Origin of the sequence: Catellatospora sp. NPDC049133 (assembly GCF_040648455.1) — a bacterium.
Lineage (GTDB): Bacteria > Actinomycetota > Actinomycetes > Mycobacteriales > Micromonosporaceae > Catellatospora > Catellatospora aurea.
Genome location: NZ_JBEZDT010000039.1, coordinates 1 through 56,457, shown reverse-complemented (window position 1 = coordinate 56,457; position 56,457 = coordinate 1). Strand labels below are relative to the sequence as shown.

Annotated in this window: 51 protein-coding genes and 1 pseudogene (1 of these 52 only partly in view); 35 read left to right on the top strand and 17 right to left on the bottom strand. The window is 71.2% G+C overall.

The features are described from left to right. Both AB0B35_RS33960 and AB0B35_RS33955 read left to right on the top strand, forming a co-directional pair. On the top strand, window positions 1-408 hold the 3' portion of the coding sequence (locus AB0B35_RS33960) for a hypothetical protein (RefSeq protein ID WP_361053504.1). It extends 360 nt beyond the left edge of the window; the window shows 408 of its 768 coding nt (coding positions 361-768); its start codon lies beyond the left edge, outside the window; it ends in the stop codon at window positions 406-408. Window positions 409-528: 120 nt separating this feature from the next. Then, the gene (locus tag AB0B35_RS33955) at window positions 529-1,290 is read left to right on the top strand and encodes a hypothetical protein (protein WP_361053501.1); all 762 of its coding nucleotides are present in this window, start codon (window positions 529-531) and stop codon (window positions 1,288-1,290) included. A gap of 258 nt (window positions 1,291-1,548) precedes the next feature. On the opposite strand, the gene AB0B35_RS33950 is transcribed toward AB0B35_RS33955, so the two are convergent. Then, entirely contained in the window at window positions 1,549-1,776 is a 228-nt protein-coding gene (locus AB0B35_RS33950) for a hypothetical protein (protein WP_361053498.1), read from the bottom strand. A gap of 20 nt (window positions 1,777-1,796) precedes the next feature. Between AB0B35_RS33950 and AB0B35_RS33945 the strand changes: the two are divergent. After that, a pseudogene (locus AB0B35_RS33945) lies at window positions 1,797-1,949 on the top strand (SDR family oxidoreductase); the annotation flags it as partial. Between the two features lie 108 nt (window positions 1,950-2,057). On the opposite strand, the gene AB0B35_RS33940 reads toward AB0B35_RS33945, so the two are convergent. The 3 genes from AB0B35_RS33940 to AB0B35_RS33930 form a co-directional block, all read right to left on the bottom strand. After that, window positions 2,058-3,017 carry a carbohydrate ABC transporter permease gene (locus AB0B35_RS33940; RefSeq protein WP_360539237.1) on the bottom strand — a complete coding sequence of 320 codons (960 nt, stop codon included), beginning with the start codon at window positions 3,015-3,017 and terminating at the stop codon, window positions 2,058-2,060. Further along, window positions 3,017-4,036 carry a sugar ABC transporter permease gene (locus tag AB0B35_RS33935; RefSeq protein WP_361053495.1) on the bottom strand — a complete coding sequence of 340 codons (1,020 nt, stop codon included), beginning with the start codon at window positions 4,034-4,036 and terminating at the stop codon, window positions 3,017-3,019. The genes AB0B35_RS33940 and AB0B35_RS33935 overlap by 1 nt, the downstream gene beginning before the upstream one ends. Window positions 4,037-4,128: 92 nt before the next feature. Beyond that, complete coding sequence (locus tag AB0B35_RS33930; protein WP_361053492.1) at window positions 4,129-5,475, bottom strand: ABC transporter substrate-binding protein; 1,347 nt, start codon at window positions 5,473-5,475, stop codon at window positions 4,129-4,131. A 338-nt stretch (window positions 5,476-5,813) separates the two neighbouring features. Here AB0B35_RS33930 and AB0B35_RS33925 point away from each other — a divergent pair, with 338 nt between their 5' ends. The 3 genes from AB0B35_RS33925 (at window position 5,814) to AB0B35_RS33915 (ending at window position 8,152) form a co-directional block, all read left to right on the top strand. Then, entirely contained in the window at window positions 5,814-6,017 is a 204-nt protein-coding gene (locus tag AB0B35_RS33925) for a cold-shock protein (RefSeq protein WP_120320032.1), read from the top strand. A 248-nt stretch (window positions 6,018-6,265) separates the two neighbouring features. Beyond that, window positions 6,266-7,066: a trans-aconitate 2-methyltransferase gene (locus AB0B35_RS33920; protein ID WP_361053489.1), complete on the top strand. Its 801-nt coding sequence runs from the start codon at window positions 6,266-6,268 to the stop codon at window positions 7,064-7,066. Window positions 7,067-7,126: 60 nt separating this feature from the next. After that, window positions 7,127-8,152, top strand: coding sequence for an adenosine deaminase (locus AB0B35_RS33915; RefSeq protein ID WP_361053486.1), 1,026 nt, complete (start codon window positions 7,127-7,129; stop codon window positions 8,150-8,152). A 10-nt stretch (window positions 8,153-8,162) separates the two neighbouring features. Here AB0B35_RS33915 and AB0B35_RS33910 read toward each other — a convergent pair whose 3' ends face one another. The 3 genes from AB0B35_RS33910 to AB0B35_RS33900 all read right to left on the bottom strand — a co-directional run bounded on the left by AB0B35_RS33910 (window position 8,163) and on the right by AB0B35_RS33900 (window position 12,853). Continuing rightward, window positions 8,163-8,651: a type II toxin-antitoxin system PemK/MazF family toxin gene (locus AB0B35_RS33910; protein ID WP_360539246.1), complete on the bottom strand. Its 489-nt coding sequence runs from the start codon at window positions 8,649-8,651 to the stop codon at window positions 8,163-8,165. A 10-nt stretch (window positions 8,652-8,661) separates the two neighbouring features. Beyond that, window positions 8,662-11,637, bottom strand: coding sequence for an EAL domain-containing protein (locus AB0B35_RS33905; protein ID WP_361053483.1), 2,976 nt, complete (start codon window positions 11,635-11,637; stop codon window positions 8,662-8,664). A 70-nt stretch (window positions 11,638-11,707) separates the two neighbouring features. Beyond that, window positions 11,708-12,853: a class I SAM-dependent methyltransferase gene (locus AB0B35_RS33900; protein ID WP_360539250.1), complete on the bottom strand. Its 1,146-nt coding sequence runs from the start codon at window positions 12,851-12,853 to the stop codon at window positions 11,708-11,710. A 147-nt stretch (window positions 12,854-13,000) separates the two neighbouring features. On the opposite strand from AB0B35_RS33900, the gene thrS reads away from it, so the two are divergent. From thrS to AB0B35_RS33875, 5 genes are all read left to right on the top strand, one after another. Then, entirely contained in the window at window positions 13,001-15,040 is a 2,040-nt protein-coding gene (thrS, locus tag AB0B35_RS33895; RefSeq protein WP_361053480.1) for a threonine--tRNA ligase, read from the top strand. Then, a complete protein-coding gene (locus tag AB0B35_RS33890) occupies window positions 15,037-15,513 on the top strand; it encodes a GNAT family N-acetyltransferase (RefSeq protein ID WP_361053477.1) in 477 nt (158 codons plus the stop codon). The genes thrS and AB0B35_RS33890 overlap by 4 nt, the downstream gene beginning before the upstream one ends. Then, entirely contained in the window at window positions 15,510-16,010 is a 501-nt protein-coding gene (locus AB0B35_RS33885) for an HIT domain-containing protein (RefSeq protein WP_361053475.1), read from the top strand. The genes AB0B35_RS33890 and AB0B35_RS33885 overlap by 4 nt, the downstream gene beginning before the upstream one ends. Before the next feature lie 66 nt (window positions 16,011-16,076). Continuing rightward, a complete protein-coding gene (locus tag AB0B35_RS33880) occupies window positions 16,077-16,784 on the top strand; it encodes a VOC family protein (protein WP_361053472.1) in 708 nt (235 codons plus the stop codon). Window positions 16,785-16,956: 172 nt separating this feature from the next. Continuing rightward, window positions 16,957-17,748: a polysaccharide deacetylase family protein gene (locus AB0B35_RS33875; protein WP_361053469.1), complete on the top strand. Its 792-nt coding sequence runs from the start codon at window positions 16,957-16,959 to the stop codon at window positions 17,746-17,748. Window positions 17,749-17,777: 29 nt separating this feature from the next. Here AB0B35_RS33875 and AB0B35_RS33870 read toward each other — a convergent pair whose 3' ends face one another. Further along, window positions 17,778-19,940: an elongation factor G-like protein EF-G2 gene (locus AB0B35_RS33870; RefSeq protein WP_361053466.1), complete on the bottom strand. Its 2,163-nt coding sequence runs from the start codon at window positions 19,938-19,940 to the stop codon at window positions 17,778-17,780. Window positions 19,941-20,077: 137 nt separating this feature from the next. Between AB0B35_RS33870 and pgsA the strand changes: the two genes are divergently transcribed. From pgsA to pdxS, 5 genes are all read left to right on the top strand, one after another. Continuing rightward, entirely contained in the window at window positions 20,078-20,698 is a 621-nt protein-coding gene (gene pgsA / locus AB0B35_RS33865) for a phosphatidylinositol phosphate synthase (protein WP_361053462.1), read from the top strand. Between the two features lie 67 nt (window positions 20,699-20,765). Beyond that, a complete protein-coding gene (locus AB0B35_RS33860; RefSeq protein WP_361053459.1) occupies window positions 20,766-21,713 on the top strand; it encodes a phosphatidylinositol mannoside acyltransferase in 948 nt (315 codons plus the stop codon). Window position 21,714: 1 nt separating this feature from the next. Further along, the gene (locus AB0B35_RS33855) at window positions 21,715-22,869 is read left to right on the top strand and encodes a glycosyltransferase family 4 protein (protein ID WP_361053456.1); all 1,155 of its coding nucleotides are present in this window, start codon (window positions 21,715-21,717) and stop codon (window positions 22,867-22,869) included. Between the two features lie 32 nt (window positions 22,870-22,901). Continuing rightward, on the top strand, window positions 22,902-23,393 hold the full coding sequence (locus AB0B35_RS33850; RefSeq protein WP_361053453.1) for a hypothetical protein: 492 nt from the start codon (window positions 22,902-22,904) through the stop codon (window positions 23,391-23,393). A gap of 241 nt (window positions 23,394-23,634) precedes the next feature. Further along, window positions 23,635-24,525, top strand: a complete 891-nt coding sequence (gene pdxS, locus AB0B35_RS33845; protein WP_360539272.1) for a pyridoxal 5'-phosphate synthase lyase subunit PdxS — start codon at window positions 23,635-23,637, stop codon at window positions 24,523-24,525. 42 nt (window positions 24,526-24,567) lie between these two features. On the opposite strand, the gene AB0B35_RS33840 is transcribed toward pdxS, so the two are convergent. From AB0B35_RS33840 to AB0B35_RS33820, 5 genes are all read right to left on the bottom strand, one after another. Beyond that, the gene (locus AB0B35_RS33840; protein WP_361053450.1) at window positions 24,568-25,044 is read right to left on the bottom strand and encodes a hypothetical protein; all 477 of its coding nucleotides are present in this window, start codon (window positions 25,042-25,044) and stop codon (window positions 24,568-24,570) included. Then, complete coding sequence (locus AB0B35_RS33835) at window positions 25,041-27,122, bottom strand: galactose oxidase early set domain-containing protein (protein ID WP_361053447.1); 2,082 nt, start codon at window positions 27,120-27,122, stop codon at window positions 25,041-25,043. The genes AB0B35_RS33840 and AB0B35_RS33835 overlap by 4 nt, the downstream gene beginning before the upstream one ends. A 42-nt stretch (window positions 27,123-27,164) precedes the next feature. Then, window positions 27,165-29,015: a glycosyltransferase family 39 protein gene (locus AB0B35_RS33830; RefSeq protein ID WP_361053444.1), complete on the bottom strand. Its 1,851-nt coding sequence runs from the start codon at window positions 29,013-29,015 to the stop codon at window positions 27,165-27,167. Continuing rightward, a complete protein-coding gene (locus tag AB0B35_RS33825) occupies window positions 29,012-30,277 on the bottom strand; it encodes a glycosyltransferase (protein ID WP_361053441.1) in 1,266 nt (421 codons plus the stop codon). The genes AB0B35_RS33830 and AB0B35_RS33825 overlap by 4 nt, the downstream gene beginning before the upstream one ends. 258 nt (window positions 30,278-30,535) lie before the next feature. Beyond that, a complete protein-coding gene (locus AB0B35_RS33820; RefSeq protein WP_361053438.1) occupies window positions 30,536-31,006 on the bottom strand; it encodes an Lrp/AsnC family transcriptional regulator in 471 nt (156 codons plus the stop codon). A 60-nt stretch (window positions 31,007-31,066) separates the two neighbouring features. Between AB0B35_RS33820 and AB0B35_RS33815 the strand changes: the two genes are divergently transcribed. The 4 genes from AB0B35_RS33815 (at window position 31,067) to AB0B35_RS33800 (ending at window position 34,435) form a co-directional block, all read left to right on the top strand. Then, window positions 31,067-32,467, top strand: coding sequence for an aminotransferase class I/II-fold pyridoxal phosphate-dependent enzyme (locus AB0B35_RS33815; RefSeq protein ID WP_361053435.1), 1,401 nt, complete (start codon window positions 31,067-31,069; stop codon window positions 32,465-32,467). Window positions 32,468-32,504: 37 nt separating this feature from the next. Beyond that, window positions 32,505-33,113: a pyridoxal 5'-phosphate synthase glutaminase subunit PdxT gene (gene pdxT, locus AB0B35_RS33810; protein ID WP_361053432.1), complete on the top strand. Its 609-nt coding sequence runs from the start codon at window positions 32,505-32,507 to the stop codon at window positions 33,111-33,113. Between the two features lie 42 nt (window positions 33,114-33,155). Next, complete coding sequence (locus AB0B35_RS33805) at window positions 33,156-33,908, top strand: YebC/PmpR family DNA-binding transcriptional regulator (RefSeq protein ID WP_203689835.1); 753 nt, start codon at window positions 33,156-33,158, stop codon at window positions 33,906-33,908. A 212-nt stretch (window positions 33,909-34,120) separates the two neighbouring features. Continuing rightward, entirely contained in the window at window positions 34,121-34,435 is a 315-nt protein-coding gene (locus AB0B35_RS33800) for a 4a-hydroxytetrahydrobiopterin dehydratase (protein WP_361053428.1), read from the top strand. 111 nt (window positions 34,436-34,546) lie between these two features. On the opposite strand, the gene AB0B35_RS33795 is transcribed toward AB0B35_RS33800, so the two are convergent. Further along, the gene (locus AB0B35_RS33795; protein WP_361053425.1) at window positions 34,547-35,323 is read right to left on the bottom strand and encodes a VOC family protein; all 777 of its coding nucleotides are present in this window, start codon (window positions 35,321-35,323) and stop codon (window positions 34,547-34,549) included. A gap of 269 nt (window positions 35,324-35,592) precedes the next feature. Here AB0B35_RS33795 and AB0B35_RS33790 point away from each other — a divergent pair, with 269 nt between their 5' ends. The 7 genes from AB0B35_RS33790 to AB0B35_RS33760 all read left to right on the top strand — a co-directional run bounded on the left by AB0B35_RS33790 (window position 35,593) and on the right by AB0B35_RS33760 (window position 42,967). Beyond that, on the top strand, window positions 35,593-36,363 hold the full coding sequence (locus AB0B35_RS33790; protein ID WP_361053422.1) for an ABC transporter ATP-binding protein: 771 nt from the start codon (window positions 35,593-35,595) through the stop codon (window positions 36,361-36,363). Continuing rightward, window positions 36,350-37,042, top strand: coding sequence for an ABC transporter ATP-binding protein (locus AB0B35_RS33785; protein ID WP_361053419.1), 693 nt, complete (start codon window positions 36,350-36,352; stop codon window positions 37,040-37,042). Before AB0B35_RS33790 ends, AB0B35_RS33785 begins: the two co-directional genes overlap by 14 nt. A gap of 56 nt (window positions 37,043-37,098) precedes the next feature. Further along, entirely contained in the window at window positions 37,099-38,328 is a 1,230-nt protein-coding gene (locus AB0B35_RS33780; RefSeq protein WP_361053575.1) for an ABC transporter substrate-binding protein, read from the top strand. Between the two features lie 103 nt (window positions 38,329-38,431). Then, window positions 38,432-39,313: a branched-chain amino acid ABC transporter permease gene (locus tag AB0B35_RS33775; protein ID WP_361053416.1), complete on the top strand. Its 882-nt coding sequence runs from the start codon at window positions 38,432-38,434 to the stop codon at window positions 39,311-39,313. A 67-nt stretch (window positions 39,314-39,380) separates the two neighbouring features. Then, a complete protein-coding gene (locus AB0B35_RS33770; protein ID WP_361053413.1) occupies window positions 39,381-40,424 on the top strand; it encodes a branched-chain amino acid ABC transporter permease in 1,044 nt (347 codons plus the stop codon). A 262-nt stretch (window positions 40,425-40,686) separates the two neighbouring features. Next, window positions 40,687-42,336 (top strand): MFS transporter, encoded by a 1,650-nt coding sequence (locus tag AB0B35_RS33765; RefSeq protein ID WP_361053410.1) that lies wholly within the window; start codon window positions 40,687-40,689, stop codon window positions 42,334-42,336. Window positions 42,337-42,349: 13 nt separating this feature from the next. Next, window positions 42,350-42,967 carry a TetR/AcrR family transcriptional regulator gene (locus AB0B35_RS33760; RefSeq protein ID WP_361053407.1) on the top strand — a complete coding sequence of 206 codons (618 nt, stop codon included), beginning with the start codon at window positions 42,350-42,352 and terminating at the stop codon, window positions 42,965-42,967. A gap of 231 nt (window positions 42,968-43,198) precedes the next feature. Here the strand turns inward: AB0B35_RS33760 and AB0B35_RS33755 are convergent, their stop codons facing one another. From AB0B35_RS33755 to AB0B35_RS33745, 3 genes are all read right to left on the bottom strand, one after another. Beyond that, a complete protein-coding gene (locus AB0B35_RS33755) occupies window positions 43,199-43,951 on the bottom strand; it encodes an alpha/beta fold hydrolase (RefSeq protein ID WP_361053405.1) in 753 nt (250 codons plus the stop codon). A gap of 128 nt (window positions 43,952-44,079) precedes the next feature. Next, complete coding sequence (locus tag AB0B35_RS33750; RefSeq protein WP_361053402.1) at window positions 44,080-46,104, bottom strand: helix-turn-helix domain-containing protein; 2,025 nt, start codon at window positions 46,102-46,104, stop codon at window positions 44,080-44,082. A 14-nt stretch (window positions 46,105-46,118) separates the two neighbouring features. Beyond that, a complete protein-coding gene (locus tag AB0B35_RS33745; protein WP_361053399.1) occupies window positions 46,119-46,892 on the bottom strand; it encodes a 3-hydroxybutyrate dehydrogenase in 774 nt (257 codons plus the stop codon). Between the two features lie 155 nt (window positions 46,893-47,047). Here AB0B35_RS33745 and ruvC point away from each other — a divergent pair, with 155 nt between their 5' ends. The 8 genes from ruvC to AB0B35_RS33705 form a co-directional block, all read left to right on the top strand. Beyond that, entirely contained in the window at window positions 47,048-47,584 is a 537-nt protein-coding gene (gene ruvC, locus AB0B35_RS33740) for a crossover junction endodeoxyribonuclease RuvC (RefSeq protein ID WP_361053396.1), read from the top strand. Beyond that, complete coding sequence (ruvA, locus tag AB0B35_RS33735; RefSeq protein ID WP_360539304.1) at window positions 47,584-48,180, top strand: Holliday junction branch migration protein RuvA; 597 nt, start codon at window positions 47,584-47,586, stop codon at window positions 48,178-48,180. Before ruvC ends, ruvA begins: the two co-directional genes overlap by 1 nt. A 138-nt stretch (window positions 48,181-48,318) precedes the next feature. Further along, on the top strand, window positions 48,319-49,383 hold the full coding sequence (gene ruvB, locus AB0B35_RS33730) for a Holliday junction branch migration DNA helicase RuvB (protein WP_361053393.1): 1,065 nt from the start codon (window positions 48,319-48,321) through the stop codon (window positions 49,381-49,383). 151 nt (window positions 49,384-49,534) lie between these two features. Continuing rightward, complete coding sequence (gene yajC / locus AB0B35_RS33725) at window positions 49,535-49,861, top strand: preprotein translocase subunit YajC (protein ID WP_361053390.1); 327 nt, start codon at window positions 49,535-49,537, stop codon at window positions 49,859-49,861. Window positions 49,862-49,952: 91 nt separating this feature from the next. After that, window positions 49,953-51,836: a protein translocase subunit SecD gene (gene secD, locus AB0B35_RS33720; RefSeq protein WP_361053387.1), complete on the top strand. Its 1,884-nt coding sequence runs from the start codon at window positions 49,953-49,955 to the stop codon at window positions 51,834-51,836. Next, window positions 51,836-52,951 (top strand): protein translocase subunit SecF, encoded by a 1,116-nt coding sequence (gene secF / locus AB0B35_RS33715; RefSeq protein ID WP_361053384.1) that lies wholly within the window; start codon window positions 51,836-51,838, stop codon window positions 52,949-52,951. The genes secD and secF overlap by 1 nt, the downstream gene beginning before the upstream one ends. A gap of 216 nt (window positions 52,952-53,167) precedes the next feature. Further along, window positions 53,168-53,728, top strand: a complete 561-nt coding sequence (locus AB0B35_RS33710; RefSeq protein WP_360539314.1) for an adenine phosphoribosyltransferase — start codon at window positions 53,168-53,170, stop codon at window positions 53,726-53,728. A 435-nt stretch (window positions 53,729-54,163) separates the two neighbouring features. After that, on the top strand, window positions 54,164-56,457 hold a 2,294-nt coding region (locus AB0B35_RS33705; protein WP_361053572.1), incomplete at its 3' end, for a bifunctional (p)ppGpp synthetase/guanosine-3',5'-bis(diphosphate) 3'-pyrophosphohydrolase.

Below are 56,457 nucleotides of genomic sequence, written 5' to 3'. Positions count from 1 at the left end.
ATCCGCATGCTCGCGAAGGTCTTCGTTGAGGGCCATAAAGATCCGGCCGCGGTTGACCGCATGGTCTACCTCGTTGGCGCTCTGGAGTCGGTGGAAGCACCGGAAATGCGACTCTTTGCTGCGGTGTGGTGTGAGGGACGCGGAGCCTTCCGCAGGTCAAACGACGCCTCCGCCGTCGCGAAACACCCCCTCCAGGCGAACGCAGTCCACCTGGAAAGTACGGTCCCGGTCCGCGACGCACCTCTGATGCCTGTGCTTGAAATCCTCAAGATCAATCTTGAAAAGGCCGGCCTCCTGCGATTTAGCGGCCACTCGGGCGGAACCGACGCGATTGTGACCCCTTTGGGCTACTTCTGCGTTCGGGAGTTGCTGCACCTCAACGCCCTACCCGAGCCGGGCGCGTCGTAGGCGCGGGCGGGTTCGCCGAAGTAGGAGCCCTCGGTGGCCGGTAGCCGGTTGGCTGGGGGCTTTCACGCGCCCACCAAACGAACGACTCACACGTTGCCCCAGGTCGGCATACTTACGGCCGTGGGAGAACTCGCTCAGCGCGCCTCAGCCATCGCCGCCCGCACCGCGGGCAACATCGTCAGCCCTGCCGTCACCGCGCTCATGCAGGCAGCAGCCATTGCGACCGGGCATGGCGAGCTACTCACGTTCGCTGGCCCCGTCGGCGCGTTCGCCGGCTCGCTGACGGAGGAGGGCGTCTACCTCGTGCGCGAGGCGTGGACGGACCGCGCCCGAAGGGTGGAGGCGTTCGCCGAGGCAGTGAGCGAAGAGGCGGGCGTCCCGATTGACGAGACTCCACTTCTAGCAGTGGAGAACAGGTCGGCGCGCCGACTGCTAGGCATCACCGTGGAGAACGCCACCGAGGCCGAGTCTGAGTGGCGCGTGAGGATGTTGGCGAAGGCCTTCGTGCACGGGGTGAAGGACCCGGCGAAGGTTGACACGATGGCGTACTTAATCCGCGTGCTCAAGCCGCTCGACGTGCCCCACGTTCGCCTCCTCGCTGTCGTGGCAGACGCCGAGAGAAATAACGAGGGGCACCCGCTGCCAGCAATCGGAAGGCGTGGCGTCCAGCTCAAAGAAGCTCTGCACTCCCGTGACCGGAACCTCCTGCCGGTCCTTGAGATTCTCCGTCTCGACCTATTGACCTCGGCCGTTATCGCGGAAAACGTGAACAACGGCGGCTACAACCTGACAGACCTTGGTGCGTTCTGCACCGAGGCGCTGCTCAGCCTCGACGCGATGCCAGCGCCAGCCGACACGCTCGGCGATGTTCGCGCGGCGTAGGCGCGGGGGAGCGCCGGAGACGGCCCGAGCGACTCCCCGTGACGGAATGACGGAACTATCGTCACTCTATATAGATGCTCAAGAGAAGACTCCTTGAGCAGTAATAGGGAATGACGTTTGTCCGTCACTTTCGTCATACGCCCGCACTCCCCGCGCCTCCGCCCGCGCCCGTGAACACCCTGAGGCCCCCTGGCCCGTTCGTCGGTTGCCCGCACATCCCGACGACGCCCAGGACCAGCCGAAGCCCAGCCATGTTGATCATGCGCCGGCCCTGTGACCTACCGCGGGTTCGGCCGACGGCCCGAGCTGTGCTCGCACGCCTGTGTCCGCGTCCAGCGCGCCGCGGACGCGCGCGACCGCCGAGCCCGTGAGCGCGCCGCCCCGGTCGCCAAGGTTGGCCCTGAGGCCAAGGCCTTCGTAGAGCGTCGCCGCCAGCACATCGCCGCTCACCCCCGCGTCGCGGTCATCCGCGCGCACGACGAACACCTGATTGAGGCTGCGGAGGTGGGCACGCCGCACGGGTGGCGCAGACCCTGGTCGGCCGCGTCGGCCGGCCGCAGGACATCGCGGACGCGGTGTGATGGCTGGCAGGGGAGTCGGGCGGCTACGTGACCGGTCAGTTCATCAACGTCAACGGCGGCTCGGTACTGGGCCGCTGACCGCGCACCTGCTCCAGCTAGCCGGCATTCGGCCTGGCCACGCGCGGCAGATGTTAAGAAGGGCACCTTCACAACGCGGAGCGTTGTGAAGGTGCCCTTCCTTCGGTTTCAGCCCTTGACGCTGCCGGCGAGCAGGCCGCGGACGAAGTAGCGCTGCAGGGAGAGGAAGACCGTCAGCGGGACGATGATCGAGACGAAGGCGGCGGCGGTGAGGCGTTGCCATTCGTTGCCGCGGTTGCCCGCCAGTTCGGCCAGGCGCACCGTGAGCGGGGCGTTCTTCGGGCCGCCCGCGAAGATCAGGGCCACCAGCAGGTCGTTCCAGACCCACAGGAACTGGAAGATGGCGAACGAGGCCAGCGCGGGCACGATCAGCGGCAGGATGATCGAGCGGAAGATCTTGGCATGCGTCGCGCCGTCCACCTTGGCCGCCTCGACCAGGTCGCCGGGCAGCTCCGCCATGAAGTTGTGCAGCAGGAAGATGCCCAGCGGCAGGGCGAAGCAGGTGTGGGCGAACCAGACCGTGATGAACTTGGCCGGGCCGTCGAGGTCCCAGGCGGGCAGCAGCTGCACCCCGCCCAGCGAGACGCCGTAGTTGAAGAACGACAGCAGCGGGATCAGCGCCATCTGCAGCGGCACGATCTGCAGGGCGAAGATGCCGATGTACACCCAGTCGCGGCCGCGGAACCGGGTCCACGCCAGGGCGTACGCGGCCAGCGCGCAGAAGGCCAGTGGGAACAGCACCGACGGGATCGTGATGACCAGCGAGTTGACGAAGTAGCCGGCCAGCCCGCCGGAGGCGGACCGCGACCCGAACAGCACCTGCTCGTAGTTCTCCAGGGTGAACTGGGGATTGCTGAAGAAGTTCCACCAGCCGTTGGACTTGATCTCGTTCTCCGGGCGGATCGACGAGATCAGCACCCCGAGCGTGGGCACGGTCCACAGCAGCGCGATCACCAGCGAGACGGCGCTGGCGGTACGGCTGGTCAGCTTCTTGCGCACCCGCCCCGCCACGGTGGGCGGAACCTCGGCGTCGGGCGCGGCCAGAACGGTTTCGGTGCCAGTGCTCATCAGCGAGCCCCCTCCAGCCGACGGCGGCGCATCAGGCGCACCTGGTAGATCACGATGGGGATGACGAACAGGAACAGCAGCACCGCCAGCGCGGCGCCCTTGCCCTTCTCGTCGGCCCGGAACGAGTACGTGTACATCTCGTTCGCGACCACGCTGGTGCCGAACTGGCCGCCGGTCATGGTGCGCACGATGTCGAAGACCTTCAGGGTGCCGATGGAGATGGTGACCAGCACGACGACCAGGGCCGGGCGGATGCTCGGGATGGTGACGCGCCAGAACATCTGCCACGGCGTCACGCCGTCGATGCGGGCGGCCTCGACGATGTCGGCGGGGATCGCCTTGATCGCCGCCGAGAGCACCACCATGGCGAAGCCGGCCTGGATCCAGACCAGCACCACGATCAGGAACAGCGTGTTCCACGGCCCGTCCAGCAGCCACTGCTGCGGCGTGCCGCCCATCGCGACGACGAGCTGGTTGAGCAGGCCGATCTGGTCGGCGCCCTCCTGGCGGTACTCGTAGACGAACTTCCAGATGATGCCCGCGCCGACGAACGAGATGGCCATCGGCATGAAGACCAGCGACTTGGCCAGCGACTCGAACCGGGACCGGTCCACCATGACCGCGTAGACCAGGCCCACGGCGGTGGAGACGGTGGGCACCAGCAGCACCCAGAGCAGGGTGCTCAGCAGCACGCCGTACTGCACGGGGTTGGCGCCGAAGTCGGGCAGCATCCCCGAGTTCTTGTCGGTGAAGATCCAGAGGAAGTTGTCCAGGCCCACGAACTCGTCGGAGCCCGCGTTCATGAAGGACAGGACGACGGTCCGGACGGCCGGCACGACCAGCCCGACCGTCAGCAGCAATCCGGCCGGGGCGAGCAGCCCCAGCGCGATCCACCGGTCCTTGCGCGCCGGCAGCACGTCCAGCACCAGCAGCAACAGGCCCACCACAGCGGCGAAGGCGATGACGCCGTACAGCAGCATCATCAACTTCGGGGCTTCGGCGGTGAAGTCGAAGTTCACGCGTGTCTCCTCGGGGACCCGGTCGGGAGGAAGACTACGCCGTGTGAGCCCCGGACCGGGACCCACACGGCGTAGATAGATCAACTACCGGCTCACTTGGGCCAGGTGCCCTCGATGAAGTCGAGGGTGGCCTTGGTGTCGGTGCCGTTGATCCAGTTGGTCATGCCCTTCCAGAAGGAGTTCGCGCCGACGGCGGCGGGCATCAGGTCCGAGCCGTCGAAGCGGAAGACCGCTCCGCTGTCCTGCAGGATGCCGACCGCCACCTTGTCGATCGGGTTGGCCACGTTCGCCACGTCCAGACCCTTGTTGGCGGAGATCCAGTTGTTCAGCTTGGCGCGGCTGTTGGCCCAGTCGGCGCTGGCCAGGTAGGTCTGCACCGCCTGCACGGCCGGGGTGTCGCTGAACGCCGCGACGAACTCGCCGCCGCCCAGCACCGGCTTGCCCTTGGCCGGGTCGATCGGCGGCAGGTAGAACGCGAACGCGTCGCCGTCCTCGGCCACCTTGGTGCCCTGCGGCCACTGGTTGGCGTAGAACGAGGCCTGGCGGTGCATGCCGCACTTCTTCTGGACGACCGGCAGGCCGCCGTCCTGGAAGGTGGTGGTGGCGATCGACTTCACGCCGCCGATGCCGCCGTTGACGTACTTCTCGTTCTTCAGGATCGAGCCCACCCGGTCGGTCGCCGAGACGATCTTCGGGTCGTTGAACGGGATGGCGTGGGTGACCCACTGGTCGTACACGTCCGGGCCCTGGTCGCGCAGCAGCACGTCCTCGATCCAGTCGGTGGCCGGCCAGCCGGTCGCGTCACCGGAGCCGATGCCCGCGCACCACGGCTTGACGCCGGCGGCGGCCATCGTGTCGCTCAGCTTGATCATCTCGTCCCACGTCTTCGGGACGGTCCAGCCCTTCTCCTTGAACAGGGCCGGCGAGTACCACACGAACGACTTCACGTTGGCGCCCAGCGGGGCGCCGTACAGGGTGCCGTTGACCGTGCCGTACTTGAGCCAGTCGGGGGAGAAGTTCTGGGTGGCCATGGCCTTGGTCTTCTCGCCGGCGGCCTTGAGCTTGCCGCCCTTGGCGAAGAACTCCAGCAGACCCGGCTGCGGGATGAAGGCCAGGTCGGGCGCGTCGCCGCCCTCGACGCGAACCTTCAGCTGCGCCTCGAACTCGCCGCTGCCCTCGTACTCGATCTTGACGCCGGTGCAGTCGGCGAACGGCTTCCAGGAGTTCTCCAGCAGGACCGCCTCGGCGTCACGGATGGACGCGTAGATGGTGACGGTCTCGCCGGCGATGCCGGTGTAGTCCTTGTAGGCGGCGCATTCGGGGGTGTCGAGCTTGCCGTCCGCGGTGGGTTCGGACTTGCCGCCGCAGGCCGCGACGGTGAGAGCCAGAACGACCGCACCGGAGAAGGCGAGCAGACGCCGCTGTCTGTGGGATGCCATGGAGTTTCCTCCTCGTGAGCTTGTCGGAGCGCAGCCCCGTGGTACCGGACTACCGCAAGGTGACGCAAGCCATGCAAGCGCTTTCGGTCTCGAACTGTCCAGCGCTGACAACAGTAAGGTTCGTAACGATTCGGAAACCACCCCGGAACCTGTAATGACGATCATCCGGTTCCCCACGGCTTCGTGTTGTGGGCTACACTGGCCCCTGGTTTTTGTGTACGTGGTCTGCTCGCGTTGCCCTCCCTGAGAATGAGAGGACCGCCGGTTGCCGCTACTCAGTGGCCAGCCCCCGCACGAGGTGTGCGGCGCGGTTCAGTTTGTGCAAGGAAATGGTGAAAATGGCTCAGGGAACCGTTAAGTGGTTCAACGCCGACAAGGGCTTCGGCTTCATCTCCGTCGACGGTGGTGGCGCTGACGTCTTCGTGCACTTCTCCGCGATCCAGGCCAGCGGCTTCCGCAGCCTCGAGGAGAACCAGCGCGTCGAGTTCGAGATCGTCCAGGGCGCCAAGGGCCCGCAGGCCGACGCGGTTCGCCCGCTCTGATCTTCCCAAGGTGACGCCACCGGAGCCACGTGCTCCGGCGGCGCTCGTCTGACCTGAACGGGCCGGTGCTGCACCGGCCCGTTCGTCATTCCGTCACGCGGCGTCAGCCCGGCGGAAAGCCCATCGAGCCCCGCATCATGCCCTGTATGCGGGGCTCGATGCTGTCCCGGACCTGCTTGCGGAATCCACGGGTGGCACGCTACCGTCAAACCAAGACGTACGTACGGTTTGCGAGCTGGAGGCCCGTCATGTGGAACCCCGAGACCTACCTGCGCTTCGCCGACGATCGCGGCCGGCCCTTTCACGACCTGGTGGCCCGCGTGGCGGCCGAGCGGCCGGGGCAGGTCGTCGACCTGGGCTGCGGGCCCGGCAACCTCACCGCCACGCTGACCGCGCGCTGGCCGCAGGCGCAGGTCAGCGGGATCGACTCGTCGCCGGAGATGATCGAGAAGGCACTGGCGGACCAGGGTGGACCCGGGCCGGTGGCCTACCGGGTCGGTGACGTGCGGGACTACCTGCCGGGACCGGAGGTGGACGTGCTCGTCACCAACGCGGTCCTGCAGTGGGTGCCCGGCCAGGAGGAGCTGGTCGGCCGGTGGGCGCGGGCGCTGCGTCCGGGCGGCTGGCTCGCGCTGCAGGTCCCCGGCAACCACGACGCCCCCGCCCATCAGGCGCTGCGTGGGCTGTGTGCATCATCACGCTGGTCGGAGCTGCTCGGGCAGATCGCCGAGCAGCCGCGCTCGGTGCCCGGCCCGCAGGCGTACGCCGGACTGCTGCGCGCCGCCGGCTGCACCGCCGACACCTGGGAGACCACGTACGTGCACCAGCTGCCCGTCACCGGCGGCCCGCATCCGGTGCTCACCTGGCTCACCGGCACCGCGCTGCGTCCCGTGCGGGCCGCCCTGGCCGCCGAGCCCGGCGCATGGGAGGAGTACAACGCCGAACTGGAGCCGGTGCTCGCCGCGGCCTACCCCGCCGACGGCGGCGTCGTCGACTTCCCGTTCCGCCGCGTCTTCGCGGTCGGCCAGCGGGTCGCCGCGACCGGCTGACCCGGGGTGCCGCGTCGGCCGCGGGGCTGTCGGGCGGGCGCAGGAAGGTAAGGTTCCGGCATGGCTAAGGACGATCTTGCGAGTTTCGTGGCGGGGCTGCCCAAGGCCGAACTGCACGTGCACCACGTGGGTTCGGCCTCCCCGCGCATCGTGGCCGAGCTGGCCGCCCGGCACGAGGGCCGCAGCCCGGTCCCGGCCGACCCAACGCTGCTCGCCGAGTACTTCACCTTCACCGACTTCGCGCACTTCATCGAGGTCTACCTGAGCGTGGTGGACCTGATCCGCGACGCCGACGACGTGCGCACGCTGACCTACGGCGTCGCCCAGGACCTGGCCGCGCAGCAGGTGCGCTACGCCGAGCTGACCGTGACGCCGTACTCCAGCGTCAACCGGGGCATCCCGGCCGAGGCGTTCTGCGAGGCCATCGAGGACGCGCGGATCGCGGCCGAGAAGGAACTCGGTCTGGTGCTGCGGTGGTGCTTCGACATCCCCGGCGAGGCCGGCCTGGCCTCGGCCGAGCAGACCCTGCGCATCGCGCTCGACCGGCGCCCGGACGGCCTGATCAGCTTCGGCCTCGGCGGTCCCGAGATCGGCGTGCCCCGGCCGCAGTTCAAGCCGTACTTCGACCAGGCCCGCGCGGCCGGGCTGCGCAGCGTCCCGCACGCGGGGGAGACCACCGGCGCGCAGACCGTCTGGGACGCGATCCGCGAACTCGGCGCGGAGCGCATCGGCCACGGCATCCACGCCGCGCAGGACCCGGAGCTGCTGGCGTACCTCGGCGAGCACGGCATCCCGTTGGAGGTGTGCCCGACGTCGAACCTGCGTACCCGCGCGGTGGCGGACCTGGCCGAGCACCCGCTCGCCGCGATCGTGGCCGCGGGCGTGCCGGTCAGCATCAACTCCGACGACCCGCCGATGTTCGGCACCACGCTCAACAACGAGTACCTGGTCGCCGCCCGGCTGCTCGACCTCGACGCCGCGGGCGTGGCCGAACTGGCCCGCCAGGGCGTACGCCACTCCTTCGCGACGGACCAGGTCAAATCCACCCTGCTCGCCGAGATCGACGCCTACACCGCCACCGCCTGACCCGGGCGGGTCAGACCTGGTGCAGGGCTCTGACCTTGCGCCAGGTGGCGGGGTCGAGGGTGCCCGCGCGGTTGGAGAAGGCATCCGTCATGACCGTGATCGGGTCGCTGAGATCCAGGAAGCTGTTGTGGTCCGCGTCGGCGTCCCAGCCCTTGGTGGGGATCTCGATGTGGTCGCTGCGGTGGCTCTGGTCCTGGCTGGTGATCTTCAGGATCTCGAACGCCCCGCGCTTGACCCGCAGCACCACGCACGGCCGCACCTTCGACCCGGTGCCGTCCTCGTAGGGCACGTCGGCCCACCAGATCTCCCCGGGCTGCGGCCCGCCGGCGGGCACCGGCGTCTTCTTCGGGGCGGTGGGCCGCCCCGGTGGCCGCTTGCCGGTGGGGCGCTTGCCCGCCGGGCGGGTGGGACCGGCCGCCGGGCGCGACGTCTTGCGCCACCGCCACCAGATCGCGAGCGCCAGTACGGTGACCGAGAACAGGGTCAGGAACAGCCACATGATCGGCAGTCTAGGCGGGCTCGCCGAGCAGGGTGCAGGCCACGTCGGCGGGCACCGGTCGGGAGAACAGGAAGCCCTGCCCGTACCCGCAGCCCAGGCGGATCAGGAAGTCGCGCTGCTCGGGTGTCTCGATGCCCTCGGCGATGAGGTCGAGCGACAGGTTGCGTCCCATCAGGACGATGGTGCGCACCAGCTCGCCGCTGCGCCGGTCGGTGTCGATCTGCCAGACGAACGACCGGTCGATCTTCAGCGCGTCGATGGGCAGCCGGTGCAGCGCCTCCAATGAGGAGTATCCGGTGCCGAAGTCGTCGATGTGCAGCTGGCAGCCCAGATCGTGCAGGGTGTCCAGGATGTCGCGGGCCGGGCCGACGTTCTCCATCACCACGCCCTCGGTGATCTCCACGGCGAGGCTGCCCGCCGGGGGCTGGTGCCGGTCCAACGAACCGGTGATGTCGTCGATGACGTTGCCGCTCCAGAACTGGCGGTTGGACACGTTGACGGCGACGGACAGGCCGGGCGTGGCGACCCCGGCGGCGTACCAGGTGGCGAGCTGGCGGCAGCATTCGTCGACGACCCACCTACCGATGGGGATGACCAGGCCGGTCTCCTCGGCGACCGGCATGAACGCGGCCGGCGCCAGCAGCCCGCGCAGCGGGTGACGCCAGCGGATGAGCGCCTCGAAGCCCTTGGTGCGGCCCGAGCGCAGCGCCACGATCGGCTGGTAGTGCACCTCGAACTCGCCGTTGTCGAGGGCCTGGCGCAGCTCGGTCTCGATCTGCAGCCGGGTCACCGCCTTGGCGTGCATGGCCACGTCGAAGACGGCGTGGCGGCCCTTGTGCCGGGACTTGGCCGAGTACATCGCGATGTCGGCGTCGCGCAGCAGGTCCTCGGCGTTGCTGTAGCGGCGGCTGCTCATCGTGATGCCGATGCTGGCGGTCACCACCACGTCCTGGCCGTGCAGCTGGAACGGCTGGGTGAGCACCCCGTGCAGGCGCTCGGCGACCTGGGCGGGGGTGTGCGGCGCGGTCACGTCGTCGAGCAGCACCAGGAACTCGTCACCGCCGAACCGGGCGACCGTGTCCGACTCGCGCAGGGTCGACTTGATGCGTTTGGCGACCTGCTTGAGCAGCCGGTCCCCGGCGGAGTGGCCGAGGCTGTCGTTGACCACCTTGAACCCGTCCAGGTCCAGGAACAGCACGCCGAACGGCCGGCCGGTGCGCCGCCGCGACTGCCGGATCGCCTGGCGCAGCCGGTCCAGGAACAGCGAGCGGTTGGGCAGGCCGGTCAGCTCGTCATACAGGGCCGCGATGCGCAGCTGTTCCTTCTGCCGCAGCGACTCCTTCAGCAGCGCCTGCCGGTCCAGCGCCACCGCCAGCAGCGCGGCCCACTGGTTGAACGGCTCCCGCCCGGTCGCGCCGCCGGTGGACACCGAGTCCACCACGGCCAGGAAGCCCCAGTCGCTGGCCCCGCCCTTGACGGGCACCACGAAGACGATCAGGTTGGCCGCCGGGTCGGCCAGCTCCCGCAGCCGCAGCGGCGGGAACGCGCTGACCGCCACCGACGGCTCGGACGAGGGCGGCTCGCCGGGCAGGAACCGGCCGGTGATCTCCAGGGTGGCGTCGGCCAGCGAGGGCGGCAGCCCGCCGGCCCACAGCCCGAGGCAGCCGCCCCGGACCCAGGTGCGGCGCATCCACTCCAGCCGGGCCGGCTCCCGGTGCCCGCGCAGCAGCTCCATGCCGACCTCGTACTGCGCGGTCAGCGTCTCGCGCAGCAGGGAGCTGTCCCGGAACAGGGTCCGGCCGCGCATCTCCATGAGGATGAGCAGCACCCCGTTGGCCGGCTGGCCGTAGTCGCGGATCAACTGCGCGATCTCGTACAGCGCCTCCGGCCGTCCCCCGGACAGCCGCAGCAGCAGCTCCAACGCCAGGCGGACCTCCTCGCAGGCGGGCCGCCGCGCGGGCGCGTCGGCCGGGACGGGCTCGACGGCGCGCGCCACCGTCTCGGCGGCGTGCACGAGATCGGCCGCGTCGGCCGGGGACAGTGAGCCGTGCACCGGCGCGACGGTCGTGGCGATCAGGTCGGCCAGGCGGCGGTGCGGCACGGGCGGCTCGACGTCGGCGTGGAACGCGATGTCGCCGCTGCACCCGCAGGACTCGCGCACGATGAGCGAGGTGGGCACGAGGATGCGCGCCGGGGGCTCGGGATCGCCGCGGATCAGGCCGAGCAGGGTCGTGACGGCGGCTCGCCCGATCATCTCGGTCGGCTGGCGCACGGTCGTCAGCCGGGGGATGAGGTAGGCGCTGGAGCGCAGGTCGTCGAAGCCCACCACGGCCTGCTCGGCGGGCAGCCGCAGCCCCGCCGCGGCCAGCGTGTGCATGATGCCGGTGGCGTTCTCGTCGGTGCCCGCGATCACCGCGGTCGAGGGCAGCCCGGCGGCGAGCATGCGCTCGGCGGCGTGCTCGCCACCGTCGATCTGATTGGTGGGCGCGGTGAACAGCAGCCCCGGATCGGCCTCGATGCCGTGCACGGCCAGCGCTTCGCGGTACGCCTCGTAGCGCTCGCGGATGTCGTCGGTCTCCAGCCGCCCGGCGAAGGCGATCCGGCGGTGCCCGTGGGCGACCAGGTGGTCGACGGCCTCGGTGACGCCGGTCCGGTTGTCCGGCATCACCAGCGGGTGCGTCAGGCCGGGCAGTTCGTGGCTCACCGACACGAACGGCCGCCCGCTCTCCTCGATCGAGTGGCGGTAGCGGGGCGAGACCGCCTGCAGCACCATCACGAAACCGGACACGTGCTGCCAGGCCACCGGGTAGGACAGCTCCGGCGGCTCGGTGACCTCGATGTGCTCGGTGCCCGCGTCGAGGGTCTGGATCGCGATGACCCCCACGCCCGCCTCCGCCGCGGCGCGCGCGATCCCGGCCAGTACGCCGCCGTAGTACCAGCCCCCGAGGAACGGCGACAGGACCCCGAGCGTGAGGTCTGGTGTCACCTTCAGACGGTACCGCGCAGAACAGTCCGCACCGGGCGAAACGGTCGCCGAGAGTGGCCCCGAGAGTTGCTCAGGGCAGCCGCAGCACCCAGCGGTACGCCTGCACCAGCCCGGTGTCGAAGCTGGCCGCCGAGCCCCACAGGAACAGCCGGAACCGCCGGTACAGCGGGTCGCCCCAGCGCCGGACCACGTCCTCGCGGGCCGCGTCGAGCCGCCGCGCCCACTCCGCGCAGGTCAGGTGGTAGTTGTGCCGGTCGTCGTCGACGCTGACCAGCTCGAACGGCGAGCGCGCCACCTGGCGCAGGTAGGAGTGCAGCACCAGCGGCGAGGACTTGCCCGGGTAGATGTAGCGGCTCATGAACGTCGACACCCGGTGCTTGGCCCGCATCGCCAGCGCGTCCAGGTAGACGTGCCCGCCCGGCTTGACCAGCTCGGCGTACTTGCGCAGGGTCGCGCCGTAGTTGGGCAGGTGCTCGGTCACGCCCATGTTGACGATCGCGTCGTAGCGGCGTGGGGCCTCGTAGCGCAGCAGGTGCCGGCGCACCACGGTGGCGGGCAGCTGCTCGCGGGCGAACAGGTCGGACAGGTAGCGCTCGGACTCCTCGGCCAGCGTCAGCGTGGTCACGTGCACCCCGCGCCGGGCGGCGAACTCGGCGAACGCGCCCCAGCCGCCGCCGACCTCCAGGACGTGGTCGCCGGGGGAGACCCGCAGCGCGTCGAGGGCCAGCTCCATCTTGCGGGTCATCGCGTCTTCGAGCGGCTCGTCGTCGCGGGCGAACACGCCCTGGGTGTAGCACCGGTGCCGGGAATCCATGAAGGTCAGGAAGAACTCGGACTCGTTGTCGTAGTGCGACGAGATCGCGCGGCGGTCGTGCTCGGCCCCGCCGAGCCGCAGCGCCGGGGCGAACCGGGCCAGCCAGGCGATCGGGTGCCGGTCGTGGAACATGCCGCGCACCTTGAGTGCGGCCATCAGGTCGCCCTCGATGTCCAGCCAGCCCCGCAGGTAGGCCACGCCGATCTGGAACTGGTCGAGCCCGGCCAGCGCCTTCGCGCCGCGCGGGTCGCTGATCACGACGGTGAAGGCGGGGTCGCCGGAGCCCAGGACGCTGGGCGGCGTGCCGTCGCCGGCGTGGACCGCGAACGGCACCGCCGGGCGGTCGGCGAAGTAGGTCTGATAGCGACGATCGAGGGTCCTTGCCAGGTCAGCGCTCGCCATGGCGCCAATCTAACGCCGTCGAAGCCTCGGTGAAAGGAGCATGCGGATGAACCGCAGGCGGCCGGAACCGGTAACCGGCATGATCGGCGCGCCCGATAGCATGGCCGGAGCCGGACAAACCGCAGCAGAGGACTTGAGGAGATCACCGTGAGCGTTTCGATCAGCCCGCCGCAGGCCGACCCCGTCGTCGTCCGGGCCGGGACGACGGGCGCGGAGGCGATCGCCGAGGCCGGCCTGCCGGTGCACGGCCCCAAGGCGATCGTGGTGGTCCGCGACCCCGAGGGCCGCCTGCGCGACCTGGACTGGTCTCCCGCGGTCGACACCGCGGTCGAGCCGGTCGCCATCGACAGCAAGGACGGCCTCGACGTGCTGCGCCACTCCACGGCGCACGTGCTCGCCCAGGCGGTGCAGGACATCTTCCCCGAGGCGAAGCTGGGCATCGGGCCGCCGATCGACAACGGCTTCTACTACGACTTCTCGGTGGCCAAGCCGTTCCACCCGGACGACCTCGACAAGATCGAGAAGCGGATGCAGGAGATCGTCAAGTCGGGGCAGCGTTTCTCCCGGCGCCGCTTCGAGACGCTCGACGAGGCCAAGGCCGAGCTGAAGGACGAGCCGTTCAAGCTCGAACTGGTCGACATCAAGGGTGACGCGGGCGACGACGTCATGGAGGTGGGCGGCGGCGAGCTGACCATCTACGACAACCTCGACGCCAAGACCGGCGAGCGCTGCTGGGGTGATCTGTGCCGGGGCCCGCACCTGCCGTCGACCCGCCTGATCGGCGCGTTCAAGCTGATGCGCTCCGCGGCGGCGTACTGGCGCGGCTCGGAGAAGAACCCGCAGCTGCAGCGGGTGTACGGCACCGCGTGGCCGACCCGCGACCAGCTCAAGGACTACCTGAAGCTGCTGGAGGAGGCGGCCCGCCGCGACCACCGCAAGCTGGGCACCGACCTCGACCTGTTCAGCTTCCCCGATGAGATCGGCTCGGGCCTGGCGGTCTTCCACCCCAAGGGCGGTGTGATCAAGCGCGAGATGGAGGACTACGTCCGCCTGCGCCACATCGAGGAGGGCTTCCAGTACGTCGGCACGCCGCACATCACCAAGGAAGGCCTCTTCCACACCTCAGGTCACCTGCCCTACTACAAGGAGACCATGTTCCCGCCGATGGACATGGAGGGCAGCGACTACTACCTCAAGGCCATGAACTGCCCGATGCACAACCTGATCTACCGGTCGCGCGGGCGTTCGTACCGTGAGCTGCCGATCCGGCTGTTCGAGTTCGGCTCGGTGTACCGGTTCGAGAAGTCGGGCGTGATCCACGGCCTGACCCGGGTGCGCGGTTTCACCCAGGACGACTCGCACTCCTACGTCACCAAGGAGCAGGCGGCCGCCGAGATCAAGCACCTGCTCGACTTCGTGCTCGGCCTGCTCAAGGACTTCGGCATCACGGACTTCTACCTGGAGCTGTCGACCCGCGACGAGAGCAAGCCGGAGAAGTTCGTCGGCTCGGAGGAGGACTGGGCGACGGCCACCGCCGTGCTGGAGCAGTGCGCGCTGGAGACCGGGCTGACCCTGGTGCCGGACCCGGGCGGCGCGGCGTTCTACGGCCCGAAGATCTCGGTGCAGGCCAAGGACGCCATCGGCCGGACCTGGCAGATGTCGACCATCCAGTACGACTTCAACCAGCCGAAGGGCTTCGAGCTGGAGTACCAGGCCGCCGACGGCACCCGCCAGCAGCCGGTCATGATCCACTGTGCGAAGTTCGGCTCGATCGAGCGCTTCATCGGCGTGCTCACCGAGCACTACGCGGGCGCGTTCCCGGCCTGGCTGGCCCCGGTCCAGGTGGTCGGCATCCCGATCCGCAGCGACGACGAGGCCGGGCACACCGCCTACCTGTACGACTTCGTGGCCAAGCTGCGCAAGGCGGGCATCCGGGCCGAGGTCGACAGCTCCGACGAGCGCATGCAGAAGAAGATCCGCACCGCGCAGCAGCAGAAGATCCCGTTCATGGCCATCGTCGGCGACCAGGACCTGGCCGACGGCACGGTGTCCTTCCGCTACCGCGACGGCTCGCAGCGCAACGGCGTCAGCCTGGACGAGGCCGTCGCCCACGTGACCGAGATCGTGCGCTCGCGCGTCAACACCGGCCCGTCCGCCGCCGTGGCGGAGAACGCCGAGGCGGCGTGAGCGAGCGCGTGAACGAGGCCGGGTTCGTGCTGGACACGGACCCGGCCCGGCTCGACCTCGACACCGTCGAGCGGTGGCTGGCCACGGAGAGCTACTGGGCCAACGGGCGCGAGCGCGCGGTCATCGAGCGCTCGCTGGCCGGCTCCACCGCCTACGGGATCTACGCCCCGGACGGGACGCAGGTCGGCCTGCTGCGCGTGGTCACCGACGGGGCCACCTTCGCGTGGCTGTGCGACGTGTTCATCGAGGCCGCGTACCGGGGGCAGGGCCTGGCCCGGTGGGCGGTGGCGGCGGTCCGCGACGACGTGCTCGCGCTCGGCGTGTACCGGATCATCCTGGCGACGGCCGACGCGCACGGCGTCTACGCCGAGGCCGGGTTCACCCCGCTGGCCGAGCCGGACCGCTGGATGCAACTGACCACGCGGGTCATCGGCCGCCCCGACGTGCCCTTCACCGCGGCGGCGTCGGCATGAGCTCCCCGGACCCGGACGGCCTCGAACGGCTCTGGACCCCGTGGCGCATGGCGTACGTCAGCGGCGGCCCGAAGTCCACCGACTGCCCGTTCTGCGTCGCGCCGGTGTCCGACCCCGACGGGCTGGTGGTCGCCCGCGGGCAGGCCGTGTACGCGGTGCTCAACCGGTTCCCGTACAACCCGGGCCACCTGCTGGTCTGCCCGTACCGGCACATCGACGACTACCCGGAGCTCGACGACGCCGAGACCGCGGAGCTGGCCGAGTTCACCAAGACGGCGATGCGGGTGGTCCGCAAGGTCTCCAACGCGCACGGATTCAACATCGGGCTCAACCAGGGCCACGCGGCGGGCGCGGGGATCGCCGCGCACCTGCACCAGCACGTCGTTCCGCGGTGGGGCGGGGACAACAACTTCCTGCCCGTGGTCGCCCGCACCAAGGCCCTGCCGCAGCTGCTCACCGACACCCGCGACCTGCTCCGCGAGGCCTGGCCGGCCTGAAACCGGCAGGGCGGCGCGCCGCGCGGGTGGCCGGTGGTGTCAGACCCCTGCGGAAGGATGGCTGCCATGATTGGCAACCTGCGCACCGTCGTGCTCGACGCGCCCGACATCAAGGGCCTGGCCGCTTTCTACAGCGAGCTGGCCGGCCTGACCGAGCACTACGCCGACGACGAATGGATCACGCTCAAGGCGGCCGACGGCACCCGCCTCGGCTTCCAGCACGCCCCCGACCACGTGCCGCCGCGCTGGCCCGACCCGGCGTACCCGCAGCAGATGCACCTCGACCTGCGCGTGCCGGACATGGCCGCGGCGGTCGAGCACGCCGTCAAGCTCGGCGCGACCCGGCTGCCCGGCGGCGGCGAGACCTTCACCGTGCTCGCCGACCCCGCGGGGCACCCGTTCTGCCTCTGCCAGGGCGAGGTGGACAGCGCCGCGCTCGCCGACGTCGCGATCGACTGCACGTCCGCCGGGCCGCTCGCCCGCTTCTACAGCGAGCTGCTGGGCCTGCCGGTCACCTGGGAGGGCGAGGGCGGCGCGATGATCTCCGCCGAGGGCCGGCTGCCGGTGATCTTCCAGGAGATCGCCGAGCACCGCGCCCCGCAGTGGCCCGATCCGGCCCACCCGCAGCAGTACCACCTGGACGTCGAGGTGTCCGACATCGAGCAGGCCGAGCCGAAGGTGCTCGCCCTCGGTGCGACCCGGCTGGCCGGTGCGGGCGACAACTGGCGGGTGTACGCCGACCCCGCCGGGCACCCGTTCTGCCTGGTCTGGTGACCTGCCGGCGAGCCCGCGCCCGTGCGACGCGGGCTCGCCGCACCGTCACTCGGTGTGACGTGATCGTGCAAAGGGAACCGCGGAGGGGCCTTCACGCGTCACCATCGGCGTAGACGGCCCGTCTGCACCGCCCGGCCCCTCGGCGCGGTGGGACGGGGGACGGGGGTCCAGCATGGTTTCTCGGCGCGAGATGGTGCGCCTGCTCGCCGCGGGCGGCGTCGGCGCGGCCGCCGCGGTGGCGGTGCCGAAGGTACGCGGCCTGTTCGGCCCGGACCGGCTGCCCCTCGACGGCGGGTACGCCCCGGCCGGCAACGAGCTGGGCTGGCACAAGGGCTCGGTGCGGGTGCTCTGGCACGTCACCACCGAGCGACCGCTGATCGCGCTGACCTTCGACGACGGCCCCGAGCCCGACTGGACGCCCCGGGTGCTCGACGCCCTCGACGCCCTCGACGCCAAGGCGACGTTCTTCGTCGTCGGCGAGCGGCTGGAACGCAACGCGGCCCTGGTCCGGGGGCGCTACGCCCGCCACGAGGTCGGCAACCACACCTGGGCGCACAAGGACCTGGCCCAGCGCGACGAGAAGAAGGTGCGCGACCAGCTGCGCCGCTGCCACGACGCCATCGCCGAGCACGTCGGACGGCCGCCGACGCTGCTCCGCCCGCCGTGGGGCCATCTGGGCGGCAGCACGCTGACCGTGGCCGAGGAGTTCGGCTACGACGTGGTCATGTGGTCGCAGCGGATGCGCGAGAACCTGTTCGTGAAGAACCCCGGCGGCATCGTGGCCGACACGGCCGAGCAGGCCCGCCCCGGCGCGGTGATCCTCGCCCACGACACCGGCCCCGACGACCGGCTGGTCTGCATCGACAACCTCAAGGGCATCGTGACCGGGTTGCGTGACCGCGGCTTCGAACTGGTCACCGTCTCCGAACTGATGGCCGCCGGCCAGCCCGTCACCACCACCTGACGCTGCGGGCGGTGGTGACGGACGACGGGTCAGCGGGTGGGGGTGTGCTCCTTGCGGGCCTGGTCGGCGAGGTGGCCGGGCATGGGCTCGTAGCGGGCGAACTCGCGGGTGAAGGTGCCCGCGCCCGCCGTCATGGAGCGCAGGTCCACCAGGTAGCGCAGCAGCTCCACGGCCGGCACCTCGGCACGCACCTGGGTGCGCTCGCCGCCGCCGGGGTCGGACTCCGAGCCCAGCACCCGGCCGCGGCGGCCGGACAGGTCGCTCATCACCGCGCCGACCGCGGAGTCGGGCACCGTGATGACCACCTCGTCGACCGGCTCCAGCAGCGTGATCTGCGCCTTCTCGGCGGCGTCCTTGAGCGCCATGCTGCCCGCGGTCTGGAACGCCGCGTCGGAGGAGTCGACGCTGTGCGCCTTGCCGTCGACGAGGGTCACCCGGAAGTCGACCACGGGGTAGCCGGCCACGATGCCCTTCTCGGCCTGGGCGCGTACCCCCTTCTCGACGCTGGGGATGTAGTTGTGCGGGATGGCCCCGCCCACGATCTTGTCGACGAACTCGATGCCGGTGCCGCGGGGCAGCGGCTCCAGCTGGATCGCGCAGACGGCGTACTGGCCGTGGCCGCCGGACTGCTTGACGTGGCGGCCCTGCCCGCTGGCCGGCGCGGCGAACGCCTCCCGCAGCGCCACCTTCGCCGGCTCGGTGGACAGCTCGACGCCGCCCGCGCGCAGCCGGTCGAGCACCACGTCGGCGTGCGCCTCGCCCATGCACCACAGCACGAGCTGATGGGTCTCCGGGTTGCGCTCCAGGCGCAGCGTCGGGTCACCGGCGACCAGCTTGGCCAGGTTCTTGGCCAGCGCGTCCTCGTCGGAGCGGGTCTTGGGCACCACCGCGACCGGCAGCAGCGGCTCGGGCATCGTCCACGGGGCCACCAGCAGCGGCCTGTCCTTGCCGGAGATGGTGTCGCCCGTCTCCGCGGCGGTCGACTTGGTGACCGCGCAGATGTCGCCGGCCACGCACTTGGCGACCTCGCGCAGGTTCGCGCCGAGCGGGGAGTAGACGTGGGTGACGCGCTCGTCGGCGTCGTGGTCGGGGTGGCCGCGCTCGGCCAGGCCGTGGCCGCTGATGTGCACGGGGGTGTCCGGGCGCAGCGTGCCGGAGAAGACCCGGACCAGGCTGACCCGGCCGACGTACGGGTCGATGGTGGTCTTGACGACCTCGGCCACCAGCGGGCCGTTCGGGTCGCAGTTCAGCGCGTCGCGGGGTGAGCCGTCGACGCCGGTGACCGCGGGCAGCGGGTGCTCCAGCGGGGTCGGGAACGCCCGGGTGAGCAGCTCCAGCAGCGCGTCCAGGCCGACGCCGGTCTCCGCGCACACCGGCACCGCCGGGTGGAAGTGGCCGCGCGCGACGGCCTTCTCCAGGTCGTCGATGAGCACCTGGGAGTCGATGACCTCGCCCGCGAGGTACCGGTCCATCAGGGTCTCGTCCTCGCTCTCGGCGATGATGCCCTCGATAAGCTCGCCGCGGGACTCCTCGATGGCGGGCAGGTGCTCCGGGTCGGGCTGGCGGACCTGGGGCGGGTAGCCGTTGGAGTAGTCGTAGACCTGCTGCGAGATGAGTCCGATCAGGCCCTCGACGGAGTGGCCGTCGTCGCCGTGCATCGGCAGGTACAGCGGCTGAACCTCCTCGCCGAAGACCCGCTGGCACAGCGCGAGGGCCTCGTCGAAGTCGGCCCTCGGGTGGTCCAGCCGGGTGATCGCCACGGCCCGCGGCATGCCGACCGCGGCGCACTCCTCCCAGAGGGTGGCGGTGGCGGCGTCCATGCCGTCCCAGGCGCTGACCACGAACAGGGCCGCGTCGGCGGCGCGCAGGCCGGCCCGCAGCTCGCCCACGAAGTCGGCGTAGCCGGGGGTGTCCAGCAGGTTCACCTTGACGCCCTGGTGGGACAGCGGCGCGCAGGCCAGGGCGACGGAGCGCTGCTGCTTGACCGCGGCCGGGTCGTGGTCGGTGACCGTGGTGCCCTCGGTGACCGAGCCCGCCCGGCCGATCGTTCCCGTGGCGGCGAGCAGCGCCTCGACCAGCGTCGTCTTACCGCTGCCGGCGTGCCCGACCACCACCACGTTGCGCACGTCTGACGGCTGCTCGGCGACCTGCGCCGGAGCCTGTGAGACCTTCTCCTTGTCGCCGCGCGCCATCTGTCCGCCTCCTGTTGCCGTGTCGGTTACTGCATTGTTTCCGATCCCACACCCATCGGGCGTACGGATACAACCCCGGCGTCAGCGTGTCGCCGCTGTCGAGCGTGCCAACACGCCCCGCTATCGTTAGCGCCATCATGGCGAAGATCCTCAGCGTGGTGGGCAAGGCCGGCACGGCCCGCCTGCTCGATCCCCTCAGCCGGGCCCTGCTGCGCGCGGGGGTGAGCCCGAACGCGGTGACCGTGGTCGGCACCCTGGGCGTGCTGGTGGGCGCGTTCGGTTTCGCGGCACGCGGCCACTGGATCGCCGCCGTCGTGATCATCTTAGTGTGCGGTCTCACCGACGTGATGGACGGGGCGATGGCCCGCGCCCGCGGCAGCGCCAACCGCTACGGCGCGCTGCTGGACTCGACCATGGACCGCATCGCCGACGGCGCCATCTTCGCGGCCATCGCCTGGTGGTACGCGGGCACCGGCGACCGCTGGTCGCTGGCCGCCGCCCTGATCTGCCTGGTGACCGGGCAGGTCGTCTCGTACGTCAAGGCCCGCGCCGAAGGCCTGGGCATGTCCTGCCACGTCGGCCTGGTCGAGCGCGCGGAGCGCCTGATCATCGTCGGCGTCGGCGCGCTGCTGGCCGGCTTCGGCCTGTCCTGGGGCCTGCCCGCCTCGCTCTGGCTGCTCGCGGCCGGTTCGGTGTTCACCGTCTGGCAGCGCATGTGGCACGTGCACAAGCAGGAGTCGGCGGGGGAAGCGGTATGAGCGAGCAGGGCGAGCGAATCGTGTGGGCCGGGACTCGCGCCGCCGACGAGCGCAGCGAGGAGAAGGCGTGAGCGGGCGGGAGCGGCTCGTCGAGTTCGGCTATGCCGCCGGGTGGCGGCTGGTGCGGGCGCTGCCCGAGTCGGCCGCGTCGGCGCTGTTCCGAGCCGGGGCGGACCGGGCCGCCGCGAAGCGGGGACCGAGTGTGCAGCGGCTGGCCCGCAACCTGCGCAACGTGCTCGGCCACGACCCGTCCGACGAGCTGGTCCGCGACGCGATGCGCTCGTATGCCCGCTACTGGCTGGAGGCGTTCCGGCTGCCGTCGAAGTCGAAGGCGCAGCTGCGCGACGGCTTCCGGCTGCACGGCGTCGAGAAGCTGATCGGCGCGCACGAGGCCGGCACCGGCGCGATCGTCGCCCTGCCGCACGCGGGCAACTGGGACGCGGCCGGGGCGCTGGTCACCGCGCACGGGGTGCCGTTGACCACCGTCGCCGAGCGGCTCAAGCCGGAGGGGCTGTACCGGCGGTTCCTGCAGTACCGCGAGAACCTCGGCATGACCATCGTGCCGACCGTCGGCGGGCAGGGCTCGCCGATCGACGCGCTGGTCAAGGCGCTGGGGCAGGCGCACGTCGTGCCGCTGCTGGCCGACCGCGACCTGTCCGCGCGGGGTGTCGAGGTGGAGTTCTTCGGCGGGCGCACCCGGATGCCGGCCGGTCCGGCGATGCTCGCGCTGCGCACCGGCGCGCCGCTGTTCGTGGTGGACATGTGGTACGAGCCGGACCTGGCCTGCGGCCGGGTGATCGGCCCGCTGCCGGTGCCCGACGCGTCCGCCGGCCCGCTGGACGTGCGGGTCCGGCTGCTCACCCAGCAGGTCGCCGACGGCCTGGCCCGGGGCATCGCCGCGCACCCGGCCGACTGGCACATGCTGCAGAAGCTGTGGCTGACCGAGCCGCCCGCGGGCGACCCGGCGACCGCCCGCGCCGCCTCGGCCGCGGTCGTCCCCGACCCCGAGGAGTGACGTGCGGATCGGAATCGTCTGCCCGTACTCGCTGGACGTGCCGGGCGGGGTGCAGTTCCACGTACGCGACCTCGCCGAGACGCTGATCGCGATGGGGCACGAGGTCAGCGTCCTCGCGCCCGCCGACGACGACCAGCCCCTGCCGCCGTACGTGGTGGCCGCCGGGCGGGCCGTGCCGGTGCCGTACAACGGCTCGGTGGCCCGGCTCAACTTCGGCCCGATCTCGGCCGCGCGCACCCGGCGCTGGCTGCACCAGGGCGACTTCGACGTGCTGCACGTGCACGAGCCGCTGACGCCGAGCCTGTCCCTGCTCGCGGTGATGTCGGCGCGCGGCCCGGTGGTGGCCACGTTCCACACCGCGATCACCCGCTCGCGGGCGCTGGCGGCGGGCGCACCCGTGGCGCGGGTGGTGCTGGAGCGCATCACCGGCCGCATCGCGGTCAGCGAGCTGGCCCGCCGGGTGCAGGTGGAGCACCTGGACGGCGGTGCGGTGGAGATCCCGAACGGGGTGTCGGTGGCGCACTTCGCCGACGCCGAACCGCTGCCGGGCTGGCCGGGGGAGTGCCGGCCCGGGTACGGCGGCACGGTCGGTTTCCTGGGCCGCTTCACCGAGCCCCGCAAGGGCTTCGACATCCTCGCCCGCGCGCTGGCCGAGGTGATGCCGCAGCGGCCCGGCATGCGGCTGCTGCTGGCCGGGCCCGGCGACCTCGATGAGGTGGACCTGCCGCCGGTGGTCGCCGAGCGCACGACGTTCCTGGGCAAGGTGTCGGAGGAGGACAAGGCGCGCATGCTGCGCAGCGTCGACCTGTACATCGCGCCGAACACCGGCGGGGAGTCGTTCGGCATGATCCTCACCGAGGCGATGGCGGCGGGCGCGCCCGTGGTCGCCACCGACCTGGACGCGTTCCGGCGGGTGCTGGACGGCGGCCGGGCCGGCGCGCTGTTCCCCAACGGCGACGCCGCGGCCCTGGGCGAGGCCGTCGGCGCCCTGCTCGACGACGGCCAGCGCCGCCGTGAGCTGGCCGAACACGCGAGCCGGGTGGTCGCCGCGTACGACTGGCCGGTGGTCGCGGCGCGGGTGCTGGAGGTCTACAACAGCGCCATCGAGGCCCTCGGCGAGACGGTCAGCGGGGAGGAGACCCCCGCGCAGTGGTGAGGCCGTAACGGCGCACCACTACGATGCCCGGCATGGGTTGGGTGATCGGCGTCGTGGCCTTGGTGGTCGTGATCGCGTCGTATGTCACCTGGACCGCCGGGCGGGTGGACCGTCTGCACCTGCGGGCCGCCTCCGCGGGCCGGGCGCTGGACTCCCAGCTGGTGCGCCGCGCGGCGGCCGCCGCAGTGCTGGCCGAGCACGAGCTGGCCGGCGATCCGGCGGGCGCGGACCTGTACGCCGCCGCCCGCGCCGCGCTCGACGCCCGCGAGGACGACCGGGAGGCGTCGGAGAACGACCTCACCCGGATGCTGCGCAAGCAGGCCCTCGACCCGCAGGAGCCGAACGGGGCGGCGGTGGTGGCGGCCAGCCGCCGGGTGGCGCTGGCCCGGCAGATGCACACCGACCTGGTCCGCGCGGCGCTGGCGTCCCGCGAGCGGCCGCTGGTGCGCCTGCTGCGGCTCAACCGCAAGCACACCCGCCCGTCGTACTTCGACATCGACGATCCGACCTTGAGCGCGGTCTGAGCGCTCGGGTACATTTGCGGCTTCCGCTGAGTTGTCGCAGGTCACACCTGTGACTCGGGTCACAGGCCGGGCCACAGGGTGCTGATTGGCCGTCGGGTGGCCTGCTCGCCTCCGCGTAGAATTCAGCCCAGCGGAGCCTGCCGCCCGCCCTGCGGTGATCGTATGACGCCGGGCGGCCTCCTCCGCGGTCCTCGATCCCGTGTGTCAGGAGAAGCGCGACATCATGTCTGCAACCGAGTCTGTGAACGTACCGGTGACCGGCACCGCCCGCGTGAAGCGCGGCATGGCCGAGATGCTCAAGGGCGGCGTGATCATGGACGTCGTCAACGCGGAGCAGGCGAAGATCGCCGAAGACGCCGGCGCCGTGGCGGTCATGGCGCTGGAGCGTGTGCCCGCCGACATCCGGGCCCAGGGCGGCGTGTCCCGCATGAGCGACCCCGACATGATCGACGGCATCATCAACGCCGTCTCCATCCCGGTCATGGCCAAGGCCCGCATCGGCCACTTCGTCGAGGCCCAGGTGCTGCAGTCGCTCGGCGTCGACTACGTCGACGAGTCCGAGGTGCTGACCCCGGCCGACTACGCCAACCACATCGACAAGTGGCAGTTCACGGTGCCCTTCGTCTGCGGCGCGACCAACCTGGGCGAGGCGCTGCGCCGGATCACCGAGGGTGCGGCCATGATCCGCTCCAAGGGCGAGGCCGGCACCGGTGACGTGTCCAACGCCACCACCCACATGCGCAAGATCCGTGGCGAGATCAAGAAGCTGACCTCGCTGCCCGCCGACGAGCTGTACGTCGCCGCCAAGGAGCTGCAGGCCCCGTACGAGCTGGTCAAGGAGATCGCCGAGACCGGCAAGCTGCCCGTCGTGCTGTTCACCGCGGGCGGCATCGCCACCCCGGCCGACGCCGCGATGATGATGCAGCTCGGCGCCGAGGGCGTCTTCGTGGGCTCGGGCATCTTCAAGTCCGGCAACCCGGCGCAGCGCGCCGAGGCGATCGTGAAGGCCACCACCTTCTACGACGACCCGGACGTGCTCGCGAAGGTCTCCCGCGGCCTGGGCGAGGCCATGGTCGGCATCAACGTCGACGAGATCCCGCAGCCGCACCGCCTGGCCGAGCGCGGCTGGTGAACCACCGGCCGTGAGCGCCTCCTGACGACCCGCCCGCTGACCTCAGCGGGCGGGTCGCTCCGTCTTCTCGCAGGCCTCGCCGTCGCGGTCCGGGTCCAGGCGGTGCCGGTCCCTGCCGCGTACGAGCAGGCGCGCGACCGTGCCGTCCGGGGCCGGGTCGAAGTAGCCGTGGCCGCGCAGCCAGCCGCAGCGGGCGCGCACGCCGGGCGGGAACCGCCACGGCACGCACAGGCCCGGCTGCTGCGGCATGCGGTAGCCGTGGTCGCAGCCGTCGATGCTCGCGGGCAGCTCCGGTGGCTTCTTCGGCTTCGGCAGCGGCCGCTGCGGCCTGGCCTGCGGTTTGCGGGCGAACGACTGCACGAAGGGCCGCACCGTGCCGGGCCGGGCCGGGTGCGGGCCGAGCGTGACCCAGGTCGCGGGTCCGGCCGTCGCGGTGGACGGGCCGAGGCCGGTGGCGACGGTCAGCAGGACGGCGGCGGCCGCGAGCAGGCGCAGCGCGGTACGCGTGGACGTGTTCACGAGATGTGCACCCACCTGGCCACGGACGGCACCCCGTTGGCGCCGACGACGAAGAGCATGTACCAGCCGGGCGGCGCGATGTTCGGGTTGCTGGTGAGGTTCAGGCCGATGCCGTCGCCCTCCACCGTCATCGGCAGGTCCACGTAGCGCTGGTTGGGGTCGGACGAGTGCGTCACCGCGGCCGGCCGGATCAGGGCCGCCTTGAGCACCGGGCCGTCCACCGTGATCCGCTGCGTCGAGCCGTACGCCCACTGCGTGCTCGCCACCGACCTGATCTGCGGCCGTGCCCCCTGGAACAGGTACGGCGGGGAGTAGATCGAGATGTGGGTGGCGAACGAGCCGTCGCCCGGGTTGTCGCCGAAGGCCATCACCCGCCCGTCCGGCAGCAGGAACGCCGACGAGTGGTACGTGCGCGGCATCGGGTCGGTGGCCATGCCCGCGGTGAACGTGTTCGTGGCGGGGTCGAACATCGACGCCTCGTAGACGGGGTCGGCCCGGTTGTGCAGGCCGCCGCCGGTCTCGAAGACCAGGCCGTCGGGCAGCAGCACCGCGGAGACGTACATCTTGCCCTGCGTCGCGGTCTGCGGCACGCCGCCGGTGAGCGTCCCGGTCGGGATCGGCGGCCCCGGGGTGTACGCCGGGGCGGCGGCCTTCAGGTCGATCACGTCGGTGAGCCGGTGCGCGTCGGGGTTGGCGACGTTGTTGCCGCCGCCCAGGGTGAGCACCCGCTGGTCCTGCGCGGGCGGCAGCAGCACGCTCATCGACTGGTCGCGCTCGTCCTTGCGGCGCAGGCCGGGCACGTCGGTCACGGTGCCCGCGACGTGGTCGTAGATGGACGCGCCGGTGCCGGGCAGGTTGTCGCCGAACACGTGGCTGCCCGTGTAGAACAGCCGGCCGTCCTGCATCAGGATCATCGACGGGTACAGCCCCCAGAAGCGCCAGGTCTGGTTGGTCTCGTTCAGCCCCAGCCAGCGCCCCTGCGCCGCGGAGTAGTACTCCGTGGCCACCGTGCCCCCGGAGTCCTCGCCGAGCCCGCCCAGCGAGATCACGTCGCCGTTGCCCAGCAGGGTCGCCGACGGATACCAGTGCCCGGCGTTGAGGTCGTTGAGCCGGGTGTACGCGCCGGCCGCCGGGTCGAAGACGTAGGACTCCTTCAGGCCCCGGTAGCCGGTCGTGCCGTCCGCGCTCGGGTAGTCCTTGTTACCACCCATGATCAGGACCCGGCCGTCGGAGAGCTGCACGTGCCCGGAGCAGAACAGGTCCGCCGGGGTCGGCACGCTCACGAACGTCCCGGAGTACGGCCGGTACAGCGCGGTCGCGAAGCTGCCCGCCGCGAACGCGTCCGCGTCGTTGCCGGAACCGGCCACCAGCAGCACGTTGCCGTCGTGCAACACCACCGCGTGCATGGCCCGCGCCGGGGCGGTGAACGGCATCACCTGCCACGCCCCCTTGGTGCAGGCCTCACCCGAGCTGCACGCCGCACCCGGCGTCGGCTGGGTGACGTCGACCATCCGGTAGTCGTCGGTGACCAGCGTGCCGGTGTCGTAGACGGTCACGCCCCAGGTGATCTGGTCGGTGTGCGGCGGGATCGGCGGCGTGCGCACCGTCTTCTCGGTGAACTCCGCGGTCACCGGCAGCGACGCCAGGTCCGTCCAGTACTGCCAGCCCGCGGCCGTGTCGTGCCGGAACATCGTCATGACGGTGCTGGTGGTGGTCGTCTTGTACCAGACCGACAGGTCGTACTGGTGGCCCGGCGTGACGTTCGGGGCGCACGACGCGTCCTCCACCATCATCGCCTTGCGGTCGCCCGAGGCCCGGTCCGCCAGCGTGATCGCCATGGCGGACCCGCCGCTGTGCGCGTCCCCGGTGACCGCGAACGTGTACGAGTTGTCACCCCACCCGGCCGCGTTCCAGCAGAGCGGGAAGCCGTCGCCGGACAGCGCCTCCAGGCCCGGGTTGGCGACCAGGTTCGCATCGGCGTACGCGGCCTCGGCGGCCAGTCCCGCCGCGGCCAGCAGCGCGGCCAGGACCAGGGCCGGTCTGCGCCGGCGCGCCCGCAGCCACGGGATCGGATTCACGTCGCCTCCGTGGGATCGGTGTCGTGTCCGGTCACGGCGCGGTCAGCGCCGGTCGGCGGGGGAGTCGGGCACCCAGCGGATCTCGATGCGGTCGCTGCCCGCGCCGAAGGTCGCCAGCACGTCGGAGTGCTCCAGCAGCGCGTCCACGGTCGGCAGCGGGGCCCGGTCGCCCCGCATCGCCGGGGTGGAGACCACGTAGTCGACGTCGCGCCAGCCGCGGGGCAGTTCGGCGGCGACCTTGGCGTCCAGGTCGACCTTGTAGAACCACAGCACGTTCTCGCGCGGGAACCCGTCGCGCACCAGGTCCAGCCAGATCACGTCGTCGACCACCACCCGGGTGCGGGCCCGGTCGGGCACCCGTTCGCGCAGCCACGCCGCGGCCGCCTCGTACGGCGTGTTGTCCCGGGCGGTCAGCGCCCGGTGGACGCCGCCCGACCAGCGCACCCCGACCACGCCGACCGCGAGCACGGCGAGCCCGAGCAGCACCGCCCGGCGCCAGCCGGGGACCTGCTCGCCGGGCGGCCCGGTGAGGCCGTGCCGGACCGCCAGTGCCAGCACTCCGGCCAGGCACAGCGCGAGGAACGGCAGCGCCTGGATCACGTACATCGTCGGCAGGTAGCCGCCGGGCCGCAGCGCCACCACCGCCAGCAGGGCGACCGCGACGGCGGGCACCCGCAGCCGCCGGACCGCCAGCGCCACCGCGGCGGCCAGCACACCGCCGGCCAGCAGCACCACGTCGTAGTACAGCCACGAGCCGACCACCGTGTTGGCCGGGCTGCCCGCGGTGAACACGCTGCCCGAGCCGGTGCGGCTGTGCAGCTGGAACTGCCAGGCCCCGATCAGCGACACGTGGCCCGGACCCGGCAGCAGCTCGCCGTTGAGCATCGCGAACAGCGGGTAGAAGCCGCCGACCAGCAGCAGCCCGCTGCCGAACCCGGCGAAGGAGAAGGCGCGCACCCCGTTGCGGGCGGTGCCCTGCCACAGCGCGAGCACCACCGCGGGCAGCGCCACGATCATGGTCTCCTTGCACAGCGCGGCCACCGCCGCCGCCGCGCCGGCCGCGACGTGGTGCCACAGGTGCCGCCGGGGCGACAGCGCCAGCACGAGCGCGCCGAGCAGCCACGCCACGGCGAAGCTGTCCAGGTAGATCTGCCGCTGCGTGGTCACCGCCAGCGGCGAGAGCCCGTAGCAGAGCACGGCGACCGCCGCCGCCCAGCGGGGCAGCCCGAGGCGGCGGCCGAGCAGGTAGGTGAGCAGCAGGATGGCGGCGGTTACCGCCAGCATCGCGTACCGGCCGGTGGGCACCGCGAGCCCGTCGGACAGCGCGGCGGGCAGCCAGGAGAACGCGGCGAGCTGGATCCAAGCCAGCGGCGGATGGTCGTACCAGTAGGTGTAGTGGCCCAGCCCCAGCCCTTGCCGCACGGCCCAGGCCTGAGCGAGGTAGGTCCCCTCGTCGTCGCTGGCGGCCGGGAACCCGGTGATATTCCAGGCGTGCACGAACAGCACGATCGCGGTGATGCCGGTGACCAGCAGGCCGCCGGGCGACCGCAGGCGGCGCAGCAGCCGGGCGCGCCTCGGCTCGGGCCGCTCCTCGACCTCGACCGTCGTTTCCGGGACTGCGGCCTGGACTTCCTCGGCTTGGACCTCGACTTCCGCTGGTTCGACCTCGGTCTCGGCGTCGGCTTCGGCCTCCTCTGCCGGGTCGATCGGTGCGCCGGGCTCGGCCGTCGGCGGCGGGTCGTCGGCCGCGGCGGCGTCGAGGACCGGTTCGTCCGCAGGGGTGGCGGGTTCCGGTGGAGCGGCCGGATGGAAGGTGACCGCGATGTCCCGGGGCGGGGCGGGCCGTTTCGCGAAGGAACGGGAGCGGGCGCGCCGGCGCGACGAGGTGGTCATGACGCGCTGCCGTCCGTGGCCGGGGTTTCGGTGAGGTGAGCGCCGACGTGCCTGGTCAGCTCCCAGTTGGTGCGTCCGGTCCATTCGCGCCAGATGGCGCGGACCGCGGCCACGGACAGGATAAGCATGTACGGGAAGGTGCCGAGCACGAGCTGCGCGTAGTGCACCGGGCGCACCCGCAGGCCGAACTGCTTGCCGAAGTCGCGCAACCCGGCCACCTGGAACGCCAGCGTCGCGGCCGTGGGCAGCGCCGGCAGGAAGGTCAGCATCGCGACCGCGACGGGCACGTGCGCGAACAGCGCCACGTACAGGCCGATCGGCACCGCGATCGCCGAGAACGCCTGCACGAACGGGCCGGTCAGGGTGTACCGGGCGAGCATGCGCGACCAGAACGTCGGCAGCCCGCGCCAGTCGCCCTTGCGCAGCACCTGCAGGAAGCCCTGGTTCCACCGGGTGCGCTGCTTGAGCAGCCCGGACACCGAATCCGGGGTCTCCTCCCGGGTGACGATCGCCGAGTCGTACGCCACCACGACCCGCTCGCCGCTGCTGGACAGCCGTACGCCCAGGTCGCAGTCCTCGGCGAGGCAGGTGCCGTCCCAGCCGCCGGCGCGGCGCAGCACGTCGGTCCGCACGAAGACGGTGTTGCCGCCGAGCGGGATGAATCCTCGGCGGGCGTGCAGATGCAGGCGGCTGCGGAACCAGAAGAAGTACTCCAGGCAGTTGTGCAGGCTGTACCAGCTCGAATGGAAGTTGATGAGCTGGACGCCGCCCTGCACCACGGTCGCGCCGCTGCGCCGGAAGGCGTGGTCGACGTGGGTGAGCAGGGCCGGGTGGACCTGGTCCTCGGCGTCGAAGACCCCGACGACGTCGCCGCGGCAGTGCGGCAGCGCGCTGTTGAGCGCCTTGGGTTTGCTCTTGACCTCGTTGGTGTCGACGACCACGCGCACACGGTCCGGGGTCTGCTCGGCGAGCTGCCGGGCGACCTCGGTGGTGCCCTCGTCGTCGTGGCCGACCACCAGGATCACCTCGTAGTGCGGGTGGCTCGATTCGAGCAGCCGGCGCACGGTGTGCGCGAGCACCTCCTCCTCGTGGCGAGCCGGGACGAGCAGCGAGAAGGAGAGGGTGTGCGCGCCGTCGGGAGCGGCGAACCTGGTGGCGGCGAGGGTCTCCGGGGTGCGCCAGGCGTGCATGGTCCACCAGAGCGTGACCACGGCGAAGGCGAACAGGGCGAGGGAGACGGCGGTCATCGTGACGGCAGCCATGACCTGCCCGTCCGGCTGTTGAGCAACAGGGGCATACATTCCCTTATCTGTACAAAACGGACATGGGTGGCACGTGGATGCCACGTGAGCGGATTCCGTGTCCGCCGGGCGTATGCCTTGGGTAACCGGCGCGGCGAGCGAATGGCTACGCGGAGAAATCGGCGTGGCAACGCGCTGTCGAACGTGCCGTGTCACCGGCCGTCGCGGGATGACGGGGCCGTCCTCCACCGGTTGTCGGCCGCCCCGTGGAGCGCCTCGTCACATGGGGCTGATGTCCCACTTCCGGATGTGGCTGAAGATCAGCTGGGTCTCCAGGTGGGCCACCTCACGGCGGGAGGTGAAGCCGTCCAGGAGCAGCCGCTGCAGGTGGGCGGCGTCGCGGACGGCGACGTGCACCAGGAAGTCGTCCGCGCCCGCGATGTGGCTCATCGCGAGCGTCTCGGGCAGGTCCAGCACGAAGCGGATGAACGGCTCCACCACGTCGCGGTTGTGCGGGCGGACCCGTACCGCGATGTAGGCCTGCAACGGGCGGCCCAGCGCGGCCGGATCGGCGTCGGCGTGGAACCCGGCGAGCACCCCGCGGCGCTGCAGCGCGCGCACCCGCTCCAGGCAGGTCGAGGCGGCGACATTGACGCGTGCCGCCAGATCCTTGTTCGAGATCCGCGCATCGTTCTGCAACTCGCGCAGGATCGCCGCGTCGATCGCATCAAGCACGGTGTTTGCGGTCATACCCCGAAGAGTATTCGGAGTCTGTTTACCAGGCCCGAAGAAGGCCCGAAGATCACGCCCATGACCTACGCCGTCGACACCCGTGCCGTGCACGCGGGCCGCGCCGACCTCGCCGAGCTCGGTGTGCACGCGCTCCCGCTGGACTTCTCCACCACGTACCCGATGCACGACCAGGTTGCCGCAGGTAGCGCGCTGGGCGCGTTCGCCGACGGCGCGGCCACCGCCGCGACCCCGGTCTACCAGCGGCTCTACAACCCGACCACGGCCCGCTTCGAGCAGGCGCTGGCCGAGCTGGAGGGCACCGAGGCCGCCGTCTCGTTCGCCTCCGGCATGGCCGCGATCACCGCCGTGCTGCAGGCCGCCTGCCTGATGACCGAGCGCCGGCACGTGGTCGCCGTGCGCCCGCTCTACGGCGGCACCGACCACCTGCTCTCCATCGGCCTGCTCGGGCTGTCCGTGACCTGGGTCGAGCAGGACGAGGTCGCGCGCGCGATCCGCCCCGACACCGGCCTGGTCGTGGTCGAGACCCCGGGCAACCCGACCCTGAACCTGGTCGACATCGCCACCGTGGTCATCCAGGCCGGGGATGTCCCTGTGCTGGTCGACAACACGTTCGCCACCCCGGTGCTGCAGAACCCGGCCCGCCTCGGCGCGGCGTACGTGGTGCACTCCGGCACGAAGTACCTCGGCGGGCACGGGGACGTGCTCGGCGGCGTTGTCGCCTGCGCCGAGCAGCGGGCCGGCGCGCTGCGCCAGGTGCGCATCCTCACCGGCGCGGTGCTGCACCCGCTGGCCGGCTACCTGCTGCACCGCGGCCTGGCCACGCTGCCGCTGCGGGTACGCGCCGCGCAGGCCACCGCCGCGACCCTGGCCGTACGGCTGGCCGTGCACCGGGGGATCAGCAAGGTGCACTACCCGGGCCTGCCCGGCAACGACCCGCGCGGGCTGATCGGCCGGCAGATGCGCGGCCCCGGCGCGATGATCGCGTTCGAGACCACGGGTGACGCGGCTGCCGTGGTCGCCGCGCTGCGCCTGATCACGCCCGCGGTCAGCCTCGGCTCCGTCGACTCGCTGATCGAGCACCCGGCCCTGCTCACCCACCGGCTCGTCGACGCCGAGGGCAAGGAGACCGGCGGCATCACCCCGAACCTGCTGCGCATGTCGGTCGGCCTGGAGGACCCCGAGGACCTGTGGGCCGACCTGGACCAGGCCCTGGCGGCGGCGACCCGCGCGACGGTCACCGCAGCGGCCGCCGCTCCCGCGGCCCTGTCCGTGCCGGTCCCTGTCCCGGCCGCCCCCGACGCGGTCCCGGCCGCCCCGGTCATGGCTCCGGCTGGCATGGCGCAGGCCGCTGCGGCGGAGCAGGCGTTCGGCGAGGAGTTCGCCGCGCTCGCGGACGCCGAGGCGGTGTCCGCCACATCGGCGCAGGCCGTGAACGGGAGCACGTCCGTACCGGCATAGACTCGACCTACAGTGGATGATCTTCTTGGGAGGACCCGTGCCAGACCTCGTCATCGGTGTGCTCGCCCTGCAGGGTGACGTGCGCGAGCACCTGGCCGCGCTGGCCGAGTGCGACGTGATCGGCCGGCCGGTGCGCCGCCCCGAGGAGGTCGCCGAGATCGACGCCCTGGTCATCCCCGGTGGCGAATCCACCACCATGAGCAAGCTGGCGCTCGCGTTCGAGGTGTACGAGCCCGTGCGCAAGCGACTCGCCGAAGGCATGCCGGCGTACGGCTCGTGCGCCGGCATGATCATGCTCGCCGACGAGGTGCTCGACGGGCGGCCGGACCAGAAGACGTTCGGCGGCATCGCCATGACGGTGCGCCGCAACGCCTTCGGCCGCCAGGTCGACTCGTTCGAGGCCCCGGTCGACATCACCGGCGTCGAGGGCGACCCGGTGCACGCGATCTTCATCCGCGCGCCGTGGGTCGAGTCGGTCACCGCGGATGTCGAGGTGCTGGGCCGGGTCACCGCAGGCCCCGCCACCGGTAGGATGGTCGCGGTCCGGCAGGGCAACCTGCTGGCCACCTCGTTCCACCCGGAGCTCACCGGGGATCTGCGGGTGCACCGTCTCTTCGTCGACATGGTGCGTGACCAGGCCTCCTGACCCGGGACAGGAAGCTTCACCAGCGCGCTGACGGAGGATCTGATGTCCGGCCACTCAAAGTGGGCGACGACCAAGCACAAGAAGGCGGCGATCGACGCCAAGCGGGGCAAGCTGTTCGCCCGCCTCATCAAGAACATCGAGGTGGCGGCGCGCACCGGCGGGGCTGATCCGGCGGGTAACCCGACCCTGTTCGACGCGGTCCAGAAGGCCAAGAAGAACTCGGTCCCCAACGACAACATCGACCGGGCGCTCAAGCGGGGCTCCGGCCTGGAGGCCGGCGGCGCCGACTGGCAGACCATCATGTACGAGGGCTACGGCCCCAACGGCGTGGCGATCCTGATTGAGTGCCTCACCGACAACCGCAACCGCGCCGCGACCGAGGTGCGCACCGCGCTCACCCGCAACGGCGGCAACCTGGCCGACGCCGGTTCGGTGTCGTACATGTTCTCCCGCAAGGGCCAGGTCATCGTGCCCAAGAACGGCCTGACCGAGGACGACGTGCTCGGCGCGGTGCTCGACGCCGGCGCCGAGGAGTGCAACGACCTGGGTGAGTCGTTCGAGGTCATCAGCGAGGCGGGGGACCTGCTCTCGGTCCGCAACGCCCTGCAGGCCGCGGGCATCGAGTACGAGTCGGCCGAGTCGACCTTCGTGCCCAGCGTGCAGGTGGCGCTGGACGAGGAGGGTGCCCGCAAGGTGCTCAAGCTGATCGACGTGCTCGACGACTGCGACGACGTCCAGGACGTCTTCGCGAACTTCGACATCTCCGACGACATCATCGAGAAGATCGAAGCCTGATCCGCCTGACCGCAGGGCCCCGTCCGCTCCAGGACGGGGCCCTGCGCCGTCCCCGGGCCACCCTCAAGATCGTCCGACTTGCCCGGCACCTGTGCGTATCTTGAAGCCCGATTTCCCCAGGTGCCTGGCAAGTCGAGTGATCTTGGCGAGGAAGTCGGTCTTCTTTCCGCTATTCGGGTGACGGAGGGCGAATTCTGGGCATCATGGTCTCTATGGTCGAAGTCCTCAACCCCGGCGAGCTGGAGCAGGGCCTGGCCGCCCTGCGCGGCTGGACCGGCGACGTGCACGGCATCACCCGCACCGTGAAGCTGCCCAGCTTCCCCGCCGCGCTGGCCGTGGTGGCCCAGGTGGGGGAGGCGGCGGAGAGCATGGACCATCATCCGGACATGGACATCCGCTACCGCCATCTCACCTTCACATGCTGCACCCACGCGGCCGGCGGCCTCACGGACCTGGACCTGCGCCTGGCTCGCATGATCGACGACATCGTCGCCCGCGCCACCGCCGACCAGCCCGCCAACCACTGACCGCCTTCGAGCGGCTCGTGATTTCGCAGCTCACCTGGCATGAGATGTTAAGAAGGGCACCTTCTTCAACGCGGAGCGTTAAGAAGGTGCCCTTCCTTTGTTCGGGGCCGGTCAGGCGGTGAGGCGGTCGGGGGTGACGGTGATGATGGAGAAGAAGGCGCCCTGGGGGTCGGCGAGCACGGCGAAGCGGCCGGGTGGGATGTCGGTCGGTGGGATGGAGACGCTGCCGCCGAGTTCCTGGGCGTGCGCGGCGGCGGCGTCGCAGTCGGCGACGTGGAAGTACACCATCCAGTGCGGGGGCAGGTCCTCGGGCCACTCGTCGCCCTCCATCGGCATCATGCCGGCGACGCGGGCTCCGTCGAACTGGAACTCGGTGTAGATGACCGGGCCGAGCGGCATGTCCTGCGGCTTCCAGCCGAACACGCTGCCGTAGAAGATCTTCGAGCCCTCCGGGTCGCGGGTGGTCAGCTCGTTCCAGGCCAGCGTGCCGGGCCTGCGGAAGATCTCGCCGCCGCCGTGGGTGCCGGGCTGCCAGACCGCGAACATCGCCCCGGCCTGGTCCAGGAAGACCGCCATCTTGCCGTATCCGAGCACGTCGAACGGCTCCAGCAGGACGCTGCCGCCGAACTCGACGACCTTGGCGGCGGTGGCCGCGGCGTCGGCGGTCTCGACATACGTCGTCCACATCGGTGGCTGGCTCTCGCCCTGGATGGGGCCCGCGCCGGCGACCTGCTTGCCGTCGATCAGGTATGTCGTGTAGCCGCCCGCCTCGGGTTCCGGGGTGACCTCGGCGTCCCAGCCGAACAGCTGGGTGTAGAACTCGGTCGCGCTCTTCAGGTCGGTGGTGCTCAGGTCGACCCAGGTGGGAACGCCGGGTGCGTTGGCCATGCCGATACCCCTCTGTTTCGTGACACGGACCGGTTTGTCCGCTTCATCCGATGGTGGCAGACGAGGGGAGCGGAACCGCGCGAATCGCACATCGTCGACGTGTCGATTGTGTGGGCGGGTTACATGGCTGTTGCTCCCTGATGAGTCATACGTTTCCCGGGCATTCGCAGTGACGCTGGTAACTCGGCCTTGCGGGGCTCACTCCGTTCGCTCCTCGGCCTTCGTGGTGACCCGGGTCACGTGGCACGAAGCATCCCAAGGAGCAGCAGATGAGCCCAGATCCCCCGGCGTTGCGCGCCATCGGGCTGACCAAGGAGTTCCGCGGTTTCCGCGCGGTCGACGGCGTCGACCTCGCCGTGGCGGCGGGCAGCGTGCATGCGCTGGTGGGACCCAACGGAGCCGGCAAGACCACACTGTTCAACCTGCTCACCGGCTTTCTGCCGCCGACGGCGGGGCGGATCGAGGTGGCGGGCGCGGACGTCACCGGACTGGCGCCGGAGGGTTTCGCCCGCCGGGGCGTGGCCCGTTCCTTCCAGATCACCAGCCTGTTCGGGCAGCTCACGGCGTTGGAGCACGTCGAACTGGCGCTGCAGAGCGGATCTTCGCTGGGCTGGAAGTTCTGGCGTTCGGCGAAGCTGATGCGCCGCTACACCCCGCGGGCCATGGAGCTGCTGGACATGGTCGGGCTGGCCGACCTGGCCGGCACCACGGCCGACGCGCTCGCGTACGGCCGCAAGCGGGCCCTGGAACTGGCGCTGGCGCTGGCGCTGGAGCCGTCGGTGCTGCTGCTGGACGAGCCGACGGCCGGTATGGGCCTGGAGGACGTGGACCGCACGGTCGCCCTGATCGCTGCGATCCGCACCGGACGGACCGTGGTCATGGTGGAGCACAACATGTCCGTGGTCGGCGCACTGGCCGACCGGGTCACCGTGCTGCAGGCCGGAAAAGTCCTGGTGGAGGGCCCGTACGACGAGGTGCGCGCGGATGACCGCGTGATCACCGCCTATCTCGGTGAGGGAGCGGTCCGTGCTGCGCATTGACGATCTGTCCGCCTGGTACGGCGAGGCGCAGGTGCTGCGCGGGGTGAGCCTGGAGATCGCCGCGGGCGAGGTGGTCACCCTGTGCGGGCGCAACGGCGCGGGCAAGACCACACTGCTGCGCTGCGTGATGGGCCTGCACTCCGGTCAGCGCGGCACCGTCGAGCTGGCCGGGCGCACGCTGTCCGGGCAGCCCGCGCACCGGCGGGCCAGAGCCGGGCTGGGCTGGGTGCCCGACGACCGGGGCTGCTACGCCACGCTGACCGTGGCCGAGACGCTGTCGCTGCCGCCCGTGGTCGGGCCGTCGCCCTGGTCGATGGAGCAGGTGTACGACGCCTTCCCGCACCTGCACGCCCGCCGCAACGCCCCGTCGACCACCCTGTCCGGCGGTGAGCAGCAGATGCTCGCGCTGGCCCGGGTGCTGCGCATGGGCGCGCGGCTGCTGCTGTGCGACGAGCCCACCGAAGGCCTGAGCCCGCTGCTGGTCGCGCAGGTCGGCGACATCCTGCGGCAGGCCAAGCAGCACGGGGTGGCCGTGCTGCTGGTGGAGCAGAACCTGCACTTCGCCACGACCGTCGCCGACCGCCATCACCTGCTGGCGGAGGGGCGCGTCGTGGAATCGCTGGAGAACTCCGAGGTCGCCGCGCGCGAGAAGGACCTGCTGGCCTACCTCGGCATCTGAAACGCACCACCCCACACCCCCAGGGAGATGTCTTGCGTACCAAAGCGGTTCTGGTGATGTTGTGTTCCACCGCGCTGCTGGCCTCGGCCTGCGGCGGCGGCGGCCCGAAGTCGGACGCCGCCGGTGGCGGGCTGTCCGACGGCAAGGTCGTGTTCGGCGTGCTCAACGACCAGTCGGGCGCGTACTCGCAGCTGTCCGGCAAGAACTCGATCAAGGCAGTTGAGCTGGCCATCGCCGACTACAAGGAGAAGTACGGCGACAAGGCCGTGGTCAAGGAGTTCGGCGTGGAGACCGCCGACCACCAGAACAAGCCGGACGTCGCCAACGCCAAGGCCGCCGAGCTCTACGACCGCAAGGCCGTCGACGTGATCCTGGACGTGCCGACCTCGTCGGCCGCGCTGAAGGTCGCCGACGTGGCCAAGGAGAAGAAGAAGCTCTACTTCAACATCTCCGCCGCGACCACCGACCTGACCGGCAAGTCCTGCAACAAGTACACGTTCCACTACGCCTACGACACGTACATGCTGGCCAACGGCACCGGCCGCAACACGACGGAGGAAGGCAGGAAGAACTGGTACATCGTCTACCCGGACTACGCGTTCGGCCAGGACATGGAGAAGAGCTTCTCCGCCGCGGTCGAGGCGGCGGGCGGCAAGATCGTGGGCCGGGACGCCGCCCCGTTCCCGAACACCAGCGGTGACTTCTCGACGTACCTGCTCAAGGCCCCGACGCTGGACCCGAAGCCGGACGTGCTCGGCACCATGCAGGCCGGGGCGGAGCTGGTCGCGCTGGTCAAGCAGTACAACGAGTTCAAGCTGCGGGACAAGGGCGTGGGCCTGGCCGTCGGCCTGATGTTCCTCACCGACATCCACTCGCTGACCCCGGCCGCACTCGCCGGCACCACCTACACCGACGCCTGGTACTGGAACTACGACCTGACGAACCGCACCTTCGCCGACCGCTTCAAGACCGCCGCCGGAGTCCGCCCGACCTTCGCCCACGCCGCCAACTACTCGGCCGCCCTGCAGTACCTGGAGGCCGTGCAGGCCGCCGGCACCGACGGCTCCGACGCCGTCGTCAAGCAGCTCGAAGGCAAGGACGTCTCGGACGTCTTCCTACGCAACGGCAAGATCCGCGCCGAGGACCACCGCGTCGTGCACGACGCCTACCTCGCCCAGGTCAAGACCCCCGCCGAGGTCACCGAGGAATGGGACTACGTCAAGATCCTGCGCACCATCCCCGCCGCCGACGCCTTCCGCACCCCCAGCCCCGACTGCAAACTCTGACGAAGGAAGGGCATCGTCGACTCGCGTAGCGAGACGAGCAGCAGCTCGGCACATCGCTGTGCGTTGTGGAAGGTGCCCTTCTTAACCCGGAAGGCCGCGCCACATGGTCAATTTCCTGCAACACACGTTCAACGGGCTGGTCGGCGGTGCCTTCCTGGCGCTGCTGGCGCTCGGTCTCGCGGTCATCTTCGGCATGCTCCGCGTCGTCAACTTCGCCCACGGCGCGATCTACATGCTCGGCGCGTTCGGGGCGTACGTCCTGCTCACCGAGGTCGGCCTGTCCTTCTGGTGGGCGCTGCTCGTGATGCCGCTCGCGCTGGCCCTGTTCGGCATGGCGCTGGAACGGCTGCTCGTCGCGCGGCTGGCCCGCCTCGACCCGCTGTACAACTTCCTGCTCACCTTCGGCCTGACGCTGATCCTGCAGGACGCGGTGAAGTCCCGCTACGGCGTGCAGTCCAGCCCGTACGACGCCCCGGAGATCCTGTCCGGCACCCTCGACCTCGGCGCGTTCGACTTCCCGGCCTACCGCGTGTTCGTGCTGGTCATGGCGGTGGCGGTGTGCGTCGGCGTGTGGTGGCTGCTCAGCCGGACCCGGGTCGGCATGGTGGTGCGCGCCGCCACCGAGCGCCCCGAGCTGAGCACCGCGCTCGGCATCGACGTGGGCCGATGGGTGACGCCGGTGTTCGGCTTCGGCATCGGCCTGGCCGGGCTGGCCGGGGTGCTCGCCGCGCCGATCCGCGCGGTGAACCCGCTGATGGGCGCGGACCTGATCATCGTGGTCTTCGCGGTGGTGGTGATCGGCGGCCTCGGCTCGATCTTCGGCTCGGTCGCCGCCGGGTTCGCGATCGGCCTGGTGCAGGCCTGGGTGCAGGCCCTGGGCGAGGACTGGGCGCTGCTGTCGCAGGTCCTGGTCTTCCTGGTGATGGCCGGCGTGCTGCTGTGGCGCCCGGCCGGCCTGTTCGGACGAGAGGAGGCCCCGGCATGAGCGAGCGCCGCGAGCGAATCAGTGGGCTTGGCACTCATGCCACCGACGAGCGCAGCGAGGAGAGAGCATGAGCGAGGGCGAGGAGAGGGCCGCCGCCGGGTCCGTCGCGGTCGCCGACCAGACCGCGGGGGTACGGGCGGAAGCCCGCGCCACGGCCCCGGCCGCCCCGGTGGGCGGGACGATCGTGCCGCGCTGGCTGCGCTGGGCGCTGGCCGGGGCGGCCGTGCTGGTCGCGCTGTGGCTGCCCAACGGGCTCTATCCGACGGTCGCCGTGGACATCGCCTGCTGGGCGCTGTTCGCGGTGGCGGTGGACCTGCTGCTCGGGTACACCGGCCTGATGTCCTTCGGGCACGCGGCCTTCTGGGGCACCGCGGCCTACGCCACCGGCCTGGCCGCGATCAACTGGGGCCTGCCGTTCCCGCTGGCGGTGCTGCTCGGCGCGCTGGCCGCGACGGCGCTCGCCGTGCCGGTCGGCTACCTCGCGGTCAAGCGGGTCGGGATCTACTTCGCGATGGTCACCCTCGCCTTCGCACAGATGGTGTACTACATCGCCAACCAGTGGCGCTCGGTCACCCAGGGCGAGAACGGCCTGCAGCGGGTGCCGCGCGAGCTGTTCGGGCTGGACCTGAGCGACGAGTACTACTTCTACTACGCGGCGCTGCCGATCGTGGCGGGCGGATTGTGGCTGGTCTGGCGTACGGTGCACTCGCCGTTCGGCCGGGTGCTGGTGGCGATCCGGGACAACCCGGCCCGCGCCCGCGCGCTCGGTTACCCGGTGCACCGGTACAAGCTGGCCGCCTTCCTGCTGTCGGCGTTCACCGCCGGGCTCGGCGGCGGCCTGTTCGCGATCGGCCACCGCTTCGTCTCCCTCGACGTGCTGCACTGGACCACCTCGGGCAAGGCCGTGATCATCGTCGTGCTCGGCGGCATCGGCACCCTGTGGGGCCCGGTCGTCGGCTCGGCCGCGGTGACCCGCCTGGAGGACTGGCTCTCCTTCGCCGGCTTCGAACAGATCGGCCTGGTCACCGGCGCCATCTTCGCCCTCACCGTCCTCATCTTCCGCCGCGGCCTCTGGGGCACCCTCACCCACTGGCTCCGCCGCCGCGGCTGACCCGCGTCGGCCCCGCCTCGCCAAGATCGCCCGACTTGCCAGGCACCTGGGCGAACAGCCGGCCAAGATACGCACGACTGCCTGGCAAGTCGGATGATCGAGGGCACGCGCCCCGGCATGATGCCGGGGCGCGTGACGTTATTCCCTCGAGTGGGGTGGGTCACTTTCGATACGGGACGGTTCCGTATTTGTGGGGGCGGGCGTAGCGTCGCTTCCGATACGGAACGGAACCGTATCGGAATCCTGGGGGATGGAAACACACGTGGACTCTGCTGCCAACACCGGGCACCCGAGGCGCTGGGCGATTCTCGGCGTGCTGGTGATCAGCCTGCTCGTGGTCGTGCTCGACAACACCGTGCTCAACGTGGCGATGCGTACGCTCGCCGACCCCGTCCACGGCCTGGGCGCGACCCAGAGCCAGCTGGAGTGGGCCATCAACTCGTACACCCTGGTCTTCGCCGGCCTGCTGTTCAGCTTCGGCGTGCTCGGCGACCGCTGGGGGCGCAAGCGCTTCCTGCTCATCGGCCTGGTGCTGTTCGGCATCGCCTCGGTCCTCTCGGCGTACGCGCAGGACCCGGGACAGCTCATCGCGGCCCGTGCCTTCATGGGCGTCGGCGGTGCGGCGATCATGCCGGTGACGCTCTCGATCATCTCCAACGTCTTCGACCCGCGCGAGCGCGGCAAGGCGATCGGCATCTGGGCCGGCTCGGTCGGCCTCGCGGTCGCGATCGGGCCGCTGCTGGGCGGCTTCCTGCTGGAGCACTTCTGGTGGGGCTCCGTCTTCATGATCAACGTGCCGATCATCCTGTTCGGCCTGGTCGCGGTCGCGTTCCTGGTGCCCGAGTCGCGTGACCCGCAGCCGGGCCGCATCGACCTGGTCGGCGTGGTGCTGTCCGTGGTCGGCCTGGTCGCGCTGGTGTACGGCATCGTCGACGGCGGCGAGCACGGCTTCGGCCGGCCCGAGGTGTGGGCCTCTCTGATCGGCGGCGCGCTGGTGCTGGCGGCCTTCGTCTGGTGGGAGTCGCGCACCACGCACCCCTCGCTGGACGTGAAGCTGTTCCGCGACGCCCGCTTCTCGGCCTCGGTGGCCAGCATCGGCCTGCTGTTCTTCGCCTCGATGGGCTCGTTCTTCTTCGTCGGCTTCTACCTGCAGCTGGTGCGGGACTACTCGCCGATGCAGAGCGGCGCGCTGCTGGTGCCGTTCGCGGTCGGGCAGATGGTGTTCGCGCCGCTGAGCACGAACCTGGTCAAGCGCTTCGGCGTGCGGACCGTGTCGGCCGCGGGCATCCTGCTGGCGGGCATCACCTTCGCGGTGCTGGCCACCCTGCAGGTGGACACCCCGGTCTGGATCGTGGTGGTGAACTTCTTCTTCATGGGCGCCGGCATGGCCAACGTGATGCCGCCCGCCACCAACACGATCATGTCGGTGCTGCCGCGGGAGAAGGCCGGGGTCGGCTCCGCCGTGTCGAACACGGTCCGGCAGGTCGCCGTGGCCATGGGCGTGGCCGTGCTCGGCTCGGTCGTGGCCGGGGTCTACCGGGGCGAGATCGACACCGCCACGGCCGCGCTGCCGGGCCCGATCCGCGACGTCGCGAACGAGTCCATCGCCGGGGCGTACGGCGTGGCCGCCAACCTCGGCCCGGCCGGCGGCCCGCTGGTCAGCGCCGCCAACGACGCCTTCGTGCACGCCATGCACTGGGCGGCGCTCGGCTCCACGCTCGTGGCGCTGATCGCGGTCGCGGTGGTGCTGCGGTGGATGCCCAAGCAGCTGGCGGGCCCGGCCGGTCCCGGCGCGGCCCAGGCTCCGGCCGGCGCGCCGACCCGGGCCGACATCCCGGTGAACCGCTCGGTTCCCGCCGACGGTGACGAGGGTGACGTCCAGCGGCCGTCCCGGTTGTCCGCGGTCGGGTAAGGTTCCGTTCACCATGACTGAGCTCGCTGAACTGCCGGCGACGCCGGGAGCTGCGCGGACGCAGGGGCGTCCGCGCAGCTCCCGTGCGCATGAGGCGATCCTGGAAGCGGTCCTCGACCTGATCGAGGAGGGCACCACCGTCGAGGCGCTGAGCATGGAGGCGATCGCGGCCCGCGCCGGGGTGGGCAAGGCCACCATCTACCGCCGCTGGGCGGGCAAGGACGAGCTGCTGCTGGAGACGCTGGTCAAGCTCAAGGGCCCGCCGACCCAGCCGGTGGGCGACTCGGTGCGCGCCGACCTGATCCGCCTGCTCAGCGTGGTGGGGCAGAAGGACCAGCGCGCCGTACGCGTGATGCCCTGCCTGATGCCGGAGGTGTCGCGCAGCCCGGAGGCGTACCGGATCTGGCAGGAGGCGATCACCGAGCCGCGCCGTGAGGTGATGCGCGAGGTGCTCCGCCGCGGCGTCACCACCGGGGAGCTGCGCGCCGACCTCGACATCGAGGTCACCGTGTCGATGCTGATCAGCCCGCTGCTGCTGCACCGCATGGTGCGCTGGAACCCCCGCCTCGACGAGGTCGACGACCTGACCGAGCAGATCGTCGACGTGGTCCTGCGAGGCGTCGCCGGCTGAAGCTCCCCGCCCGGCGGAGCCCCAGCCGGCGACACGTCTTCGGCGAAGGAAGGGCACCGTCGGCTCGCGCCGGCGAGACGAGCATCAGCCCGGCACATCGCTATGCGTTGTGGAAGGTGCCCTTCCTTACCCGCGAAGCGGTCGCGTCGCGGCGCAGGCGCCCCCTTCGCGGCGTTGCGGCACCCTGACCCGCAACGACGCCGAACCCCGTTCGCCGTGGCCGCGCCGCCGTCATGCGGGCGCGTGGGCTTTGAGGAACTCGGCGAGCTTCGCCCGTACGGTCTCCGTCGCGGCCGGGCCGCCGGGGGTCAGCAGGAACACTCCGTGCCAGTCGGTCGGCACGATCAGCAGCTCCTTGGCGGTCGTCTTCGGGGTCAGCGCGTGCAGCTCGCGGGCGCTGTCGGCGAAGCTGCTCTCGAACTCGCCGGCGGCGTAGAACACCGGCATGGTCAGTTTCGGCGCGGCCTCCAGGGCGTTCGCGCCGAACACCGACGGAGCCGACAGCGCTGCCACGGCCACCGGCGCGGGGGTCACCGTCGGCGCGGCGGCCAGCACGGCGGTGCCTCCCATCGACGCGCCGATCAGCACGATGCTCGTCGCGCCATCCGCGCGCAGGGTCGCGGCGGCTGCCGCGACCTGCCGCGGGTTGTCCGCGTCGCCCGCCGTGGACACGCCGAACCCGCCGAAGTCGAAGGTCAGCACCCGGTATCCCTGCCCGGCCAGCTCCGCCGCGTACGGCGCCCACTGGCAGACGTCCCCGCCGTTCTGGTGGGCCAGCACGATCCCCGTCTTGCCGCTGCCGAGGATGACCCCGCCCAGGTCGGCGCCGTGCTCGCCGAACCGGGTCTGCCGCGCGCCGGGCGGCAGTTCGCAGGCCGCGCCCGCGTTCAAGCCGGTCGGGCTCGGGGCGGGCACCGGATCACCGCCCGAGCACCCGGCCAGGGCCACGGCCGTGGCAGCCGCGAGCAAAGCGAGTCTTCGCATCAGATCTCCTCAGTGGACGGACCAGCCCTGTCGTCTGTCCATACCGCCGAGGTGCGGGCGAGGGTGGGGTCGGCTGCCGACCTGTTCTGCTCCACCGCCCGGCGGCGGTCGCAGCGTCGGGCCGAGCCTCAGCTCACGTCGGTGCGCAGGTGATGCAGGCGCAGCGCCAGCTGCACCTCCAGCGCCCGGTCGGGGCGCTGCCAGTCCGCGCCGAGCAGCTGGGCCACCCGGTCCAGCCGCTGGGTGACCGTGTTGACGTGCACGTGCAGCTGCTCGGCGGCGCGGGCCAGGCTGCCGCCGGTGCCGAAGTAGCACTCCATCGTCTTGACCAGCGCGGTGCCGCGGCGCAGGTCGTAGTCGACGACCGAGCCGATGGTGTCGCGCAGGAACCGGGTCACGTCCGGGTCGCCGCCTTCGCGGACCGCGCCCAGCAGCAGCCCGACGAAGCCGAGCTCGGCCGTCGAGGCGCCGTCGCCGGTGCGGCCGAGCGCGGCCAGCGCGGAGGCGCAGTGGTCGGCCTCCTTGAACGCCGCGGCCAGCCCGGCCGGGTCGGTCGCCGGTCCGGCCGCGCCCGCGGTCACCGGCCTGCCCAGCACCCGGCCCAGTTCCCGGGCCACGGAGCGGGCCAGCGCGCCCGCGTCGGTGCCGGGCACCATCAGCACCACCCGGCCGTCGCGGGTGGCGGCCAGCCCGGCATGCGTGCCGGCGAAGGTGTGCGCCCACGACACCGCGCGCTGCCGCGCCGGGCCGGAGGTCGCCGCCGCGTCGTCGACGCAGACCAGCACGTGCGGGCGGTCGAGGTCCACGTTCAGCCGCCGGGCCCGGGCCCGCAGCGACTCCGGGTCGCGCACCGGGCGGGCGATGAGGTCGTCGAGCAGCTCGCCGCGCACCCGGCCCTCGGCTTCGGCGACGGTGCGCCGGAACAGCAGCAGCAGCGCGGTGACCAGCGCGGCTCGCTCCAGGATCTGCTGGTCGGCGTGGCCGGTGTCGTGCTTCGGCTGCCAGACGAGCGCGCCGAGGTTCTCGGCTCCGGCCACCACGGCGGCGAACCACAGACCGCCCCTGCGCACGGCCCGGCCGTCGGCGCGGGAGGTCGCCAGCGCCTCGGCCACGATCGAGGGGTCGGGCAGCACCGGCCCGTCCGGCCCGAACGCGCCGGTCGCGGCCGCGTCGGCGGGCCGGGCGCCTGGTTGCCCCGAGCCTGCCGGCAGCCCGCCCTGGGCGAGGCTGCCGGAGGTGTCCGTGCCGACCGCGGCCAGGGTGCGTCCGTCGGCGTCGAGCACCATGAGCCGCCCGCCGAGCACGTCGGTGACGGCGGCGGCGACCTCCTCGACGCCACCGCCGCGCAGCACCAGCGCGGTCATGCGGTCGTGCGCGGCGGCGGCGCGTTCGACGGAGGCGCTGTGCGCCGAGATCTTGGTATGCGCCGCCGACAGCTCGCTCAGCGCGGTCTGGGTCTCCCCGAGCAGCCGGGCGGTGTCGATGGCGACGGCGGCGTGCGCGGCCAGCGACACCAGCAGCGACACCTCCTCGCGGGCGAACGGGCGCTCGGAGCGGTTCGCGGCGTACAGCACGCCGATGACGCGGGAGCCCAGCCGCAGCGGCACGCCCAGGATGGCGACGAGCCCCTCCTCGCCCACGCCCGCGTCGATCTCGCCGGTGTGGTGGAAGCGGCGGTCCTCGGGGTAGTTCGCGGTGGCGTAGGGGGTGCCGGTCTGCGCGACCAGGCCGCCCAGCCCCGCGCCCAGGGGCAGCCGCAGCCGCTGGAACCTCGCCGAGACCGAGCCGTCGGTGACCCGCATGTACACGTCGCCCGCGGCGTCGTCGCTCATGGTCAGGTAGGCGATGTCGGTGCCGAGCAGGTTGCGGGCCCGGTGCACGATCGCGTGCAGCACCGCGTCGAGGTCGCGCAGGCCGGCCAGGTCGCCGGCGGTGTCGTACAGGCCGGACAGCTCCGCCTCGCGGCGGCGGCGGCGCTCCAGCAGCGCCCGCACCCGCAGCGCGGCGAGTTTGGCCTCCTCCAGCTCGGCGATCTCGTCCGGCCCGGCGCCCCGCGAGCGCGCCTGGACCAGCGGCCCCTCGAATTCGACCGGGGCCGCCTCGCGCTCGAGCAGTTCGAGGAACCGGATGGTCGAGGAGGGCATGGCTCGCATTCCTACCCCGCCGATCACTGGGCTGTCCAGCCGCCGTCCATGGCGATGGACGTGCCGGTGATGAACGAGGCGGCGTCGGTGCACAGGTACGCGGCAAGCTCGGCGACCTCCGCGGGCTCGATCAGGCGCTTGATCGCCGCCTTGGCCAGCATGATCCGCTCGATGACCTCGGTCTCGTCGATGCCGTGCGAGCGGGCCTGGTCGGCGATCTGCCCCTCGACCAGCGGGGTGCGCACGTAGGCGGGGTTGATGCAGTTCGCGGTGACGCCGAACGGAGCGGCCTCGACAGCGATGACCTTCGACAGGCCCTCCAGGCCGTGCTTGGCCGACACGTACGCCGACTTGAACGCCGACGCGCGCAGCCCGTGCACCGAGGAGATGTTCACGATCCGGCCCCAGCCCTGCTCGTACATGTGCGGCAGCGCCCGGCGCACCAGCCGGAACGGGGCGACCAGCATGACCTGGTGCAGGTAGGTGAAGCGGTCGGGGGCGAAGTCCTGCAGCGGCGCGACGTGCTGCAGGCCCGCGTTGTTGACGATCACGTCGACGACCGGGTCGAGGTCGTCCAGGGCGTCCGGTTCGGCCAGGTCGGCGACGACAGCGGCGCCGCCGATCTCGTCGGCGACCAGCCGGGCGGACGCTTCGTCCCGGTCGACCACGAGCACCTTGGCCCCGGCCTGCGCCAGCCGGGCCGCGCAGGCCCGGCCGATGCCGCTGCCGGCGCCGGTCACCAGTGCGGTGCGGCCGGTGAGGTCGAGTCGTACCAGTGGCGGCGTCGCGGTCGTCATGGCTCGTCAAACTACGAGCACCGTGGGAGCGGGCACATGGGTCCGGGCCACACAGTGTGCCGGGAACGGGTGTGGCGGGACGTGGCTCGGGCCCGCTGACGGTGGTGTCCGCTAGGGTGTCGTACACACGTACGGCGAAGTGGACGGAGCGGCGGGTGAAGCAACGGCAGCGGCGGGTGCTCGGCGTCGACCCGGGGCTCACCCGGTGCGGCGTCGGTGTGGTGGAGGGCGTGCCCGGCCGGCCCTGCGTGCTGGTGGACTACACCGTCATCGGCTCCGATCCCGACGCCGACCTGGCCGACCGGCTGCTGCACCTGGACCGCAACCTGGCCGAGCTGATCGCCAAGCACCAGCCGGAGAGCGTCGCGGTGGAGCGGGTGTTCAGCCAGCACAACGTGCGCACGGTGATGGGCACCGCGCAGGCGGCGGCGGTGGCGGTGCTGGCGGCCGCGCGCGCCGGGCTGCCGGTGCGCACCTACACTCCGTCCGAGGTGAAGGCCGCCGTGACCGGCTCCGGTCAGGCCGACAAGAAGCAGGTCACTACGATGGTCACCCGGTTGCTGCGGCTGGACGCGCCGCCCCGCCCGGCGGACGCGGCCGACGCGCTGGCGCTGGCCATCTGCCACATCTGGCGCGGTGGCACGCGCGACCGGCTGAGTGAGGCCATCCGGGCAGCGAAGGGCAGGCAGTGATGATCGCGAGTGTGGCGGGGACCGTCGCCTCGATCGGCGCGGACGCGGCGGTGGTCGAGGTCGGCGGGGTGGGCCTGCGGCTGCTCTGCGCGCCGGGCACGCTGGCGGCGCTGCGGGTCGGGCAGCAGGCCCGGCTGTCGGCGACGCTGATCGTGCGCGAGGACTCGCTGACCCTGTTCGGTTTCGCCGACGACGACGAGAAGCAGCTGTTCGAGCTGCTGCTGACGGCCAGCGGGGTGGGCCCGAAGCTGGCCCAGGCCGCGCTGTCCGTGCACACCCCGGACGTGCTGCGCGCGGCGTTGTCGCACGGGGACGTCTCGACGCTGACCCAGGTGCCGGGCATCGGCAAGAAGGGCGCCGAGCGCATGGTCCTGGAGCTGCGTGACAAGGTCGGCCCGGTGGCCGCGGTGCCCGCCCAGGGCGGCCGCCCGCAGGCGTGGACCGAGCAGGTGCGCCAGGGCCTGGTCGGACTCGGCTGGAGCCAGGCCCAGGCCGACCAGGCGGTCACCGCGGTGGCCGAGACGATCGACGGCCCGACCCCGCCGGTGCCGGTGCTGCTCAAGCAGGCGATCCGGCTGCTGGGTAAGACGCGATGAGCGAGCACCGCGAGCGAATTCGGCAGCTTTCTACTCATCGTGGCGACGAGCGCAGCGAGGAGAAGCGATGAGCGAGCACCGCGAGCGAATCCGGCACCTTTCCACTCATCGTGACGACGAGGGCGGGGAGGAGAAGCGATGACCGATTCTCTGGTCAGCGCGCTGGCCTCGCCGGAGGAGCGCGACGCCGAGGCGTCGGTGCGCCCGAAGCGGCTGTCGGAGTTCGTCGCCCAGGAGCGGGTGCGCGAGCAGCTGGAGGTGCTGCTGCACAGCGCGCTGCGGCGCGGCTCGCCGCCCGACCACATCCTGTTCTCGGGTTCGCCGGGGCTGGGCAAGACCACCCTGGCGATGATCGTCGCCGCCGAGCTGGGCGGGGCGCTGCGGATGACCTCGGGCCCGGCCATCGAGCGCTCGGGTGACCTGGCCGCGGTGCTGACCAGCCTGCAGCAGGGCGACGTGCTGTTCATCGACGAGATCCACCGCATCGCGAAGCCGGCCGAGGAGCTGTTGTACAGCGCGATGGAGGACTTCCGGGTCGACGTGATGGTCGGCAAGGGCCCCGGTGCGACCGCGATCCCGCTGGACGTGGAGCCGTTCACGCTGGTCGGCGCGACGACGCGGGCGGGTCTGCTGACCGGGCCGATGCGCGACCGGTTCGGGTTCGTCGGGCATCTGGAGTTCTACAGCGCCCCGGAGCTGGCGGCGCTGCTGCAGCGCTCGGCCCGCATCCTCGGGGTGGCGGCGACGAAGGAGGGCATCGCGGAGATCGCCGGGCGCTCCCGGGGCACGCCGCGTATCGCCAACCGCCTGCTGCGCCGCGTGCGCGACTACGCCGAGCTGCGCTCGGACGGGGTCGTCAACGTGTCCTCGGCGCGCGCCGCGCTGAAGGTGTACGACGTCGACGACATGGGGCTGGACCGGCTGGACAAGGCGGTGCTGGTGTCGCTGGTCGAGCTGTTCGGCGGGGGACCGGTGGGCCTGTCCACGCTGGCCGTGGCGGTGGGGGAGCAGCCGGACACGGTCGAGGAGGTCGTGGAGCCGTTCCTGGTGCGGGCGGGCCTGCTGGCGCGTACGCCCCGGGGCCGGGTGGCGACCGCCGCCGCGTGGCGGCATCTCGGTAAAAAACCACCAAATGGTACTTTTGGTGTTGGTGCCGCCACGGCACCCGATCTGTTCACCGTCGATGGCCAGCCGGACACGTAAGCGGACCTCGCGTTCGTGATCTTAACGTGACCTACACCGCAAGTGTGCGATCGCTCGCGTACCGACTAGACTTCGCGCGGTCCGAACGGACGACAGATGCCACCGCCAGCGTGCTCAGCCGCGCGGCGGGGCCGTGTGGAAAGGTCACAAAGTGGGCGGTAATTCCGGCAGCGCGTTGCCGACAATCATCATGTTCGCCCTGCTCTTCGGCTTGATGTACTTCATGTTCATCCGGCCGCAGGCCAAGCGCCGCAAGGAGGCCGAGTCGATGCAGAAGTCGCTCGGCGCGGGCGACAAGGTGATCACCATCGGCGGCCTGTACGGCACGGTCGTCTCCACCGACGACGAGAGCATCACCCTTGAGATCTCGCCCGGCGTGACCGCCCGCTACGCGCGTCAGGCCGTGGGCCGGGTGACCGAGCAGGTCACCGTGCCGACCGAGCACGTGGTGGACAACCCCGTCAAGGAAGACAAGTAAATCGCTGACCCCACGCCACGGCCGGCCGCTCCCCTGCGTCGAGCCGTGGCGTATCCCCATCCGTCATTCATCCCAGGGAGACTCGACAGCCGTGGCACCACCTCAGGGACAGATGCGCCCCGGGAGGCAACTTGCCCTTCTCGGCGCCATCTTCGTCATCCTCGCCAGCGCGGTCTGGTTCGGCGGCAAGGGCGGCTGGCAGGATCGCCTCGCCCCCAACCTCGGCCTTGACCTCGTCGGCGGCTCGCGGGTCACCCTCCTGGCGCAGACCGGCGCCGATGGCAAGCCGCCGACCGCGCAGGATCTGGAGCAGGCCCGCCGCATCATCGCCGAGCGCGTCGACGCTCGCGGTGTGTCCGAGGCGCAGGTCGTCATCGAGGGCAACCAGAACATCGTGATCTCGGTGGCCAAGAAGGGCGACGACGCGATCGACGACGTCGGCCAGGCCTCCCAGCTGTTCTTCCGCAAGGTGCTGAGCCAGACCGACGGCAGCGGCCTGACCGCGGCCCCCCAGCCGTCGCCGAGCGCGAGCCCGAGCGCGGCCGCGAGCCCGAAGCCGAGCACCGCGGCCAGCCCGAAGGCCACGCCGAAGCCGTCGGTGAGCCCGTCGGCCGGTGGCACCGGTGGCGGTGCCGCGATGGCCCCGACGCCGACGCCGACCCCGGCGGCCAGCAAGAGCCCCGCAGCTTCTCCCTCGGCCAGCCCGAAGGCCGCGGCGGCTCCCAAGCCTTCCGCCTCCGCCGCCCCGGTCAACAAGAAGGTGACCGTGGAGCAGGTGCAGGCGAAGGTCGGCAAGGCCGCCTGGGACGCGGCCGCCAAGCTGACCGCGGTGCCGACCGACGCCGCGCAGTTCGAGGTGCTCGCGCCGTTCGGCACGCTCGACGGTTACGAGGCCGCGCTGCTGGCCCCGAAGGTGCAGTTCTATGTGCCGTTCGTGAGCTGCGAGCAGCTCGACAAGCGCCCCCCGGGCTCGATCAACAACCCCGACGCCGAGGCTGTCGCCTGCGAGAACGGCGCCAAGTACCTGCTCGACGTGTCGAAGGTCAAGGGCACCGACGTCGACAAGGCGTCGCCGCAGATCGAGCAGAACACCAACCGCCGGGTGGTCTCGCTGGACTTCTCCAGCGACGGTCTGGACAAGTGGACCGCGCTGACCAAGGAGTCCTTCAACAACGAGGGCCAGAAGTGCGACCAGACCGCGATCGGCCCGGAGAACCACTGCCGCGTCGCGGTGGTGCTGGACAACAAGATCATCTCCTCGCCGGAGATCCAGGGCGTGCTCGGTGACGACTCGGTCATCAGCGGCGACTTCGACCAGAAGTCGGCCAACGACCTGGCGAACAACCTGAACTACGGCTCGCTGTCGATGACGTTCCAGCAGCAGGAGGCCCAGTCCATCACCCCGACTCTGGGTGGTGAGCACCTGAAGGCGGGTCTGCTGGCGGCCGGCATCGGCATGCTGCTGGTGGTCATCTACTCGTTCTTCTACTACCGCCTGCTGGGCACGGTCATCGTGCTGTCGCTGATCCTGTCGGCGGCGCTGACCTTCCTGGCGCTGGTGTTCCTGGGCCGGGAGATGGGCTTCACCCTGACGCTGGCCGGTATCGCCGGATTCATCGTCTCGCTCGGTGTCGCCGCGGACTCCTTCGTCATCTACTTCGAACGTCTGAAGGACGAGATCCGAGAGGGCCGCAGCCCGCGCAGCGCGGTGCCCCGCGCCTGGGTGCGTGCCCGCAAGACGATCCTGACCGCCAACGCGATCTCGCTGATGGCCGCGCTGGTGCTCTACCTCGTCTCCTCCGGCGCGGTCGCGGGCTTCGCCTTCGCGCTGGGTCTGGCGACCCTGCTCGACCTGATCGTGGTGTTCCTCTTCCGCCACCCGATCATGACGATGTTCGCGCGTACCGACGCGTTCCTCTCCCCGCGCGTCAGCGGCCTGGGCCGCGTGCTGCACGAAGCCAAGGAGGCTAAGTGATGAGTGGTCTCGCATCCCGTCTTTACAGCGGTGAGGCCGGGTTCCAGATCGTCGGCAAGCGCAAGCTGTGGTTCGGCGTCGCCGGCGGCGTGCTGCTCGTCGCGATCCTGGCCATGTCGCTGATCGGCTTCAAGCCGGGCATCGAGTTCGAGGGCGGCAACGAGTTCACGGTGCCGGCCTCGGCCGGGCAGCTCGCCGACGTCGAGAAGGTCATCGACGACGCGATCCTGTCGGTCAAGCCCGACGCCACGCTGGTCCCCGCGCAGCAGGTCGGCGACGCCGCGATCACGGTGCGCAGCTCGACGCTGTCCGACGACCAGACCGACACGGTCAAGGAGAAGATCGTCGCGGGGCTGAAGCTGAACGCGGACGACGTCACCGGCAACCGGGTCAGCCAGGCCTGGGGTGCGCAGGTCACCGAGCAGGCGCTGATCGGCCTGGCGCTGTTCGTCCTGGTCGTCACCATCTACCTGGTGATCCGCTTCGAGTGGCAGATGGCCGCGGCGGCGGTCGCGTCGCTGGCGTTCGACCTGGTCGCCACGGCCGCCGTGTACGCGCTGGTGGGCTTCGAGGTCACCCCGTCGACGGTGATCGGCTTCCTGACGATCCTGGGCTTCGCGCTCTACGACGTCGTGGTCGTGTTCGACAAGGTGCAGGAGAACACCCGCGGCATCACGGGCAGCAGCACCACGACGTACGCCGAGGCGGCCAACCTGGCCCTGAACCAGACCTTCATGCGGTCCATCAACACCGCGCTGGTGGCGCTGCTGCCGGTCGGCGGCCTGCTGTTCATCGGCGCGGGCCTGCTCGGCGCGGGCACGCTGAAGGACCTGGGTCTGGTGCTGTTCATCGGTATGGGCACCGCGGTCTACTCGTCGCTCTTCTTCGCCACGCCGGTGCTGGTGTGGCTGAAGGAGAAGGACCCGAAGATCGCCAACCACACCGCGCGGGTGCTGGCGCGCCGCGCCACTCCGGCCAAGTCCGCGTCGGGCGACCTGCCCGCGCAGGTCGGCGCGGGCGCGGGCAGCGCGGCTCCGAAGGCGGGTGCCAAGCCCACCGTCGGCGCCAAGGCCGGCCGTCCCGCGGGCGGCCGCCCCGCCGGCAAGCGCCGCTGACCCCGGCGACACCACCGAGGCCCGGTCTCCCCACGGAGACCGGGCCTCGCCCTTTCAGCGCGTTGATCATGAACTTATGGCACGGATCGGCGGTGTGTCGTCGCCACAACCTCATGATCAACTACGGTGGTGCGGGTGCTGCCGGGGTGTGTGGGGACACAGTTCTGACCGGGACCGGCGGTGACGGTGTGGCGACACGGCGGGGCGTACTAGGGTGTGCCCGTGACCAACGATCTGATCCAGGGTGACAGCGGGCACGCCACCGCGGCGCTCGTCGCCGACATGGTCGTCGACGTGGCGGACTTCCCGAAGACGGGTGTCCTGTTCAAGGACCTGACCCCGCTGTTCGCCGACGGCAAGGCGTTCCGCGGCGTCATCGACGCGATCGTGGCGCAGTACGCCGGGCGGTTCGACGTGGTCGTGGGCGTGGAGGCGCGTGGCTTCGTGCTGGCCGCCGCCGTCGCGTACGCCGCAGGCACGGGGGTGGTGGCCGTACGCAAGGCCGGCAAGCTGCCCCGGGTGGCCCACGCCGCCACCTACGCCCTGGAGTACGGCACCGCCACGCTGGAGATCAGCGAGGCCGCCTTCACGCCCGGCCAGCGGGTGCTGGTCGTCGACGACGTGCTGGCCACCGGCGGCACCGCCGACGCCACGCTGGACCTGGTGCAGCGGGCCGGCGGCGAACTGGCCGGTTTCGTGGTGCTGATCGAGCTGGGCTTCCTGGGCGGCCGGGAGCGGCTCGGCGAGCGCCCGGTGCACGCCCTTCTGCGCATCTAGCGCCCCACGCACACCACCGTCCGGGGCGCGTACGAGGCGCCCTGATCAGTCGCGTCCGCCACCCGCCCGGGTGACGGACGCCACGAGTGCCCTACCCGGCCGCAGCCGGCGGGGGTACGCTCCTCCGGCAAATCGGCCGGCAAGCCCGAACACAGGTAGCATGGGCTATCCGAACCTCACTCGAAGGAGCGGCCGTTGTCTCAGGAAGTCGCCCCCAGCGTGGCCGTGGCGGAGACGTCACCGGCCGGGAACGGGCCCGACAAGGCCCCGGCGGCGAAGGGCGCGAAGGCGGCCCAGCCCGCCAAGCGCGAGGCAGCAGCCGTGCTGCCCTTCCCGGGCACGAACGAGCAGTCCCCGGCCGAGACCGACCGGGGAGCCGAGGACCGTGCCGCCGCACCCGAGGTGCGGGCCGCGCCCGGCACCAACCAGCTCGGCATGTTCGCCGGTGTGCCCTCGGGCCGCCGGGTGCGCGCCCGGCTGTCCCGCTTCAACGCGCCCTGGCAGTCGGCCAGCGTCAGCGAGGAGCTGGAGCCGCTCATCGCGGCGCACCGGGCCGCGCACCCCAAGGCCGACATCCGCGTCCTGCAGAAGGCGTACGAGACGGCGCGGCAGTGGCACGAGGGTCAGTTCCGCAAGTCCGGCGACCCGTACATCACGCACCCGCTGGCCGTCGCGAGCATCCTGGCCGACCTCGGCATGGACACCACCACCCTGGTGGCCGCGCTGCTGCACGACACCATCGAGGACACGCCCTACACCCTGGAGGCGGCCCGCGCCGACTTCGGCGACGAGGTCGCGCTGCTCGTGGACGGCGTGACCAAGCTCGACAAGGTCAAGCTGGGCGACTCGGCCAAGGCCGAGACGATCCGCAAGATGGTCGTGTCCACCGCCAAGGACCCGCGCGTGCTGGTCGTGAAGCTCGCCGACCGGCTGCACAACATGCGTACGCTCACCTTCCTGCCGCTGGCCAAGCGGGAGCAGAAGGCGCGCGAGACGCTGGAGATCCTGGCCCCGCTGGCGCACCGGCTCGGTATGAACACGGTGAAGTGGGAGCTGGAGGACCTGTCCTTCGCGACGCTGTTCCCCAAGCGCTTCAAGGAGATCCAGCGCCTGGTCAGCGACCACACCCCGCAGCGGGACAACCTGCTCAAGCAGGTCACCGACCGGGTGCAGGCCGACCTGCGCGGCTCGAAGATCAACGCGAAGGTCACCGGCCGCCCGAAGCACCTGTACTCGATCTACCAGAAGATGATCGTGCGCGGGCGGGACTTCAACGAGATCTACGACCTCGTCGGCGTGCGCATCCTGGTGGACACCGTGCGCGACTGCTACGCGGCGCTCGGCGTGATCCACGCGGCCTGGCAACCGGTCCCCGGCCGGTTCAAGGACTACATCGCCATGCCGAAGATGAACTTCTACCAGTCGCTGCACACGACCGTGATCGGCCCGAACGGCAAGCCGGTCGAGATGCAGATCCGCACCCACGCGATGCACGGCACCGCGGAGTACGGCATCGCCGCGCACTGGAAGTACAAGGAGGGCCCGAAGGCCAACTCCACGGTGGTCGGCCCGTCCAGCCACATCGACGGCATGACCTGGCTGCGACAGCTGCTGGACTGGCAGCGCGAGACGTCCGACCCGGGCGAGTTCCTCGACGCGCTGCGCCACGACCTGTCCAGCCAGGAGGTGTTCGTCTTCACGCCCAAGGGCGAGGTCATCGCGCTGCCCAACGGCTCCACGCCGGTCGACTTCGCGTACGCGGTGCACACCGAGGTGGGCCACCGCTGCATCGGCGCGCGGGTCAACAGCAAACTGGTGCCGCTGGAGTCGGTGCTGTCCAACGGCGACGTGATCGAGATCTTCACGTCCAAGTCGGAGAGCGCCGGCCCGACCCAGGACTGGCTCGGCTTCGTCAAGTCCTCGCGGGCGCGCACGAAGATCCGGCAGTACTTCAACAAGGAGCGCCGCGACGAGGCCATCGACGCGGGCAAGGACTCCCTCGCCCGCGCCATGCGCCGACAGGGGCTGCCGCTGCAGCGCCTGCTGACCGCGGGCGGCCTGCTGGCCATCGCGCGTGAGCTGCACCTGAGCGACATCACCTCGCTCTACGCGGCTGTCGGCGAAGGCCAGGTCTCGGCGCAGTCGGTGGTGCAGCGCCTGGTCGCCGGATACGGCGGCGAGGAGGGCGCGGTCGAGGACATCGCCGAGTCCACCATCCCGACCCGGCCCAGCCGCACCCGCGCGCCCGGCCACGACCCCGGCGTCGCGGTCAAGGGCGTGTCCAACGTCTGGATCAAGCTGGCCCGCTGCTGCACCCCGGTGCCCGGCGACCAGGTGTACGGCTTCATGACCCGCTCCGGCGGCATCAGCGTGCACCGGGAGGACTGCGTGAACACCGGCGACCTCAAGGCGCAGCCGGAACGGCTCGTCGAGGTCACCTGGAAGCCGACCGCGGGCTCGATGTTCCTGGTCGCCATCCAGGTGGAGGCGCTCGACCGGCACAAGCTGCTGGCCGACATCACCCGGGCGCTGTCCGAGGAGCGGGTGAACATCCTGTCCGCGACGGTCACCACGACGCGCGACCGGATCGCCGTGAGCCGGTTCAGCTTCGAGATGGCCGACCCGAAGCACCTGGGCGCTGCTGCCGGTGATGACCGCGTTCGTGATCGTGCTCAGCCTGCTGACCGTCAACGACGCGCTCGCCGACCGGGTCGAGGCGGGCCGGGTGC

What these genes read in the sequence shown, in the direction of transcription:
- AB0B35_RS33940 (WP_360539237.1), bottom strand. Translation starts at nt 3,017, where the DNA reads ATGAGCACTGGCACCGAAACCGTTCTGGCCGCGCCCGACGCCGAGGTT.
- AB0B35_RS33930 (WP_361053492.1), bottom strand. Translation starts at nt 5,475, where the DNA reads ATGGCATCCCACAGACAGCGGCGTCTGCTCGCCTTCTCCGGTGCGGTC.
- AB0B35_RS33925 (WP_120320032.1), top strand. Translation starts at nt 5,814, where the DNA reads ATGGCTCAGGGAACCGTTAAGTGGTTCAACGCCGACAAGGGCTTCGGC.
- AB0B35_RS33920 (WP_361053489.1), top strand. Translation starts at nt 6,266, where the DNA reads ATGTGGAACCCCGAGACCTACCTGCGCTTCGCCGACGATCGCGGCCGG.
- AB0B35_RS33915 (WP_361053486.1), top strand. Translation starts at nt 7,127, where the DNA reads ATGGCTAAGGACGATCTTGCGAGTTTCGTGGCGGGGCTGCCCAAGGCC.
- AB0B35_RS33910 (WP_360539246.1), bottom strand. Translation starts at nt 8,651, where the DNA reads ATGTGGCTGTTCCTGACCCTGTTCTCGGTCACCGTACTGGCGCTCGCG.
- AB0B35_RS33900 (WP_360539250.1), bottom strand. Translation starts at nt 12,853, where the DNA reads ATGGCGAGCGCTGACCTGGCAAGGACCCTCGATCGTCGCTATCAGACC.
- AB0B35_RS33885 (WP_361053475.1), top strand. Translation starts at nt 15,510, where the DNA reads ATGAGCTCCCCGGACCCGGACGGCCTCGAACGGCTCTGGACCCCGTGG.
- AB0B35_RS33880 (WP_361053472.1), top strand. Translation starts at nt 16,077, where the DNA reads ATGATTGGCAACCTGCGCACCGTCGTGCTCGACGCGCCCGACATCAAG.
- AB0B35_RS33875 (WP_361053469.1), top strand. Translation starts at nt 16,957, where the DNA reads ATGGTTTCTCGGCGCGAGATGGTGCGCCTGCTCGCCGCGGGCGGCGTC.
- AB0B35_RS33870 (WP_361053466.1), bottom strand. Translation starts at nt 19,940, where the DNA reads ATGGCGCGCGGCGACAAGGAGAAGGTCTCACAGGCTCCGGCGCAGGTC.
- pgsA (WP_361053462.1), top strand. Translation starts at nt 20,078, where the DNA reads ATGGCGAAGATCCTCAGCGTGGTGGGCAAGGCCGGCACGGCCCGCCTG.
- AB0B35_RS33850 (WP_361053453.1), top strand. Translation starts at nt 22,902, where the DNA reads ATGGGTTGGGTGATCGGCGTCGTGGCCTTGGTGGTCGTGATCGCGTCG.
- AB0B35_RS33830 (WP_361053444.1), bottom strand. Translation starts at nt 29,015, where the DNA reads ATGACCACCTCGTCGCGCCGGCGCGCCCGCTCCCGTTCCTTCGCGAAA.
- AB0B35_RS33825 (WP_361053441.1), bottom strand. Translation starts at nt 30,277, where the DNA reads ATGGCTGCCGTCACGATGACCGCCGTCTCCCTCGCCCTGTTCGCCTTC.
- AB0B35_RS33820 (WP_361053438.1), bottom strand. Translation starts at nt 31,006, where the DNA reads ATGACCGCAAACACCGTGCTTGATGCGATCGACGCGGCGATCCTGCGC.
- AB0B35_RS33815 (WP_361053435.1), top strand. Translation starts at nt 31,067, where the DNA reads ATGACCTACGCCGTCGACACCCGTGCCGTGCACGCGGGCCGCGCCGAC.
- AB0B35_RS33805 (WP_203689835.1), top strand. Translation starts at nt 33,156, where the DNA reads ATGTCCGGCCACTCAAAGTGGGCGACGACCAAGCACAAGAAGGCGGCG.
- AB0B35_RS33800 (WP_361053428.1), top strand. Translation starts at nt 34,121, where the DNA reads ATGGTCGAAGTCCTCAACCCCGGCGAGCTGGAGCAGGGCCTGGCCGCC.
- AB0B35_RS33795 (WP_361053425.1), bottom strand. Translation starts at nt 35,323, where the DNA reads ATGGCCAACGCACCCGGCGTTCCCACCTGGGTCGACCTGAGCACCACC.
- AB0B35_RS33790 (WP_361053422.1), top strand. Translation starts at nt 35,593, where the DNA reads ATGAGCCCAGATCCCCCGGCGTTGCGCGCCATCGGGCTGACCAAGGAG.
- AB0B35_RS33780 (WP_361053575.1), top strand. Translation starts at nt 37,099, where the DNA reads ATGTTGTGTTCCACCGCGCTGCTGGCCTCGGCCTGCGGCGGCGGCGGC.
- AB0B35_RS33775 (WP_361053416.1), top strand. Translation starts at nt 38,432, where the DNA reads ATGGTCAATTTCCTGCAACACACGTTCAACGGGCTGGTCGGCGGTGCC.
- AB0B35_RS33770 (WP_361053413.1), top strand. Translation starts at nt 39,381, where the DNA reads ATGAGCGAGGGCGAGGAGAGGGCCGCCGCCGGGTCCGTCGCGGTCGCC.
- AB0B35_RS33760 (WP_361053407.1), top strand. Translation starts at nt 42,350, where the DNA reads ATGACTGAGCTCGCTGAACTGCCGGCGACGCCGGGAGCTGCGCGGACG.
- AB0B35_RS33755 (WP_361053405.1), bottom strand. Translation starts at nt 43,951, where the DNA reads ATGCGAAGACTCGCTTTGCTCGCGGCTGCCACGGCCGTGGCCCTGGCC.
- AB0B35_RS33750 (WP_361053402.1), bottom strand. Translation starts at nt 46,104, where the DNA reads ATGCGAGCCATGCCCTCCTCGACCATCCGGTTCCTCGAACTGCTCGAG.
- AB0B35_RS33745 (WP_361053399.1), bottom strand. Translation starts at nt 46,892, where the DNA reads ATGACGACCGCGACGCCGCCACTGGTACGACTCGACCTCACCGGCCGC.
- ruvA (WP_360539304.1), top strand. Translation starts at nt 47,584, where the DNA reads ATGATCGCGAGTGTGGCGGGGACCGTCGCCTCGATCGGCGCGGACGCG.
- ruvB (WP_361053393.1), top strand. Translation starts at nt 48,319, where the DNA reads ATGACCGATTCTCTGGTCAGCGCGCTGGCCTCGCCGGAGGAGCGCGAC.
- secF (WP_361053384.1), top strand. Translation starts at nt 51,836, where the DNA reads ATGAGTGGTCTCGCATCCCGTCTTTACAGCGGTGAGGCCGGGTTCCAG.